We start from the raw sequence: 53,430 nt of genomic DNA on the forward strand, positions 1-53,430 counted from the left end.
CGAAAAGATTACCGGTGATTACAGCAACTTCGTGTACTCGGCCAGCGCTGAATACGGCCGCAAGAAGGACATCGGCAAGAATTGGTATTTTGAACCCCAGGTTCAGCTCCAGTATGCTCACGTGACCGACGCTGACTACACGACGAGCCAGGGCACGAGCGTCGAACTGGACGCTATCGACAGCCTCATTGGCCGCGTCGGCTTCCGCCTCGGCAAGGATATGGGCGAAAACAATACCTTCTATGTCAAGGCCGACGTGCTTCATGAATTCCTGGGCGATCAGGATATCAGCGCCTTCGACGATACGGGCCGCCTGGATACGACGTACGAAAATGAAGGCACCTGGTACGACGTAGGCCTCGGCTTCTCTCATCAGTTCAGCAAGGGAACGTACATGTTCCTCGACGTGGAAAAGACCTTCGGCAATGACAACGAAGACACATATCAGTTTAACGTCGGCATGAACTGGAAGGTCTGATTGCTGGTGAAACGGCAAGCGATATGCCCCGTGTGCGGCAAGGAGTTTACAGCCGATCGGTCTACGCAGCGGTACTGCAGCGACCTCTGCCGCCGGTACGCCTATCGCCATCGGGACGAAGCGCCTTCCGTCCATACGGCAGGAGGAAAGACGCTTCGTTCCTTCCGCTGTCTGCGCTGCGGGACGATCGTCGTCGTGACGAGTCACGCCGACAAACGGGTAAAATTCTGCTCGCCCCGCTGCGAACGGCTGTACTGGAAGCACTCGGAGAACACTGCGTGCCAGGCCGTGGTGCGTACCTTTTCCTGCCGACAGTGCGGCCGGACAGTGACCGTCACGGAAGCAAAAGACCGGCGAACCGCCTTCTGCAGCGCCGATTGCCGCATACAGTGGTTTTCCGCGCATCGGAAGCGGACACCATAGGTAGATATGATAAGAAAAGAGTCAGAACAGACGAACTGTGTTCTGACTCTTTTTGTATATATAATAATGTAATATATAGAAACGATCGGCGCCTTGACGAGGCGGCGAGGGTATGCTAAGATAAACATGAAAAAAGAGATGCTAGCCGACAAACGGTTAGCCCAATACTATATTGCAAAATAGCCGCAATCAGAATTGGAGCTCTGGGTGGCGGCTATTTTTGCGTGTGCTGCAATACGATGATTAACACCATTAAAAGCAACAACGTTACGTTTACTTGGGCTATATCCATATGCAACACCCCGTTTCTAGGGGCATAATTTAACCGCGCTGCCGTTTGGAATGCATAGCATCTCTTGCCTTTTATGGTACAGGATAACAGGACGTGCTGTCAAGGGAAAATCGTCCGTATGTTCGATTGGTATACGCCTTGACGAGCCTGTAGGGCTATGCTAAGATAGAGGTGAAAAACGAGGCGCTGCACCGACAAACGGTTCGCCCCAATTATATTACGCACAAAAATAGTCGCAACAATGGGGATTGGGCGGCTATTTTTGTTTATTCTGTGTCAGGATGGTCAACACGATAAGGAGTAACAGCGTTACGTTTATCTGGTCAAATTCCATACACATCACCCCGATTCCGGGGCCCGATTACCGCCTGCCGTTTGGAGTATGCAGCGCCTCTTGTGTCATATGGTACAGGACAGGCAGGCGCTTTGTCAAGGGAAAACCGTCTGTATGTTCGATTGGTATACGCCTTGACGGGCTGATGGAGCTATGCTAAGATAGAGATGAAAAACGAGGCGCTGCACCGACAAACGGTTCGCCCCAATAGTGTTACTAACAAAAATAGTCGCAACCTCGGGGAAAAGGAAGGCGGCTATTTTTGTTTGCTTTGTGTCAGGATGATCAATACGATAAGAAGTAACAAGGTTACGTTTATCTGGTCAAATCCCATACACATCACCCCGATTCCGGGGCCTGATTACCGCCTGCCGTTTGGAGTATGCAGCGCCTCTTGTGTCATATGGTACAGGACTAACAGGTATTTTGTCAAGGGAAAATCGTCCGTATGTTCGTTTGGCATACGCCTTGACGAGCCTGTAGGGTTATGCTAAGATAGAGATGAAAAACGAGGCGCTGCACCGACAAACGGTTCGCCCCAATAGTGCTATTAACAAAAATAGTCGCAACCTCGGGGAAAAGGAAGGCGGCTATTTTTGTTTGTTTTGTGTCGGGATGGATGGGCACGATTACCGTCTGCCGTTTGAAGTATGCAGTGCTTCTTGTGTCTTATGGTACAGGGCAAACGGGTGCTTTGGCAAGAGAAAAGCGTTCGTATGTTTGTGTATGGGGAGCCTCTCTTGCAGAATGATTCTATCTTTAGTATAGTAATACTATACAATCTATGCAGGAGGTAACGGGCGATGCCGTTTAAAATTATTTGCGGAGACATTACAAAGGTACAGGCCGATGCCATCGTAAACGCGGCCAATGAGCGGCTGTTGATGGGCGGCGGCGTATGCGGCGCTATATTCCGGGCAGCCGGATATGCCGAGCTGACCGAAGCTTGTCAGGATATCGGGCATTGCCCGACGGGCGACGCTGTCATCACGCCGGCCTTTCATCTGCCGGCGCAGTACGTCATTCATACCGTAGGGCCTGTGTGGGAAGGCGGCGACCATGGTGAACGGGAATTGCTGTACCAATGTTATGCCAAATCGCTGGCCCTTGCCGAATCCTACGGCCTTCGGTCTATTGCCTTTCCGCTGATTTCATCGGGCATCTTCGGCTATCCTCGGGAAGAGGCCCTTCAAGTCTGCGAGGAAGCCATCGAAGATTTTTTGGCCGTTCATGAGATGGACGTGTATTTAGTGTTGCTGTCGTGCGAGGGCGTCGGCGAATTAGAATACGTATAATATACGGCGTACTGCGCGGCGGTGAAGGGAAAAGACAATCTCAGCAAAGACTTTTTTGCTGAGATTGTAAAAAAAGTACTTGACGGAAAGGATTTTTGTGATATAATTACTCTTGTGCTAAGGAATCAAACACAGCTTGCCGGAGTGGCGGAATGGCAGACGCACCTGACTCAAAATCAGGCGGGTAACACCGTGGGGGTTCAAGTCCCTTCTCCGGCACCAAACCGATATAATCCGAACTTGTTTCCAGTAGGAGATGAGTTCGGATTATTTGTTTTAACGGAAAAAGGAGAACGTTGCAAATGCAAATCAGCGGGGCGTCGCCCGCCATACAATTAAATAGTAAAGGCAGATTTACATGCCAAGATGGTTCTGTCAAATACATACCTGCAACAACTTGATATTGTCTTCGTTTGGCGTATAGCTTGACGAGCCTGTAGAGCTATGCTAAGATAGAGATGAAAAACGAGGCGCTGCACCGACAAACGGTTCGCCCCAATAAGTATTTACGCACAAAAATAGTCGCGACCTATGGGAAGAGGAAGGCGGCTATTTTTGTTTGTTCTGTGTCAGGATGGTCAACACGATAAGGAGTAACAGCGTTACGTTTATCTGGTCAAATCCCATACACATCACCCCGATTCCGGGGCCTGATTACCGCCTCTTGTGTCATATCGTACAGGACAAACGGCCGATTTGTCAAGAGGGAAACGATGGTATGTTCGATTGGCATACAGCTTGACGAGCCTGTGGAGCTATGCTAAGATGGAGATGAAAAACGAGGCGCTGTGCCGACAAACGGTCAGCCCCCTTTATGTGTTAACAGAAATAGTCGTCAACAGAATTGGTAGGCTGCAGACGGCTATTTTTGTTTGTGCGAAATGAGATAAAACAACACGATGAGTAATACTAAGGTCGCATTGATAGAATCCATACGCATCACCCCGTTTCGGGGGCTGGATTTGACCGCCTGCCGTTTGATGTGCACAAACGCCTCTTGCGTCCTATGGTACAGGACGAAGGGGCGTATGTCAATAAGGAAAGCGATTGTATGTTCGATTGGCATAGCGCTTAGGGAAAGACTGTGTTTCATGGAACCGGGAGATACGGGTTTCATGAAGCGCAGTTTTTTTGCTTTTGCAACCCTTAGCGCGCAAACTATGTTGAAAGAAGGCTGCGTCATTTGATATGATAAAATAAATCATCATATTCTATATATAAGGGAGAGGTAAATCGTGTACTCATGGAAACATATGCTGCGCAGCGCCGTCGTCTGCGCTGTGATTGCCGCGTCGTCTATGACGGCCTTTGCCGGGGAGTCGTCGTATCTGGAACAGGTGGACCCGCAGCTGCGGCCGGCGCTGGAACAGAGCTCTTCTCTGGATTTCAATCAGCCCGGCGCACTGGAGGATATTAACCGGAGGGCCGGAGCCTTAGTCGGTTCGCCGAATTTGCCGAAGGACGAGGCTGTACAGGTGTACGACGTGTATATTCCCAATGGCGACGGCTCGGACAAGCTGCGCCTGCGGGTGTACAAGCCCGTACAGGCCAAGGCGGAACTGCCGGGGATTTACTGGATTCACGGCGGCGGCTTTTTATTCGGCGTGCCCGAGCAGGACGAGGCCCAGAGCCTGCGGTTTGCCAAGGAGGTGGGGGCCGTCGTCGTATCTGTCGATTATCGGTTGGCCCCGAAATATCCCTATCCGGCGGCCATCGACGATACCTATGGGGGGCTGAAATGGTTTTTTGACAATGCCGCGTCCTTAGGCGTCGACGATACGCGCATCGCCGTTGCCGGTGCCAGCGCCGGCGGGAATCTCTGCGCCGCCGTGGTCTTGATGGCTCGTGACAAAGGCGAAATACGGCCGGCTTTTCAAATGCCCCTGTACCCCATGCTGGACGACCGCATGGCCTCGCCGGCCAGCCGTGAAGTCATGGACATGAGGGTGTGGAACAACGTGTCTAATGTCTTTGCATGGAAGGCCTATATCGGCGATGCCGTCGGGACGGATCGGGCGACGGCCTATATGGCTCCGGCGAGGGCCGACGATTTGTCAGGACTGCCGCCGACGTATACCTGCGTCAGCACGCTGGATCCCTTCCGGGACGATACGATACGCTACGCCCAGCGCCTGGCCCAGGCCGGCGTGCCCGTGGAATTTCACCTCTATCCCCGGGCCTATCACGCCTTCGAGGCCATCGCCAAGGGAACGGACTATTCAAAGCGGGCTATCGACGAATACGTCCGCGTACTGGACGAAGCGCTGAACCCATAAATCGCATATCTGACAGGAAAAGGCTGCCTGAGGGGCAGCCTTTTTTGTCTATACGGATATCCTGTCTGTTGCAGCGCGTAAAAATCATATATAATATATACAGAAAGCCATGCGAAGGGAGGAACCTATATGTGCTCTGATGCTGTTTTACATGCCATTATTGCGGAAATTGCCCGGGCCTATCGCACTGCATACGGAACGGCGCTGCGCCATATATATTTATATGGTTCGTACGCCCGCGGCGATTTTGAAACGGATTCGGATATAGATTTAGTTGCCATCGTTGAGGGGGAACGCGGCGAATTGCAGCGGAAATTAAAAGATATATGGAATATTTCTGCAGAGCTGGAGTTAGAATATGACGTTATTATTTCGCCTACGGTGATTCCGGCGGCAGAGTTTGCCGCATATGATGGTGCGCTGCCGTATTATGCCAACATTGCTAAGGAAGGAGTCGAAATCAGTGCCTGACGCGAAAACCGCCCTTATGGCATATCGCTTGGAGAATGCTTCGGAAAAACTTAAAGCTGCCGACGTGTTGTATCGCATCGGGTGTTATAAAGATGCGATAAATCGCTCGTATTATGCCATTTTTTCAGCTATGCGGGCAGTGCTGGCCTTGGATGGAATCGATTATGCAAAGCATGCCGGCGTTATTTCGTATTTTCAGAAAACATATATTAAAACGGGTATATTTGAAAAAAGTATTCAAAGTATATTAGTATTGCCTTCCAAATTCGAAACAACTGCGATTATGCCGATTTCTTTTTAGTCAGCGAAGACGATGCGCATGAGCAGTTAACCCATGCGAGGGAATTTATAGAGGCCGTTCGGCGATATCTGGAAGACATCGGTCGTGCATAAACAGACGCAGCCCCGGCGGAAGAATGCGAGTCGTTCTTTCGCCGGGGCTGCAATTTTTTGCATATAGAGATTAAGTTTCCTCCTGAAGGAGGCGCTTGGCCGTGAACTGGTCCGTAATGAGGACGTTGGCGTAGCCGCCTTTTAAGGCCGCGCGGATGCTGGCGATCTTGGCTGCGCCGCCCGACAGGAGGATGCTGTATTCTTTGGTCCGCAGGCAGTCGAGGTCGATGCCGACGGTGCGGTTGTTCAGGTCAGGACTGGAAATATTGCCGTCCTTGTCGAAGAAGCGGGAGCAGATATCGCCGACGGCATGGGTCTTGAGAAATTCCTTTTCTTCTTCGTCGGCGTAGCCCAGACGGAAAAAGAGGGCGTTGTCGCGGACCGTGCCGACGCTGAACAAGGCGATGTTGGCGTTGCGGCCCAGTTCCAGGACGCGCTTGATGTGGCGGTCCTTGTAGACCATGTCCTTTACGGTCTTCGAGTCGAACAGTACGGGCAGGGGCAGGTACTGGGCGATGGTTTCGTAGTTTTTGGCGAAGCGCTCGAGGATTTCGTTGGCGTAGGTTTCGCCGGCGGCCAGGGTAATGCCCCCTTCGAGCTGGACGATCTGCGCGCCCCGCAGGGGGTGGGGCAGTAGGGCGTGGGACAGGCAATGCATGGTCGTGCCCCAGCCGACGCCGATGATGTCGCCGTCCTGGACGATTTTGCTGAGGTATTCGGCGCCTACCTGTCCGATGTATTTTTTGATGTCTTCTTCGTCTTCAATAGGCGCGTTGGCAATGCAGGCGTCCTTGAGGCCGAAGGCGGAAACGATTTTTTTTGCCAGGAGACTCTGGTCTTCGATAGGGTCGAAGATTTCAATGCGGACGAAGCCCATGTCTTTCGCGTACTGGAGAATGCGCGATACGGACGGGCGGGACAGGTTGAGTTCTTTGGCTATTTCGGTCTGGCTGTATCCCGATTGGTAATATAGTTTGGCAGCGCTGATGGCTATTTTGTTTTTATTGTTTTGCATGGTGATCCGCCTTATCTAAGAAAATGGCAATGTAGTTCATATAGCTGTCTGTATTATCTTATTATATCACAGGATGAGGTAGCAAGGATATGTATTGTCAAAAATAAACCTAAAATAGAGGGTATCTTTTAATGACAAATATTCTATAAATAGCATACTCTGCTTGTAAAATGCGAAAAAGACATAATGAATTGACTGGTTATATATGATATGCAATACTAAGAAAAAATGTAAAATAAATATTGCAATTATTTTCATATGCTAATATAATTAAGACAACGCATAACCCATATGCTGAACCTGAAAGAAGAGAAGAGAAAAGAGATGTGTTGAAAGGAGTTTGGTATTATGCAGAAGAAGTATGTTATGGCGTTGGATGCGGGGACGACGAGTAACCGTGCGATTATTTTTGACGAAGAATCCCGCATCGTCAGCGTCAGCCAGAAAGAATTTACCCAGTATTTCCCCCAGCCTGGGTGGGTAGAACATGACGCGAACGAAATCCTCCATACGATGGTGGAAGTCATGAAGGGCGCTTTGGAACAGAGCGGCCTGACGGCGGCCGATATTTCGGCTATCGGCATTACGAACCAGCGCGAAACGGCTGTCGTATGGGATAAGACGACGGGCTGTCCCATTTACAACGCCATCGTCTGGCAGTCCCGCCAGACTGCGGCTATTTGTGAAGATTTGATCAAACAGGGCCTGGTCGACGAATTCAAGGAAAAGACGGGCCTGGTCATCGACGCTTATTTCTCCGGCACGAAGGTCAAATGGATTTTGGATACTGTCGAAGGGGCGAGAGAAAAGGCCGAAAAGGGCGACCTCCTCTTCGGTACCATTGATTCGTGGCTTATCTGGAAGCTCAGCGGCGGCACGGTGCACGTAACGGATTATTCCAACGCGTCCCGCACGCTGATGTTCAACATCAAGACCCTCGAATGGGACGACCAGCTCCTTTCGTATCTCGACGTGCCGAAGAGCATGCTGCCGGAAGTCCGTCCGTCCAGCGACGTCTACGGCTACACGGACCCGGCCATCCTCGGCGCTCCTGTCAAGATTGCCGGCGCGGCCGGCGACCAGCAGGCGGCTCTCTTTGGCCAGACCTGTTTCGATCCGGGCATGGCGAAGAACACCTACGGTACGGGCTGCTTCCTCCTTATGAATACGGGCACGGAACCGATCACGTCGAAAAACGGCTTGGTCACGACGATTGCCTGGGGCCTCGACGGCAAGGTAGAATACGCGCTTGAAGGCTCGATTTTCGTTGCCGGCTCGGCTATCCAGTGGCTCCGCGACGGCCTGCGCCTCATCGACACGGCTCCCGACTCGGAATGGGTAGCCAAGCGCGTCCCCGACTCGGACGGCGTATACGTCGTGCCGGCCTTCGTCGGCCTCGGCGCTCCGTACTGGGATATGAACGCCCGCGGCACGATTATCGGCATTACCCGCGGCACGACGAAAGCCCATATCGTCCGGGCAACGCTTGACTCCATGGCCTATCAGACGATGGATGTCCTCAGTGCGATGGAAGCCGATTCGGGCATCAAATTGGCGGCTCTTAAGGTAGACGGCGGCGCCTGCGCCAACAACATGCTCATGCAGTTCCAGGCCGATATTCTCCGCGTGCCCGTCGACCGTCCGCAAGTCATCGAAACGACGGCTCTCGGCGCGGCCTATCTGGCCGGTCTGGCTGTCGGCGTATGGGAATCGAAGGACGAACTGCGCCATAGCTGGAAGCTCCAGAATCGTTTCGAACCGACGATGGACGCCGGCAAATCGGCGGCATATTACAAAGGCTGGCGCAAGGCTGTCAAACACGCCATGCACTGGTTCGACGACGAAGACTAATGGCGTAGCGTTCAGAAAGCGGGTGTCTGTATATGGATAATTTAATCGGTGAATTTTTTGGTACCATGGTGCTTATCGTGTTCGGGGCCGGCGTCTGCGCCTGCAACACGCTGACCAAATCGAAAGGCCAGAACGGCGGCTGGATTTGCATTACCGTCGGATGGGGCTTTGCCGTAACCCTCGGCGTATTCACGGCGACGACTCTCGGCGCGCCGCAGGGCGACTTGAACCCTGCCGTCACGCTGGCGAAGACGATGATCGGCATTTACACCTTCGAACAGTTCCTGGCGACGTCGGTCGTCCAGATTCTCGGCGCTATGGCCGGCGCGGCCATCGTCTGGCTGGCATACCTGCCTCACTGGGCGGAAACGGAAGATAAAGCGGCGAAACTGGGTATTTTCTGCACGGCTCCGGCCATCCGCAACTATCCGGCCAACATCCTGTGCGAAATCATCGGCACCTTCTTCCTGGTATTTGTCATCTGGATGATTTTCTCCAAGCAAGTCGGCGCGATTCCTCCCGGCGTAGGCCCGTACATCGTCGGCGTCCTGATCTGGGCTATCGGCCTCAGCCTCGGCGGTCCGACGGGGTATGCCATCAACCCGGCCCGAGACCTCGGTCCTCGCCTGGCTCATGCGATTTTGCCCATTGCCGGCAAAGGCGGCTCCGACTGGGGATATGCCTGGGTTCCCGTCGTCGCTCCGATTATCGGCGCGCTGGTAGCCTACGGCGTCGCTTCGGCTCTCAGCATTTTCTAATAATTCTATAAGCGGTTGCGTGCAGGGACTTCTGATGATGACAGGAGTCCCTGTTTTATCGGAAGGGCTTGCGCAGACGGCGATTTTCTCATAGCTCAATTCCGCACAATGCAAAAATGGAATTTTGTAAAAATGCTATTGCAATTATTTTCACAAACAGATATAATGAAATCATCAGGTAAACACTATTGTATTGGATTCCGCAAAGAAAGAGGTTGTGAACATGACAAAACAAGCAGATGTCGTCGTCATCGGCGGCGGTATTACCGGCGCTGCCATACTGTATGAATTGGCAAAATATAACCTTCGTGCAGTCTTGGTAGAACAGGAACCGGAACTGGCTGCCGGCACGACAAAGGCCAACAGCGCGATTCTCCACGCCGGCTTCGATGCTCCCACTGGCAGCATGAAGGCCCGCATGAACGTAGAAGGCAACGCCATGTACCATGAGCTGAAGGACGAACTGGATTTGGAAATCGAATGGACAGGCTCCTTCGTCGCCGCCGTAGACGACGAAGAAATGAGCGTCCTGCAGGAACTCCTCGAACGGGGCCAGGCCAACGGCGTTCCCGGCCTTGAAATCTGGGACGGCGACAAGGTCCGCGAAAAGGAACCGAACCTCAGCAAGGATATCAAAGGTGCTCTTTGGGCTCCGACTGCCGGCATCTGCTGGCCCTTCGGCATGGCCTTGGCCTTTGCTGAAAACGCCGTCATCAACGGTGCCGAAGTGCTCCGCGAATGCCAGGTAACGGGCATTACCGTAGAAAACGGCGCAGTGAAAGCCGTCGAAACGGACCAGGGCACGATTGAAACGAAATATGTCATCAATGCCGCCGGCGTCCATGCCGACGACGTAAGCCGTATGGCCGGCGACGATTCCTTTACCATCACGCCGCGCCGTGGCGAATACATCCTCTTTGACAAGACGGCGCAGAAAGACCTCGTATACTCGCCGATTTTCCCGACGCCGACGAAAATGGGCAAGGGCATCCTCGTCTGCGCGACGACTCACGGCAACGTATTCGTAGGCCCGAACGCCCACGACCTGGACGGCAGTGAAAAAGACGACACGGCCGTCACGATTCCGGGCATGAACGAAATCCTCGAAAAAGCCCGCAAACTCGTGCCGAACATTCCGGCCGGCGCAGCGATTACGGAATTTGCCGGCGTCCGCGCCGTATCCAGCACGGGCGATTTCATCATCGGCCACTCTGAAAAGACCAAGGGCCTCTTCCAGGCAGCCGGCATCCAGTCTCCGGGCCTGACGTCGGCCCCGGCTATCGCCAAGGCTATCGTAGGCGAAATCGTCGCCGAAACGGGCGCGGCGCAGAAGGAAGACTACAAGAAAGGCCGTCCGGCCCAGCCCTGCTTCCGCACCCTCAGCGATGACGACAAGAAAGCCCTCATCGCGAAGGACGCTGCATACGGCCGCGTCATCTGCCGCTGCGAAACGATTACGGAAGGCGAAATCATCGACGCCATCCGCCGCCCTGTAGGCGCGCGCACCGTCGACGGCGTAAAACGCCGCACCCGCGCCGGCATGGGCCGCTGCCAAGGCGGCTTCTGCGGTCCCCGCGTCACGCAGATTTTGGCTCGCGAACTGAACATTCCCGTAACGGAAGTTCGCAAGGAAATGAGAAAATCCTATATGTTCTACGATAAAGAAACTCAGAGCGGAGGTAAGGCATAATGGCTGAACAACTGTATGATATTATCATCGTCGGCGGCGGCCCGGCAGGTCTTTCGGCCGCATACAGCGCTTGGGAAAACGGCGCGAAGAAAATCCTCGTCCTCGAACGCGACCGCGAAGCGGGCGGCATTCTCCAGCAGTGCATCCACAACGGCTTCGGCCTGCATCACTTCAAGGAAGAACTGACCGGCCCGGGCTACGCGCAGCGCTGCTACGACCTGGTAAAAGATAAACCGGAAATCGAAATCCTCGTCGATACGATGGTTCTCGACGTCCATGAAGATAAAACCGTCACGGCTGTCAGTCCGAAACACGGCCTCATCACCGTACAGGGCAAGACGATCATCCTCACCATGGGCTGCCGCGAACGTACCCGCGGCGCCATCCGCACGCCGGGCTACCGTCCGGCCGGCGTATTCACTGCCGGCGCGGCGCAGCGCATGGTCAACATGGAAGGCTATCTGCCGGGCAAGAAGATCGTTATCCTCGGCAGCGGCGACATCGGCCTCATCATGGCCCGCCGCATGTCCCTCGAAGGCTGCAAGGTGCAGGCTGTTCTCGAAATCTGCCCCTTCTCCAACGGCCTGACCCGCAACATGGTACAGTGCCTGTATGACTACGACATTCCCTTGTACCTGTCCCATACGATTACGGCCATTCACGGCAAAGACCGCGTGACGGGCATTACGGCTGCCAAAGTCGACGACCATATGCAGCCTATTCCGGGTACGGAATTCGATATCGACTGCGATACGCTGCTCCTGTCTGTCGGCCTCATTCCGGAAAACGAATTGTCCCGCGGCTTAGGCCTCGCCATGCATCCGCTGACGAGCGGCCCTATCGTCGACCAGCACCGTGAAACGAGCATGCCCGGTATCTTCGCTGCCGGCAACGTCGTTCACGTTCACGACCTCGTCGACTTCGTATCGGAAGAAGCAGAAATCGCCGGCAAGTTCGCTGCCCTGAAGGCTCTGGGCCAGATGGAAGGCGAAGTCGCCGACGTCAAGGTCGAACCGGCCGACGAAGTACGTACCTGCGTGCCCCAGCACATCCGCGCCGCAGCCGAAGGCGAAACGGTCCGCTTGTTCATGCGCGTCCGCCGTCCTCTCAAAAAATGCCGCCTGACGGTTACGAGCGGCGACGACGTCTTAGTGAGCAGAGTCCTCCCTGTCGCTAAACCGAGCGAAATGATTGCCGTCAACGTGCTGGCTGACAAAGCGAAAGGCCATCATGCCGACTGGACTGTTTCCGTAAAGGAGGAAGCGTAACATGAGTGTAGAAACGAAACAACTGAACTGCATCAACTGCCCCATGGGCTGCCTGCTGACCGTTACCTTGACGGACGGCGCGATTACGGACGTAACGGGCAATACATGTCCCCGCGGCGAAACGTACGCCCATCAGGAATTGACCAATCCCCAGCGCATGCTGACCTCGACGGTACGCATTTCCGGCGGCGAGCTGCCTCTCCTGCCGGTCGTATCGAAATCGACCCTGCCGAAGGGCAAAATCCTCGAATGCGCCCAGGCGCTGCGGGCTGTTTCCATCGAAGCCCCCGTTAAGACCGGCGACGTCATCGTAGCCGATATCCTGGGCCTCGGCGTGGACATCGTAGCCAGCCGCGATATGGATAAGATTTAAGGAACACGCAAGGAAGACGCAGTATATGCCAATATAATGCAACCTTCATCAAAGGACTGTCATGATAAGATCATGGCGGTCCTTTTCTTTTACCCTGTCTGCAGGCGAAATGGAGGGCCTGCTTGTGATATAATATAGGAAAGGAAGAAAGCCGAATGCCTACGACGATTAACCGACTCAACGATTTTTATGTCAAGTATTTATTGGGAAGCGAGAAGCGCAAGCATTTGACGATCCACTTTTTGAACGCCGTCCTGTACGGCGACGACGCGCCGCAGATTGCCGACGTGTTCTTTCTCGACAAGGATTTGGACCCGGAGCGGGCGGACGGAAAGCCGGCCAAGCTCGATATACTGGCGAAAACCGACCAGGGGATGCTGATCAATGTCGAGGTGCAGGTGCGGCGGCAGGCTCATTTGGCCGAGCGGTTTTTATTCTATTGGGCGGAAATGTACGGCAGCCAGATGAAGCGGGGCGACGGATACAACGCGCTGAAGCCGTCGGTGTCCATCATTTTGACGGAGTTTGACCATCTGCCGGAAGCAAGCTGGCACAATGCGTACTCTATCTGCAACGACGTATCCCGCCGGCGGCTGACCGATCATTTTGCCATGCACTTTATTGAATTGAAGAAGTTTACGTACAGCGACGTAAAGGCCCTCCACCGGCTGGGTCGCTGGACGGCGTACTTTTCCAACTGCGGAGACAGGGAAACGGAGGAATTAGCCATGAGCGATCCGGTAATGAAAGAAGTCGTACAGGCTGAAACGGCCTTTACAGAAGACGAAATCATGCGGAGAAAATATTCGCAGCGCGAAAAAGCCGTGAGAGACTATATTTCTGCTATGGATGAGGCGAAACATGAAGGGCTGCAAGAAGGATTTGAAAAGGGAATGGAGAGAGGCATTGAGAGGGGCATGGAGAAAGGCATGAAGAAAGGCATACAAAGAGGGATCGTGCAAATGGCGGTAAAGATGTTGGAAAACGGAATCGACCGGCATACCGTAGCTGCCATCACCGGGTTGAGCGAACAAGAACTCGCAGCTTTGAAAACGGCTGCGGCAGGAGGCTGTGATGCATAAGGATACGACGATACCGGCGGCAGAGCCTTTTACGGAAGAGCAGATACAGCGGCGGCGCCGCTTGCAGCGCGAAAAGGCCGAGAGAGATTATATTTCCGATATGGAGGAAGCAAGACGTGAAGGGCTGAGAGAAGGTTTTGAAAAAGGTATAAATGAAGCGGTTAAGAAAGGTGTAAAAATGGGGATTATGCAGGTGGCAGCCAACATGCTGGCTGTCGGCATGGATATCCGTCAAGTTGCCATGATTACGGAGCTGAGCGAAGAGGAGCTGGAGGCCTTGAAACACGGCGTATAATAAATCTATAATATAAAATAAGACGTTCCCATGACGGATGCCGCAATGCGGCCTGTTAGGGAACGTCTTGTTTTTGTATGGTTCGCAGGATATATGATGCTGTTTATCCTTGCGTTATTATATTATATGTGTATATTACAGCTTGATGAATCCCGGCGTCGAGAGGTAGCGGTCGCCGTTGTCCGGCAGGACGGCTACGATGGTCTTACCGGCGTTTTCCGGCCGCTTGGCGATTTCTGCCGCGGCATGGAGGGCTGCGCCGCCGGAAATGCCGATGAGGAGGCCTTCGGCTTTGGTAAAGGCCTGGGCTGCCGTATAGGCTTCGTCTGTCGTGACGGTAAATACTTCGTCGTAAATGGTCTTGTCGAGGGTTTCGGGGACGAAATTCGCGCCGATGCCCTGCAGCTTATGGGGGCCGGCGTGGCCTTCGGACAGGAGCGGCGAATCGGCTGGTTCGACGGCTACGACTTGAACGGACGGCTTTTGTTCCTTCAGATATTGTCCCGTGCCGCTCAGGGTACCGCCCGTGCCGACGCCGGCGACGAGGATATCGACGGCTCCGTCCGTATCGTCGTAGATTTCCGGGCCTGTCGTGGCCTTGTGGATGGCCGGGTTGGCCGGATTGCTAAACTGGCCGGGGATGAAGCCGTGCAGTTCTTTGGCCAATTCTTCGGCCTTGTCGACGGCTCCCTGCATGCCCTTGGCTCCTTCCGTCAGGACGATGTCTGCGCCGTAGGCTGCGATGAGCTTGCGCCGTTCGACGGACATGGTTTCCGGCATGGTGAAGATGGCTTTATAGCCTTTGGCGGCGGCGACGGCGGCCAGGCCGATGCCCGTATTGCCGCTCGTCGGCTCGATGATGACCGTTCCCGGCTTGAGCAGGCCCTTCGCTTCGGCGTCTTCAATCATAGCCTTGGCGATGCGGTCCTTGGCTGAACCGCCGGGATTAAAGGCTTCCAATTTGACGAGCAGGCGGGCGCCGACGCCTTGGGCGGCGTTGAAACGGGCCGGCTCCAGCAGGGGCGTGCGGCCGATCAAATCGAGGATGGACGTATATATCTTTTTCATGAAAATCACTCCTTTATACTGTATGTAGTATGATTTGAAAATAAAATAGTAAAACTATACCATAAAATATACTAGATAAGTATATTTTAGCTATACAAAGGCAACGGGCTCCGCGCTGTTTACGGGGGAGGAGAGGTTCTTAGCGGCTGAGGCTGCGCAGATGCGGCTCGGCGGTGTCCATGGCGTTTACGCGCGACTGGAGGATGGCGACTTGCTGCTGCAAGGCGGCAATCTGGTCTTCGATGGGGTCGGGCAGGCGGTTGTGATCCAAATCGACGTCCTGTTCCGAATGGCTTATCTTTTTGCCCTGCTGGAGGACGACGCGGCCAGGAATGCCGACGACTGTCGAATAGGGCGGCACTTCTTTTAAGACGACGGAGCCGGCGCCGATTTTCGAGCCTTCGCCGACTGTGAAGGAGCCGAGTACCTTCGCTCCGCAGGCGACGACGACGTAATCGCCGATTGTCGGGTGGCGTTTGCCTTTTTCCTTGCCCGTGCCGCCGAGGGTCACGCCCTGATAGAGGGATACGTTGTTGCCGATAATGGTCGTCTCGCCGATGACGATGCCCATGCCGTGGTCGATGAACAGCCCTTCGCCGATCTGTGCGCCCGGATGGATTTCAATTCCCGTGAAGAAGCGGGCAATAGTCGAGATGATGCGGGCCGTGACAAACCATTTGTGCAGGTAGAAGAAATGAGCCAGGCGGTATGCCCAGATAGCGTGCAGTCCCGAGTAGCACAGCAGGACTTCCAGGGTATTTTTTACGGCCGGGTCTCGTTCCTTAATGACGTGAATGTCCTTTCTCAGGGTGTTAAACATGAATGGTGCCTCCTTGTGTCGTACGAATAAATGCTGAAATACAAAAAAGCCGCAGTCCCTAAACAGAGACGGCGGCCCGCGGTTCCACTCTGATTTGCAGGCATCTCAGCGATGCGCTGCACCTCAAGGCCCATAACGGCGGCAAACCGTGACAACCTACTATATGTTCAGCTGCCCTGCTCCCAAAGGCATTCCATCGTACTAGGCGGCGGCAGGAGCTCTCAGCCGGTGACTCCCGTTCTCTGTATAGCTTTCGTACGTGTACTTGTTTTGGTCATTGCATTTTTCGTTGGGAACATAATACCGTTTGTTTGAACGTTTGTCAAGGTATTTTTTGCAAGGTTATAAAAAATTTACATTTTTCCGTATTCTAAAACGGGCTATTTGGAATGCGATGCGCGTCAAGTTGAAATGAATTATTGTAATGTTCAGATGCACATTGCAGGACAGGTGATGCAGTGGGAATAGAACATAACATTGCGTCATAAAATAACGGATAATGTATACAAAATAGAATTATAATGTAAAATAAATGAATTTTAAAACAAATAAAAATGAAAATTAATACTATAAATACGAATAGTCAAAGTGGAACATGGAAGGAGCTTTGTTGGAAAAACGTGCGGGATTAACCTTATAAATAATAATTTTTAATCATAGTAAAATGCTGAAAAAGTCATGATAAAAAGACATAGCGGCATGCAAAATACCTGATAAAACCTAGTGAAATAGCGAATATTATACTACAGAGGTATTAATTTAAGTAATATAAACTTGTCAAGTGTATTGCTATGTCATATATGCAAATATGACTATAAAGCATGGATTTGCGAGTATCGTTTCACAAAATATATTGCGACTTTGCGTCAGACTCGTTGCATAAATTGTATAAAATGCTATACTTATATTAATACTTTAATAGTATGCCATGCATTCATTTAAATTTTATATTTGACGTAAAGAGGTGTGAACATGGAAAAAGCAGAATTGTACGAAACGTTCCAAAAAGGATTAACCAGCGTCGCTGGGGAATGCTATTTGGCTAAAAAAGCCGACGTAGCAGCAACTCTTGTCAAGATTTTCCAGGAAAAGGATGTAAAGGATGTCGCTCTGGTCGAAACGCCGCTCCTGAAAGAAGCCGGCGCAGCCGACGCCTTGAAGGCGGCAGGCATTAAGACCGACACGGATCACTTCCGCAAAAACGCTCCCTATGACAAAGGCGGCGTAACGGAAGCCGATTACGGCGTCGCCAACCTGGGCTCCCTCGTCCAAATGAAGGATGATATTGACGACCGTATCGTAGAAATCGTAGCGGACGTATATGTCGGCATTATCAAGTTGTCGAAGATCGTCGACGATTTCGATTCCATGATCGACATTATGGCCGAAACGAAGCCATTCCCGAAATTTGCCGGCATCATTACGGGCCCGAGCCGTACGGCCGACATCGAATGCGTCAGCACGGTCGGCGTCCACGGACCGCGCCAGTATGCCGTCATTGTTGTGGAAGATGAGTAAAGGAGGGAATGACACATGTCAACTGAAATGGATTTGTTGAAACAAGAAATCGAGCGCGCAATGGACAACGCGCCTTTGCAGAAAGCGCTGAAAAACTTTACGACTGCGTATCCCGGCAACCGCGAACGCGTTTACAAAGGATACGACTTTGAAGCCCTGCGGGAAAAGGTGCACGAAGTAAAATCCTACGCCCGCGACCACATCGACGAACTGCTCGACGAATTCGAAAAGAACGCTACGGCCAACGGCGCCGTCGTATTCCGCGCCCATTCGCCGCAGGAAGCCTTCGACTACGCGTTGAAGGTAGCAAAAGAACAGAACGTCAAACTCGTCGTCAAATCGAAATCCATGGCATCGGAAGAAATCCACTTCAACCCGGGCTTTGAAGCCGCAGGCATTCACGCGCAGGAAACGGACTTGGGCGAATTCATCAACGCCATCGCCGGCGACACGCCGTCCCACATGGTAATGCCCGCCATTCACTACTCCAAGGAAGACGTAGCCGACCTGTTTACGTCCTATACGAAGGAAAAAGAAGTTCCCGATATTTCCAAGGAAGTTAAAACGGCCCGCCGCGTCATGCGTGAAAAATTCCTGACCGCTGAAATGGGCGTATCCGGCGCCAACGCCGCCGTCGCCGAAACGGGCACGGTCATCACCATGAGCAACGAAGGCAACGGCCGTATGGTAGGCACCTTGCCGGCCAGCCACATGTACATCTTCGGCATTGAAAAATTCGTCGCCAAGATGAGCGATGTCCGCTATATCTTCAAGGTCCTGCCCCGCAACGGCACGGCCCAGAACCTGACGACGTACCTGTCCTTCTACACGGGCGCGACGGATGTCGTAACGGATCCGGAAAACGATACGAAGCAGAAGAAGAGCTTCCACATCATCATCCTCGATACGCCGGAACGCCGCAAGATCATGAACGATCCCGATTACAAGGACATTTTCTGCTGCATCCGCTGCGCAGCCTGCCTCAACGTATGTCCGGCCTTCCGCCTCGTCGGCGGCCACGTATACGGCGGCAGCATCTACACCGGCGGTATCGGCACGCTGCTCACGGCCTTCCTCAACAGCCGTGAACGCGGTAAAGAAATTCAGAATATCTGTCTCCAGTGCGGCACGTGCAACACCGTCTGCGGCGGCAAACTCGACATCGCCGGCATGATCTTGAAGCTGCGCACGAAGTACGCTCAGGAAGACGGCCTCAACCCGATTCATAAGTTCTGCCTCGACACGGTCGCCGACCGCCATCTGTTCCATTCCATGCTGCGCATCGCATCGGTCGCTCAGGGCGCGATTACCAAAGGCCAGCCGATGATTCGCCATATGCCGATGTTCCTGTCTGGCCTGACGTCGGGCCGCAGCCTGCCGAGCATCGCTCCGCAGCCGTTCCGCGACGTACTGCCGACGATCAAACAGGACGTTCCCAATCCGAAGGGCAAGATTGCCATCTTCACGGGCTGCCTCCTCGATTTCGTATACGTAGACATCGCGACGGCCGTCGTCAAAGCCCTCAACATGGCCGGCTACGTCGTAGAAATGCCTCTCGGCCAGTCCTGCTGCGGCGCTCCGGCGACGTACATGGGCGACGCTGAAAACGCTAAGAAAGAAGCAGCGCTCAATATCGAAGCTATGGAAGCGGAAAAATACGACTACATCGTATCGGCCTGCCCGACCTGCACGCACGCTCTGCGCGATTACAAGGAAATGTTCAAGGACGATCCGGAAATGTACAAGAAGGCTTCCGAACTGAGCGACAAGTCTTACGACTTCTCCAAGCTGCTCCACATGCTCGGCGGTCTCCCGGACAACGGCGATGGCGTTCCCATGAAGGTTACGTATCACGATTCGTGCCATATGAAACGCTACATGGGCGTATATAAAGAACAGCGCGAACTCCTGGAAGGCACGAAGGGCGTAGAAATCGTAGAAATGAACAACTGCGATAAATGCTGCGGCTTCGGCGGCTCCTACTCGATTAAATTCCCTGAAATGTCCGCTCCGATGCTCGAAGAAAAGATCGACAACATCGTGGCTACCGGCGCCGACACCGTGGCTGTCGACTGCCCGGGCTGCCTGCTCCAGATCAAAGGCGGTCTCGACGCGCGCGGCCTGAACAACATCCAGGTAAAACATACGGCCCAGATTCTCGTAGAAAAGAGAGAAAAACAGTAACTCCTAACACGGCCGGAAAGGTGTATTGGAACGGCGATGATAAAACAGACATTATTAGAAAACAGCGTTCGGAAATTTATGCCGAAGTATTTTGCCAACGTCAGTGATGAGCAAATAGAGAAGATAAAGAACTATATACAGGCCTTTACGGCCCATACCTTTGCCGGAACGCCGACCGGCGCGGTACTTACCGACGCGACGGCGTCAGAAGGAAAGATGATACGGCCCCGCCTGTTGATGATGGCCTCGGAGTACGGCCCCAAACGCGGCGACGCGCAGGAAACGCTGTATAAGCTGGCGGCTATCGTCGAAATGACGCATTTGGCTTCGCTGATTCACGATGATGTCGTCGACGACGCTCCTTTCCGACGGGGCAAGCCGTCCATCCAGAGCCGGTACGGAAAAAACGCCGCCGTCTACGCTGGAGATTTCCTCATGAGCCGCATCAGCTATCACCTCATGAAGGAGGGCTTGAACCGGGCCGGCATGGTCCTGTCGAAGACGGTAGAGGAAATGTGCAGCGGCGAAATCGGCCAGGCTATGTGCCGGTACAAGGATACGGTGACGATTGACGAGTACCTGCGCAACATCCACGGCAAGACCGTGGCCCTGTTCATGGCCTGCTGCCGCATCGGCGCAATGGAAAGCGGCTGCAGCGAACAGCACGCCGGCATACTGGAATCCTTCGGCGAATGCCTGGGATACATGTTCCAGCTACGGGACGACCTCCTGGACTTTACGGACGACAAGGCGCTGAACGGCAAGACCGTTCATCAGGATTTCCGCGAAGGCATCTACACGCTGCCCGTCCTCATCGCCTTGGAACGGCCCGGCGGCCGGGCTGCATTGACGCCCTACATGGAGCGCAGCGCAGCCGGCACGCTGACGGCCGCAGATATTCGGACGATGGAACGCATTGTAGCGGAATTCGGCGGCATGGAGGAAGCGTGGAAGTATATCCGCCGCTACCAGCGCCGGGCAGAAGAACTGCTGGCGTTCCTGCCGCCGTGTGACGCGGCGCCTCTCCTGCGCAAGCTCGTCAGCAAGCTGGGGGCGGTGTAATGGCGGGACGACAGGCCATGTCCGTGACGGCTGCCGTCCGGCTGGCCAATCCCCATTCGTGGGTAGCGGCAGTCTATCCGGCTGTCTTCGGCGAGCTGTACTGCCTGCTGGCCGGCTACGACCTATCGTGGCTCCAGGCCGTTCTCCTGCTGGGGGCGTGTATCCTCATGCAGTCGTCGGTCAATACGCTGAACGATTATTTCGATTTCGTAAAGGGAACGGACACGACGGACGACTTCGTCGAAGTCCACGACGCCGTATTGGTATACGAGGACATTGCGCCGAAGCAGGCTCTGTATTTAGGCCTCGCCTATCTGGCCGCGGCGGCCCTGCTGGCGCTGCCGGTCATCGTCGGCGCAGGCCCTGCGCCCTGGTGCATCGGCCTTGTCGGCGGCCTCGTCGTCCTGGCCTATTCAGGCGGCAAGACGCCCTTATCCTACCTGCCCGTAGGCGAACTCGTCTCCGGCGGCGTCATGGGCGGCCTCATTCCGCTGGGAGTAGCGGCAGCCGTACACGGCGTTGTCGATGGCCTGGCTCTGATACTAGCCATTCCCTTCATCATCGGAATCGGCCTGGTCATGATGACCAATAATATCAGCGATATCGAAAAGGACAGGCAGGCCCGGCGCAAGACCCTTCCCGTCATAGTGGGAAGGCCAAAGGCCGTAAGGCTGTACCGGGCGGCCGTCGTCTGCTGGATCGTGAGCCTCCTCGTCATTCCCGTCTGGTACGGCGGCCTCTCAGGCCTCGTCGTGCCGGCTCTCACGGCCTTGACGGGCCGGAAGGTCTTTGCCTTCTTGCTGACATCGCCGTTGATTCCGCAGGAGCGGGTGCGGCAGATGAAGTGCATCGCCATGGCCAACGTGCTGGGAAACGGCGCGTATTTGATCGGCGCGGCCCTGGCCGTGCTGGCAGGGAGGACGGTCTGATGGATTCGATGGAAAAACGCAGGCGCGTGTACGGCATCTTCCAGGGCATTTCCCAGACCTACGACGGCGCGAACCGCCGCATCAGCCTGGGGCTGGAGCAATCGTGGAAGCGGGGCCTCGTCGAGGCTGTAGCCTCGCAGGTACCGGACGGCGGCGCCGTGCTGGACGTCTGCTGCGGTACGGGCGATATTGCCGTAGCCGTAGCAAGGAGGCGGCCTGACGCAGCCGTTACGGGTCTTGATTTCTCGCCGGCCATGCTGGACGTGGCCCGCCATAAGGGCGCGGCCTTGGAAAACCTGACCTGGCGGGAAGGCGACGCCATGGCCCTTCCCTTTGGAGACGATACGTTTTCGGCGGCGGCCATATCCTTCGGCCTTCGCAACACGCCTGATTACGGCGCGGTCCTGACGGAAATGACCCGCGTCGTTCGCCCCGGCGGCTGGGTATACTGTCTCGATTCCTTTGTACCTGACTCGCCGTTGATTCGACCCTTTTACGACCTGTATTTCCGCGGCGTCATGCCTCTATTGGGCGGTGGCTTCCGCCATCGCAGGGAATACCGGTGGTTGTGGCAGTCTACGCGGGACTTTCTCCGCAAGCGTGAGCTGACGGCCCTCTTTGCCGCCGTCGGCCTGGAGAAGGTCCGCGCTGACAGCCATCTCTTTGGAACCTGCGCGCTGCACAGCGGGCAGAAACCCCGATACATCTGAACGAACAGGAAATACTATACGTTTACATACATAAACCGGCGGAGCCGACGCACCGGAGCCGCACGGTTAAGGAGGGTAAGAACATGAGTAGTGAAGAAAAATTTGATGCTATCGTTGTTGGCGGTGGCTTGGCCGGTTCGGCGGCAGCCCTGACTATGGCAAAAGCCGGACTCGACGTTATGTTGATTGAACGCGGCAAATTCTGCGGCTCTAAGAACTCCAGCGGCGGCCGTATTTACGGTCACAGCCTGGAACGCCTGATTCCGAACTTTGCCGAAGAAGCTCCCATCGAACGCAAGATTACCCAGGAACGCCTGTCCCTCATGACGGAAGGCGGCGCCTTGAGCTTCCAGTACAATTCCGATAAGCTGCAGAACCTGAAATATCCGTCCTATTCCGTACTCCGCTCCAAATTCGACAAATGGATGGCTGAAAAAGCGGAAGAAGCCGGCGTCATGCTTCTCGAAGGCTTCCGCGTAGACAAGGTCCTCGTCGATGAAAACGGCAAGGCGACGGGCGTCGTCTGCGGCGACGAAGAATTCGACGCCGACGTCATCGTATTGGCCGACGGCGTAAACTCCCTGCTGGCACAGCAGCTGGGCATGAAACAGGAACTGGACCCGAAGGACGTAGCCGTAGGAGTAAAAGAAGTCATTTATCTCGGCGAAGACGTCATTAACGAACGCTTCGGCCTCCAGGGCGACGAAGGCGCGGCCTGGATGATCGCCGGCGACCCGACAGGCGGCAACCTCGGCGGCGGCTTCATCTACACCAATAAAGACAGCTTGTCCCTGGGCATCGTTACGACGATCAGCGACATCGGCCGCGTAGACGTCAGCGTCCCCGACATGGTAGAACGCATGAAGAATCATCCGTCCATCGCTCCCTTTATCAAAGGCGGCAAGCTGACGGAATATTCGGCTCACCTCGTTACGGAAGGCGGCCTCAAGATGATGCCGGAACTCGTACGGGACGGCGTAATCGTAGCCGGCGACGCAGCCGCTATGGTCGTCAACCTGGGCTACACGGTCCGCGGCATGGACCTGGCTATTGAATCGGGTCGTCTGGCCGGCGAAGCCGTCGTCCGGGCTAAAGCGAGAGAAGACTTCTCGGCCGAAAGCCTGTCGTACTACAAGAAGCTCCTCGACGAAAGCTTCATCATGAAGCTCATGAAACAGTATCAGAACTTGCCGGGCCTCTTGGAAGACCACATCATCTTCAACGACGTTCCGAAGATGGCCGACGAATTTGCCGGCATGGTCTACAAAGTAGACGGCGGCGCGCCTGTTGCCCTGCCGATGATCGCCTTGACTGTCTTGGCTAACAACGGCGGCTTGAACGGACTCTTTGATCTTGGCAAAAAAGCTTGGGAGGCGATGTAAGATGGCAAAAATGAGCGTAGACGATAAACTCGGCGTAGTTAAATTCGTGACGGACGAACACGAATCCCACATCGAAATCAACGAAGATTATCAGGATGAAGCGGAAATCAAACGCTTGGTCATGGCTTGTCCGGCTGAATTGTACAAATACACGGACGGCAAATTGGTCTTCAATCATGAAGGCTGCCTGGAATGCGGCACGTGCCGCGTCATTTCCGGCGGCAAGGGCGTCAAGAGCTGGAATCATCCGAAGGGCGCCATGGGCGTAGAATATCATCACGGTTAATATACGGCCTGCATAAAGGCGGAAGGGCGGCGTACGCGCTGTCTTTCCGCTTTTTCCATGTATGAGCTTATGCTGCAGCCCATAAAAAGCGATGCTGTATGAGCATATATGGTAAAAATTTAATCGAATTTTAATCTAAATTTAATTTACTTTTGGCCGTAACCTGCTATTATAATAAGTGTAGAACAGATCATCTACGACGAGTTGAAGATATAAGTTGTTCATATACCCCTCGAACACCCCTATCTTATGTCTTCAGCAAAGCTAAGATATTATCTTCCCCCGATAGTATCTTACACTTAGAAAGAGCCGGCCCCCCTCGCCGGCTCTTTTGCTGTATATGGCAGCAGAAACGTAAAACGTTTATCTTTCATGCTGATAATGAACGATATTCATTCTGAGCTGCTGCGGGCGGTTTGGAGCATTTAGGGCAGCCCAGGAGAGAGAAGGCAGACTGTGCCTGTATATCTGAGGGAGAATGGTTTGGGACATGGCTGAAAATACTTTTTTTGCCCGATGCGGGGTCATTGACATTTTCAACTATTCGTGCAATAATGAGAAAGAACAAGGGACTAGTTCCCCGAACGACATGAGTCTGGAGGTGAAAAACATGCATGTAATTTCTGACGAATGCGTAAAATGCGGTTCCTGCGCAGGCGCTTGCCCGACTGGTGCTATCGAAGAAGGCGAAACGAAGTACGTTATCACTGACGCTTGCATCGATTGCGGTTCTTGCGAATCCGTATGTCCGACTGGTGCTATCTCTGCTGAATAATAGCACCCCCGACTATAAGATAAAAAAGGAGACATGTATATGTCTCCTTTTTTATTTGAATTTTGCCGGTCAATATGATAGGATAGAATCACTGTACGATATCGTACGGAAAGATGTGCACATAGGAGGTTTTGGGTGCAGGTATGGTATATCGCCCTGGTAATCATTGCGTTGGACCAGGGAAGCAAATGGCTGATTCAGCAAGGAATGACGCTTCATGAATCGATTCCGGTCATTCCGGGATTTTTTCATATTACATATATTTTAAACAGAGGCGCGGCGTTTGGTATCTTAGAAAATCAACGCTGGCTTTTTCTGATTATGGCAATACTATTGTTTGTATTGTACGCTGTATTTCGCAAGAAGCTGCCGGAGCATCGGGCGGTGCAGGCCGGCGCGGGCATGCTCCTGGGAGGCGCCTTCGGCAACGCCTTGGACCGCTTTCTGCACGGAGCTGTCGTCGACTTTTTCGATTTCCGCATCTGGCCAGTGTTCAACATCGCCGATATCGGCATCGTCGTCGGCGTATGCCTGCTGCTGTGGTACAGCTGGACACATATTTCTGAGTAAGCGAGGATACCAATATGGATGAAATACGAGTAACCGTAACGGAAGAATGGGCCGATACGCGGCTGGACGTCTATATGGCCAAGACGATGGATATATCCCGCAGCTTCGCCCAGCAGCTTGTCGAAACGGGCGATGTGCTGGTCAACGGCAAGGCGGCCAAGAGCAACCGCCGCCTGAGCGAAGGGGACGAAGTAGCCGTGACGATGGAGCAGCCGGCAGAGCTGCAGGCCGTGCCGGAAGATATCCCCCTGAATATCGTATACGAAGACAAGGACATCATCGTCGTCAATAAGGCCCGGGGCATGGTCGTCCATCCGGCGGCGGGAAATCCCGACGGCACGCTGGTCAACGCCCTGCTGTACCACTGCCGCGGCGAGCTGTCCGGCATCAACGGCGTCATACGCCCGGGCATCGTCCACCGCCTGGACAAGGATACGTCGGGCGTCATGGTGGCTGCGAAAAACGACGAAGCTCATAAGGGACTGGCCGCGCAGATCAAAGCCCATTCGGCCCGCCGTACCTATTGGGCCCTCGTCCACGGCAACATTGCCGAAGAAAAGGGCATCGTCGACGGCCCCATCGGCCGCCATCCCAAGGACCGGATCAAGATGGCCGTCACCTTTAAGGGCGGCCGCGAAGCCGTGACCCATTTCCGCGTCCTCAAGCGCTACGGCGAGTACACCTGGATTGAATGCAAGCTGGAGACGGGACGGACCCACCAGATCCGCGTCCATATGGCCTACATCGGCCATCCCGTCGTCAACGATCCCTTGTACGGCTATAAAAAAGATGATTTTCCTATTGAGGGGCAGGCCCTTCATTCCCATTGCCTGGACCTGGTCCATCCCGTCACGGGCGAGGCCATGCACTTCGAAGCGCCTATGCCCGACGATTTTGCAGCGTGCCTGCACCGTGCCGAACAGCACAGATAAGCGAGGTGTGTACGATGTGGAAAGAAAAAAATCTGCTCATGGATGAGAAAGCCATGGGCCGGGCGATTCGCCGCATTGCCCACGAAATCATCGAACGGAACAAAGGGCTGGACAATACGGTTCTCGTCGGCATTCATACCCGGGGCGTACCGCTGGCCAAACGGCTGGCAGCGGAGCTGTCGGCTATTGAAGGCCTGGCCGTACCGGTCTATGACCTGGATATTTCCGCCTATCGCGACGACGCCAAAAAGACGTCCATCAACATGGTCGCCAAAGGGCAGACCCGCTTCGACGCCGACGGCAAGACGGTCATTTTAGTCGACGACGTCCTCTTTACGGGACGGACGGTCCGCTCGGCCCTGAATGCCATCATGGAGCTGGGCCGGCCCCGCTACATCGAGCTGGCCGTCCTCGTCGACAGGGGGCACCGCGAGCTGCCGATCCGCGCCGATTACGTGGGGAAAAACGTGCCGACGTCGCGGCGCGAGGACATTTCCGTCCAGCTGCGCGAAGTAGACGGGCAGGAACAGGTCGTCCTGCGGGAACAAATCTGATATACTATATATAACAAGAGATATAGGACGCTTCGCAGCCTCCTTACCGTGTACGTTCTAAGGAAGTGATACTATGGTAGGTCAATTAGTAGGAATCGTCGTCGTCCCTCTCGTCGCCTTTATCGTGTATATGCTGTACGCAAAATACCTGCGGTAATGGCGCGGCGGCAGCTGCTCTATAGGGGAGCTGCCGTTTTTTTTATATGCCAATCCATGCTTTTAAAACATGGATTGGCATTTTTTCTAAGTATTTGTTATTGCTCATCCTGTAGTATATACTTGAGCTATCAAGAGAAGGACTTTTGAAGCAGAACATCGGAGGAGGTATTCCTATGAAAGGACGAAGCAGAAACTATATTATCATGGCCTTGTTAGGCCTATCCGTTTTAGGATTCGGCGGGCTGGCCGCCGCGGCCGATATAGCGGAACACGCGCCGCGTTTGATAGCCGATGCGACCCTGCCGCCCGGCGATATGTCCCGCGGAGCCGATAATTTCTACGTCAGCGACAAGGTGGACGGCAAAACCGTGACGTTTACCGATATATACGATATGAAGGTCGCCGGAAATCTCTTCGTTCCTAAGACGCTGAAAGCCGGACAGAAGCTGCCGGCCATTATCGTCGGCCATCCTATGGGAGCCGTGAAGGAGCAGAGCGCCAGCCTGTACGCCCAGAAAATGGCTGAACAGGGCTATGTGACATTGGCTATCGACCTGCCCTACTGGGGTGAAAGCGAAGGGATGCCGCGCAACAGCGTCAATCCCGATACCTATGCCGAAGCCTTCAGCGCCGCCGCCGACTACCTCGGCACCCGCGATTTCGTAGACCGGGACAACATGGGTGTCATCGGCATCTGCGGCAGTGGCAGCTTCGCCATCAGCGCGGCGAAAATCGACCCGCGCCTCAAGGCTATCGCAACGGTCAGCATGTATAATATGGGCGATGCCAACCGCCACGGCCTCCATCATTCCGTGTCGCTGGAGCAGCGTAAGGCGATCATCGCCCAGGCGGCCCAGCAGCGCTATGTCGAATTTGAAGGCGGCGAACGACAATATACGAGCGGCACGACCCACGAGCTGACGGAGGATACGGACCCGATTCAGCGCGAATTCTACGATTACTACCGCACGTCCCGCGGCTCGTATACGACGCCCGGCGAAGACCCGGCTCACACGACCCACCCGACGCTGACGACAAACGTGAAGTTCATGAATTTCTATCCCTTCAACGACTTGGATTTGATTTCGCCGCGGCCCATGCTGTTCATCGCCGGAGCCAACGCCCATTCCCGTGAATTCAGCGAAGACGCGTATCGTTTGGCGAGCGAACCGAAGGAGCTGTACATCGTCCCCAATGCAGGCCATGTCGATTTGTATGACAGGACCGACGTCATTCCCTTTGGCAAGCTGACCCAGTTTTTCAATCAATATTTAAAGAACTAAGGAAAACGGCAGGCGCTGCGGCAGTCCATAGCGGACGCGGCGGCGCCGCCGTCTGTTCCGCCCATAGGAGGCCATGATGAAAGGACATCGGTTGTTTATCTTTATTTTAGCCGTCGGCGTGTTCGGCATTTTAAATACGGAAATGGGGGTTATCGGCCTTCTGCCGTACGTATCAGCGTATTTCGGCGTATCTATTTCCGAAGCGGGGGCGTTGGTCAGCTTGTTTGCCCTCATCGTCGCCGTGTCGGGGCCGGTCATGCCATTGCTCATGTCGCGATTTGAGCGGAAAAAGGCGATGCTCTTCGTGCTGGCCGTCTTTATCGCCGGCAACGTCATATCGGCCGTGACGGACAGTTTTGTTGTTCTCTTGGCGGCCCGGGTCATTCCGGCCTTTTTCCATCCCGTGTACTGCGCCCTGGCTTTTTCGGCCGCGGCAGAAGCGGTGCCGCAGGAATATGCCCCCGATGCCGTCGGCAAGGTCATGGTCGGCGTAGCTGCCGGCATGGTCCTCGGCGTGCCCGTCAGCAACTTTCTGGCCGACGCCGTATCGCTGCAGGCGGCCTTCGCCTTCTTCACGGCTGTCACAGCGGCGGCTTTTGCAGCGACACTGTTTTGCATTCCGTCCATGCCGGCCGGCCCAAAACGGACCTACGGCGAGCAAATCGGCATCCTGCGCCGTCCTGCCGTGTGGATGTCGATTTTTGCCATCGTCTTCATGAACGGCGCCTTATTCGGCGTGTTTACCTATTTGGCCGAATACTTGGGAGTCGTGACGGCCTTGTCCGGCGGTGCTGTGAGCCTGTTTTTATTCGTTTACGGCCTATCCAACAGCGCAGGCAGCTTCCTGTCGGGGCGGCTTATCCGCTGGAACGAGGGGCTGACCGTGCAGGCTTTTCCCTGGGTTCTGCTGGCGCTGTACGCCTTGGTATGGCTGGGCGGCGCGACGGCGGCTGTCATGGCCGTCCTCGTCGTGGCCTGGGGATTCGTCGGCGGCGTCAACGCCAGCACGCAGCAGTACATCCTCACCCAGACTGCGCCGGAAGCAAAGGAATTTGCCAGCGGCATCTTCCTCACGTCAGCCAACGCCGGTACCATGGCCGCGTCGGCCCTCTGCGGCTGGTGCATTGCCCAGTGGGGGACGGCGGCGGTTCTCCTGGGCGGCGCGGCCTTTGCCGCCGTCAGCGTCGTGTTCCTGCGGCTGCGGTCGCTTGCTTTTCACCGCTCTGGCAAAGAAGAAACGATAGCTCAGGTTTCATGATATTTTATAAGGAGGAATAGATATGAATTTGCATTTTATTACGCGGCGTACTCTGTCGAAAGCCGTGTTCGCTGCGGCCATAGCCGCGATGATGATGCCGTCCGTGCTGGCGGCTCCACAGACGGTTCCGGCAAAGCCGGCGGCCGTCGTACAGCAGTATGCCGACCTTGGGCCGGCCCAGGAAGTCGTCTTGAATGATATTACTGTCTATGCCTTTGATGAAAGCCCATTGACTTTAGAAAGCAGTATTTTTCCCGACCTATCTCAGTACCCGGACCGCATGGCCCTCATGCCGAAGGGGCAGTTCCATACGATTACCCGTACCTATTTGATTCAAACGGGAGATAGACGGGTCCTTGTCGACGGCGGCTGGGGCACGGAAAGCGGCGTAGACGGCAGGACAGTGGACTACTTGGCGAAATACGGCGTATCTGCGGACGACGTAACAGATATTTTGCTCACCCATATGGACGTAGACCATATTTCCGGCCTGCTTCACGGCGGTAAGGCCGTTTATCCCAACGCTGTGCTCCATATTGCCGCGAAGGAATATGACCGTTGGATTGTCCAAGGCGCCGACAGGGAAGCGGAATACATTACTCTGGCACGAAAGGTGGCAAAAGCTTATGAAGGCCGTATTGCCTTATTTGACTATGACGAAGAAATCCTGCCGGGGATTACGGCCCGCAACGCCAACGGCCACACTATGGGCCATACGTGCTATGACGTTACGTCCGGCAATAAGGGGCTGACTATTGTCGGCGATATGATTCACGTTGCGCCCATTCAGATGCGCCATACCGAGTATTGCAGCGTTTACGACGTTGATCCCGCATTGGCTGCGCAGACGCGGGAACGCGTTTTGTCAGAACTGAGCCGGACAGATCGCCTGATTGCAGGCATGCACTTCCCGCAAATCGGCAAAGTCCGCAAGGATAAGGACGGCGGCTACGTCGTCGTCCCGGACACAAAGCCATAATTTTTCTGATAATATAAAGAATCCTCCCTGTGTCCTGATGATAAGACATAGGGAGGATTTGCTGTTGTTTGATATTACGTGTCTAATGAGATGGCCGTTAAATCTTTGCGGATACGCTCCAGGAAGATGCGGCTGGCTTTGGAAAAGCGGTGCGATTTTTTCCAAAGCAAGTACGGGATCGCCTGGAGGGGCGGATGGAAGGGGCGATGGCACAGCGGGCTGTCCGGACCGGTTGGGGCGAGATTGTCGAAGGAGGTGGCATAGCCCAGCCCTTCCTGAACCAGCAGGGATGCGTTATAAAAGAGGTTGTATATGGCGACGATATGAAGCTGCTCGACGGGCACGCCGAGCCAGCCGGAAAATTCGTTGTGCTCCCAAGCCTGGGCCGAGTAAATCAAGGGGATGGAAAGGAGATCCTGCGGCTCTATGACAGCCTTTTGGCTGAGGGGACTGTCCTTACGCATGAGCAGACCCCAGCGGTGTATTCCAGGCAGGCGCAGGTAATGATATTGCGTCAGATCGAGGGGGCCGAAGACGACGGCGAAATCCGTCAGACCCTTATCCAGCTTGTCCAGCACGTCGGGTGCGTTGCCGCTATAGAAATGGGGTTGGATAAAAGGATAGGAACGCTGCATCGCCGTCAGTGTGCGGGCGATAAAGCGAATGGGCTCGCCTTCGCCGCAGCCGATGCGCACTTCGCCGCGGATTGAGGCGTCGTCCATAGCGGAAAACTCCGTCGTCGTCTTGTCGATGAGGCTGAGGATTTCTTCGGCCCGCTGGCGCAGGAGAAGTCCCTCTTCGGTCAGGCTGATGCGGCGGCTGCCGCGGATAAACAGCTGCTGCCCCAATTCCTCTTCCAGCTCCATGAGCTGCCGCGACAAGGTCGGCTGCGTGACGTGCAGGGCCTTTGCCGCCTGGGTGATGCTGCCTTCCTGCACTACTGTAAGAAAATATCGAAGTACGCGGATTTCCATGACCTCAGCTCCTTTATAATATCTATCTGTATTATATCATACGAGATGCAGCGGAGCCTTCATTTCCGTTTTGTTATAGCCCGGTATATTGTCGAAACGTACGGATGTTTGATATACTACAAGTAAGAAAAGTAATGAGAAATAAACGATTGTGTCAATATTTAATCGAAAAAATTTTAAACATCAAAATCGCCGACATTACCTATCCAGATGTGGAAAAAACGATAGATATCCGATTGGACAGCAAGAGCGTCCGTCTTGACGTATATGTTAAAGATGATACGGGACGAGTATTCGATATTGAAATGCAGTGCGAAAACGAACCGAACGGTGGCCTGACCAAGCGGACGCGATATTATCAGGCCATGATTGATATGGAAATATTAGAGACAGGCGAAGATTACGACTGCTTAAATCCGTCGTACATTATCTTCATTTGCACCTTCGACGCTTTTGGCGACGGCCTGCCCGTCTATACCTTTCGGAATCACTGCATCGAAAAGGAAGCTATAGAACTGGGAGACGAAGGAACAAAACTATTTTTAAACTGTAAAGGCGACGACAAAGCTCTGGACCCGGATATACGAGCGTTCTTGCGTTACGTCGACGGTAAGGTTGCTGAGTGCGCGCGTGTATCGGCAGACTATGTTACGGAATTAGGGAAAAAGAATTGTTTATTGTAGTCTGACTAAGGCATCTGCGGGAGCAGGTGTCTTATTTCGCAAGATAGGCTCTCGATTTTGCGAAGACGACAGTGAGATGCTGGCGGACATACGGGCGTTTTTGAGATACGTAGACGGAAAGGCGGCGGAGGGGAGATTTATGAAAGCCGTAGAAGATGAAGTCATGAGGGTGAAGGAACATAAGGAAACGAGGCGAGAATATATGACGTACGCAATGGAAACCAAACGGCGCGAGCTGGCGAGCTTTGCCGAAGGTGAAAAAACGGGCGAGAAAAAGAAAGAAACCATGATGATATTGGCTATGCTGCGGAAGGGATTTTCCGTAGAAAGTATTGCAGAGTGTGCGCAAACCTCGGTAGAATATATCATGGAATTAGGGAAAAAGAATCATTTGTTATAATCTGTATAAGGCGTCTGCGAGAGTGGACGCCTTATGTCATAAGATAGGAACTCGTTTTTGCGAAACTAACGGCAAACCGCTGGGCCCGGACCTGCAGGCGTTTTTGCGATACGTAGATGGAAAGGCGACAGTACGACATCCTATTCGTTACTATGTAAAAATACACGAGTCCGATGGCACCTTTAGGACAGGGCCATCGGACTCGTGTGTTTTTTATGCGGGAATATTCTATTCTTTAAAGCTGTTCAGCCATTTCGTCGCGCTTTCGACGGTTTGGCGGCCGTTGAGGAGCTTGCCCGACTTAATCGTCGCACCGGGACAGGACGGCTGCAGGTCTTTGGCTGTGCTGCCGAGGTCGCTGCCGCCGGACGTAGCGAAGAGTACGATCGTCTTGCCGGAAAAATCGTGGCTTTCCAAAAAGGTCTTGATGATTGACGGGGCCGTGTACCACCAGATAGGGAAGCCGAGATAAATGGTGTCGTAAGGGCTGACGTCGAGGGATTTGCCGCCTATGGCCGGGCGGAAGGAGGGATCGTTCTTTTCTTTTGTCGTGCGGCTGCTGCGGTCGGTCCAGTCTAAGTCGGCCGGGGTGTACGGCGTTTCCGGCACGATTTCATAGATATCGGCTTTGGTTGCCTGGGCTAATACGGCCGCTGCTTTGGCCGTCGTGCCGCTGGCGGAAAAATACGCTACTAAGGGTTTGTTCATCATAAAATCCTCCTTGTCATGAAATATATAGAATCTTATCTTTTCGTTCCGGCGAAGGAAAGGCATTTTCCGAGGCGCTTGCCCGTGCGGAGATAGGTGTACGTCGGAAATTCAAACAGGACCGGCGCGATTTTTTCGTAGTCCGGCTTGCCGTCGGCTGTCAGGACGCCTTCTTCCGCCAGGACGGCCTGGATTTCCAGGATGAAATTGTCGAAGGTTTCCGTTTCGTAATTGTCGACGACGCGGCATTCCAGCGTGAGGGGCGATGCCGTCGGAATAGGCGCGCCCGTTTCGCCGACGGTCCAGTCGAACAGCCTCGATTTGTCTTCCCGATGGCCGCTGACGCTGCCGGCGCAGTCAGCTTTAGGCAGCATGGCTTCGTCGACGAGGCTGACCGAGACGACGCCGTGCCGGCGGATACCTTTGTTGGTATAGTGAATCTTCGCGCAGCTGATGAGGATGCGGTCGTGACCGATGATGCCGACGTGGGCGACGGTCATCCAGCTCGGCTTGCCATCGACCATAGCGCCGACCAGGGTAAGGGGCGTCGGATACAAGGCGGGAAAGGCGCCGATATTCTTTTTCATGGATTCCTCCTGTAAAAACGCACTGTATAGTAATTAATAAATAAATAACATAACGTAACTTAATAAAATAATAGCATACGCGATGATTCTTGTCAATGTATAGCCTCATGGGCTATAATGGAGTTATATCATGAAGGATTACGTACGAGGAGGGCTATATGTCGGAATTTGTCAGAGCGCGGAGCGCCGAACAGAAGGAAGCGCGCATGGAAGAAGTGAAACGGGCTGCCGATCGGCTGTTTTCCGCCAAGCCCTATCATGAAATCACGCTGACGACCATCGCCGCCGAGCTGTCGTGGACCCGGGCTAATTTGTATAAATACGTGACCAGCAAGGAAGACATTTTCCTGGTCTTGTGCGGCGAAAAGATGAGCGCCTATATGGACGCCCTGCTGGCAGCCTTTCCGCGGGGATGCGGTTACGCCGTGGGCGTATACGCCGAGGTATGGGCCGGTATCCTGTCGGCTCATCGGGACTACCTGCGCTACGGCGATATTTTGTCATCCATTATCGAGACCAATGTATCCGTCAACAGGCTGGCAGAATTCAAAGCCCTGTATTTTGACAAGGCCGGACAGCTGGCCGACGTACTGTCGCAAAATTTGGGAATCGAAACGAAAGAGGCCTGCGAATGCATCCTGGCCGTATATTTCCACGCCGTCGGCATATGCAGCATGTGCTGCGACAATCCCCTGCTGCGGCAGGCCTTGGAGCGGGCCGGCATCGCCGTCGAGCCCGTCGACTTTCAGGACAATATGAAGCGGTTTATCGCCATGAACTTGGACTATTACGGCGCAGGCCGGAAGCAACCGCGGGGATGAAGGCATATATTGTGATTTCTCTGAAATGTTGCTATACTAAAGTCAAATGACAGGCATCATTTATTTTTTATGGAAAAGGAGAGGAAGACGCGATGAAAAAAATCATAAACGACGTGGCAAACGTAGAAGAGGAAATGATCCTGGGATTAGTCAAGGCGGCGCCGCAGAAGCTGCGCAAGCTCGACTACGGGACGATTGTCGTGCGGGAGCCGAAGCAGGAAGACAAGGTCGCCCTGGTCAGCGGCGGCGGCAGCGGCCACGAACCGGCCCACGGCGGCTACGTCGGCGAAGGCATGCTGGACTGCGCCGTAGCCGGTACGGTCTTTACGTCGCCGACGCCGGACCAAGTGCTGGAAGGCATCAAGGCCGTCGCGACGGATAAAGGCGTACTGTGCATCGTCAAAAACTATACCGGCGACGTCATGAATTTTGAAATGGCTATTGAAATGGCTGCCGACGAAGGAATCAAGGCCGATTATGTCGTCGTCAACGACGACGTAGCCGTCAAGGACAGCCTATACACGACGGGACGGCGCGGCGTAGCCGGCACGATTTTCGTGCACAAAATCGCCGGGGCTAAGGCCGCCGAAGGCGCGAGCCTGGAAGAAGTCAAGGCCGCGGCGGAAAAGGTCATTGCCAACGTCCGCTCCATGGGCATGGCTATCGAGCCCTGCACGGTACCGGCGGCAGGCAAGCCGGGCTTTGAGCTGTCCGATACGGAAATGGAAATCGGCATCGGCATCCACGGCGAACCGGGCACGCACCGCGAAGCCCTGGGCACGGCTGATTCCATTGCGAAAACGCTTCTCGACAATATCCTCGCCGATTTGGATTATAGCGGCAGCGACGTCGTCGTCCTGGTCAACGGCATGGGCGGCACGCCTCTCATGGAGCTGTACATCGTCAACAACTTCGTGCAGGATTACCTGAAGGAAAAAGGCGTCCGCGTCTACGACACGATGGTCGGCAACTACATGACGTCTATCGAAATGGCCGGCTTCTCCCTGACGCTGCTGCGGCTGGACGAAGAAATGAAGAAGCTCTACGACGCCAAAGCCGATACGCTGGCTTGGAAGAAATAAGGAGGGACAGGCGATTGAATACGCAGAAATTAGCCGAAGTCATAGCGGCCATTGCAAAAACCATAGAAGAAAATAAAGAATTCCTGACGCAGCTCGATAATGAAATCGGCGACGGCGACCACGGCATCAACCTGGCCCGCGGCTTTGCCGCCGTAGAACAAAAGCTGCCGACTTGGGCCAATACGGACATCGGCACCCTTCTTAAAGGCGTGGGCATGCAGCTCGTATCGACGGTCGGCGGCGCGTCGGGCCCCCTGTACGGCACGGCGTTCATGAAGGCCGGCATGGCCTGCAAGGGGATGACCGAGCTGGACGGGCCGGCCTTCGCCGCGGCCATGGAAGCAGCCGTCGAAGGCATCAAGATGCGCGGCAAGGCGACGGAAGGCGAAAAGACCATGCTCGACGCCTTATGCCCGGCCCTGCGGGCGGTCAAGGCAGCCGTAGAAAGCGGCAAATCGCTGAAAGAAGCCCTGCAGGACGGCGCGGCGGCCGCCGAACAGGGCGTGGCCTATACGAAGACGATCATCGCTACCAAAGGCCGGGCCAGTTACCTCGGCGAGCGCAGCCTGGGCCATCAGGACCCGGGAGCGACGTCGTCGTGGTACATGCTGCGGACCATGGCGGAGCACATAGACGAATAAGGATCGAACAACGGGCCGGCGTATTGCCGGCCTTACCTGTGAAGGAGGAAAAAAACATGGTAGGCATCGTATTGGTATCGCACAGCCAAAAGGCGGCGGAAGGCGCGGCCGAGCTGGCGAAGATGATGGCACCGGCGGCTCCTGTCGCCGCGGCCGGCGGCATGGAAGACGGGAGCCTCGGCACGAGCTTTGAAAAAATTTGCGCCGCCGTCGAGTCGGTATATTCGGAAGACGGCGTCGTCGTCATCATGGACATGGGCAGCGCCGTCATGACGGCCGAGATGGTCGTCGAAGACCTGGACGACAAGCGCGTTGTCCTTCTCGACTGCCCCTTTGTCGAAGGCGCCGTCATTGCTGCCGTCGAAGCAGAAGGCGGCACGGCCATAGACGAGATGCAGGAAAAGGTCGAAGGCGGACGGGACCGCAAGCTGTAAGGACGGGAGACTATGATACGGCGTTTATTCAAATGTCTCTGCACGCTGGTCTGCCTGGCTGCCGTGCTGGCCTTCGGCGCTGGACTGTATATCGGCAATCTGGCCTTCGAGCGGTTTGCCTCTGCGCCGTGGGACGTCATCTTCGGCATTGAAAACATGTCCTGCGACGTAGAGCGAATCGCCGCCGGCGAGGAACGGTTCGACTGGCAGGAAGCGGAGACGGCGGGCCGCGACGGCGTTCCCTTGCGGGGGACATATATTGAAGACCAGGGCGGCTCCCATCATACGGTAATCCTGCTGCACGGCCTGTATCACAATCGGGCCATGTGCCTGCCCTACGTCGGCATGTACCGCCACCTAGGCTACAACGTCCTCCTCGTAGACCAGCGCGGCCACGGCGAAAGCGGCGGCCAGACCAAATGGGGCGTCCAGGAAGCCGACGACATTGGCCGATGGGTACAGTGGCTGAAGGAAAAAGATGCATCGATGACCGTTGGCCTCCACGGCGTATCCCTGGGCGCGGCTATGGCGCTCTTGTACGCCGGCAGCGACGCCGGACGGGACGCGGCCTTCGTCGTCGCCGACAGCTCCTACGGCAACATCGTGTCCCTGGGACGGGAAAAGCTCATGGCGGCGGCGAAAGACGACCGCCTCGTCTGGGAATACGATATCCTCATGCCTTTTTTCCAGGGCGCTATGTGGTATCACACGGGCAAGTTTTTATCAGACATCGAGCCGGCCCACGCCGTACGGTCGATACGCTGTCCCGTCTTGTTCCTCCACGGGCAGGAGGACCGCCTCGTGCCGGTAAAGACGGTCTGGAGCCTCTATGAAAACTGTGCCAGTGCAGAGAAATACGTCCATGTCTTCGAAGGCTCACCCCACGCCGTCGGCATTTCTACAAACCGAAGGGAATACCGGCAGCTCGTCACGGAATTTCTCTTGGACACGCAGTAACGAAAGGTCGCGGAAACCACAGCATGATAGAATACAAAGAAATAATGGATAACAAAAAGAAATACCTGCCCCTGCTGCTGATAGCAGACGAGCAGGAGTCGGCTATCGACGCCTATTTGGAGCGCGGACGCCTGTACGTCATGGAAGACGGCGGCGTCCGCGCCGTCTGCGTCGTGACCGACGAGGGAGAGGGCGTGCTGGAGATTAAAAATCTGGCCGTCGCCCCGCCGTGGCAGCGCTGCGGATACGGGCGAGCCTTCGTCGAATATATCCGGCGGCGCTATCGGGGCGCCTTTCATACGCTGCAGGTCGGCACCGGCGACAGCCCCTTGACGATACCCTTTTATGAGGCCTGCGGATTTGTAAAATCACACCGGGTCAGAAATTTTTTCATAGACCACTACGACCATCCTATCTATGAAGGCGGCGTGCGCCTCGTCGACATGATATACCTCCGCCGGGACCTATGAACGGCCTCTGGGCAAGTAAGAATCTCCTTGCGAAGACCGTACAAGACTGCTATAATAGGAAACGGAATCATTGCAAATACTATATACAGTATAAGTAATAATAATACAATACCATATATAATATATGAGAATGCATAGGAGGGTGTTTCATGAACGAGCAGGAATGGCTGGGCGAACAGAATCAGCTGGGCATGGATATTTGGAAAAACAAGTACTGCAACAACGGCGAAACCTTTGAGCAGTGGATTGACCGCGTCAGCGGCCATGACGAAGACGTGGCGCAGCTGCTGAAGGAGCAGAAATTCCTCTTCGGCGGCCGCATTTTGGCCAACCGCGGATTGGAATACGAAGGCAAGAAAATTACCTTGTCGAACTGCTACGTCATGACGCCGCCGGAAGACAATATCGAAAGCATCTTCGACCGCGCCGGGAAGCTGGCCCGCACGTACAGCTACGGCGGCGGCTGCGGCATTGACATTTCCGGCCTCAGCCCCAAAGGCGCGCGCATCAACAACGCGGCGAAGGAGACGAGCGGCTCCATATCCTTTATGACCCTCTATTCCCTCGTGACGGAGCTCATCGGCCAGAACGGCCGCCGCGGCGCCCTCATGATTTCCATCGACTGCGCCCATCCCGACGTCCTGGAATTCATCAAGCTGAAAACCGATTTGAATAAGGTGACGAAGGCCAATATTTCCATCCGCCTGAGCGACGAATTCATGGAAGCCGTCAAGGCCCGCCAGCAGTTCCGCCTGCACTACACGCGAAAGGAAACGGGCCAGGTCATCGAAAGCATGGTCAACGCTGCCGATATCTTCCGCCTCGTCGCCGAAACGAACTGGGACTACGCCGAGCCGGGAGCCCTGTTTTGGGATCGCATCTGCCAGTGGAATCTCCTGGCCAATACGAAAGAATTTAAATTTGCCGGCGTCAATCCTTGCGCCGAAGAACCTTTGCCGGCCGGCGGCTCGTGTCTCTTGGGCAGCCTGAACCTGGCGAACTTCGTCCGCGATCCCTTTTCGGACAAGTCCCTCTTTGATTTCAACGAATTCCGCCGCTGCGTAACCATTGCCGTGCGGGCCCTGAACGACGTTCTCGACGAAGGCCTTCCGCTCCACCCTTTGCAGGAGCAGCAGGACAGCGTGCGTCAGTGGCGGCAGATCGGCCTGGGCATCATGGGCCTCGGCGATATGCTCATCAAGCTGGGCATTACCTATGGCAGCGACGAAGCCGTGGCCTTCTGCGATGAAATCGGCTTTGCTATGGCTGATACGGCCATCGCCGCTTCGGCAAGCCTGGCCGGCGAACGAGGCGCTTTTGACATGTGCCATATCGACGAAATCATGGAAACGCCCTTCTTCAAGGCCAACACGACGAAAAAGACAGCGGCTCTGGTCAAGGAAAAGGGACTGCGCAATTCCCAGCTTCTGACCATTGCCCCGACGGGCACCTTGTCGACCATGCTGGGCATTTCCGGCGGCATTGAACCCATTTACGCCAATTTCTACGAACGGAAGACCGAATCCCTTCACGGTACGGACGTATACTATAAGGTCTACACGCCTATTGTCGAACGATACATGAAGGCACACAACATTAAAGACGATTCGCAGCTGCCGGAATACTTCGTTACGGCCCTGACCCTCGACTATCATCAGCGCGTCGCCATGCAGGCCGTTTGGCAGCAGCACATCGACGCCTCCATCAGCTCGACGGTCAACGTGCCCAACAGCTTTACCGTCGAAGATACGGAAAACCTTTACCTCCTGGCCTATGAAAAGGGCTGCAAGGGCTTGACCTTGTTCCGCGACGGCTGCAAGCGGGCCGGCATCCTGACGACCCACGTCGACAAAAAATCTGTGCCCATCGCCGGCGCCGGCCTTGACCGCGGCGAAATCGTCAGCATCGACGACAACGTCATCGGCAAAAAACGCAAGCTCGTCACGGGCTGCGGTAGCCTTCACTGTCTGGCTTTCTTCGATCCCGAGACGGGAGCTCTCTTGGAAACGTACCTGAGCAAGGGCTCCACAGGCGGCTGCAACAACTTTATGATCGGCCTGTCCCGTATGATTTCCATCAGCGCCCGCGCCGGCATCGACATTTACACCATCATCGACCAGCTCAACTCGACGGGAAACTGCCCGTCCTACTCGGTCCGCCGGGCGACGCGGGGCGATACGAGCAAGGGCTCCTGCTGCCCCATGGCTGTCGGCAACGCCCTCCTTGACATGTATAACGAAGTGCAGGAAGACCTGCGCCAGTCCGCCGCCGTGACCCAGGGCGACGTGCCGGTCAAAAAAGCGCCGGTCAAGCCGAAGGCCGATAAAAAAGTCACGGCCGAAAGCATCTTCTGCCCTCAGTGCGGCGAGCCCTTAGTCTTTGAAGGCGGCTGCAACACCTGCAAGAACTGCGGCTGGAGCAAATGCAATTAACAACGTCATAGCAAAATACGAAAGGGAAGGCCGTCCTTCGGGGCGAGCCTTCTTTTTTGCGCGCAGAACTACGGGACGATATAGGCAAAGGAAACCCTTCATGATATACTTTTCTTATCAGTCTTTACAGACGCAGGATAACAAAACGATAGAGATAGGAGACTTGCTATACATGAATTCGATGAAACGATATGCCCTGCTGATGACGCTGCTGTCCTTGCTGTACAGTGCGCCGTACGGGATGGCGGCCGATGCCGGCAGCTTTAGAACAGAAGAGTATCAAGCCATAGGAGAGAATGTCTTCGACCTGATCCATGCCGCCGACGCCTATGCCCAGGGCTATACGGGCAAGGGCGTGACCGTCGGCGTAACGGATGTAAGTATTGTTAATTTTACCCATCCGGAATTTGCCGGCAAGGATAATAATACCGTAGTGCATGATGCTTTGAATGGTAATTATGGCAATTTGACATGGGGTAATCTTTTTCATGCTACGCATGTAGCGGGCATTGTTGCCGCCAATAAGGATGGGGCAGGTATGCACGGAGTTGCTTATGATGCCGGTATTGCCGGCAGTTCTGCAGCGGCGTCGTATGCTCCGGTGAACAGCCCAAATGAATCTCCTGATTTTTTACCGGCAACATCAATGTATGATTATTATTTAGCTAACCCGGATATAAAAATTATTAATAATTCCTGGGGATTTGCCGATAAGCATCTTTTTGATGTTCAAGATAAAAATGATTTTTATAATTTGCAAAATGAAGCAGTAAATGGTGATGGGTTTAAAGCAGTTAAAGCAGTGGAAAAAGCTGTGCACAATGACAAGTTATTGGTGTTTGCTGCATCGAATGAAGGAAATCTGACGGCTGCATGGGAATCAGATTTTGATATTTTAACAGGAGATAAGGCTTTTAACGATAATATTATTACCGTCACGGCAGCTAAGGCAGATAGCTTTACTAAAAACGAAAATGATAGTTTTGATGTTAAAAGCGACGCCATAGCTGTATTCTCTAACCTTGCCATGTATAACGAAGACTCTTCTGTAAGTGCGCCGGGATGGAATATAACTTCTGCTAATGCGGATTTTGAAAACCCGAAAGGCTATAGCGGTTATTTTGCTGGAAGCGGTACATCTGCAGCAGCACCGATAGTCAGCGGCGTGGGCGCCTTAGTGCAGCAGGCGTTCCCTTATTTAGGCGGCAAACAGATTGGCGATGTGCTTTTAAGCACTGCTAATGATAACATAACTAATAAAGCTGGGTATTTTATTACAACTCAATCTGGTGTCAATGAAGATAATAAATATTATTCATATATTAATGTTTATTACACTGGTTCTGAACAAAAAGACCTTAATGATATAAAAAACGATATATTAAATTATTATGACGAAAACCCTGATAGTGGTTATAATATACCTTTTGTAGATACTAATGAAAATAAGATTTACAGTGCTGGATCATTTAAGGAATATTTAGTGCAAGCATTAAATAATGAGAATGGCTATTGGGCTATAGTAAAACCTTATTATAACGTCCCGATGGATGTTATCTTTGGGCAAGGCATTGTAGATGCAGGCAAGGCTGTTAACGGCCTTGGGGCGATCAATGTGCGCCGCTTGGATAGCAGTGATATAAGCGATAAATATTCTGTTGTGGCAAATGATGAATACACTGAAAAACAGGCGTTATACAAAGTAGATACGCAGGGCTATAATTCCGTTTGGAGCAACGATATATCCGAAATCCGTGCCGGTTACATTGCCGAAAATCCGCTTGATTTAAAAAATAGTGAAGAATACGATGAAACTTCTGATGAATTTGCAGGCTTAACCGATTTGCATGACCGCTGGGTATTTTATGCTGATTCCGGAAACGATTTTTATGCTGGCACTGATGGTTCGGATGGGAAGAACTGGATGACGAATTATTATATGGACCAGTATAATAAGTGGGTTGATGATTCCGGCCTTTTGGGTTTGCACGCAGGCCTGTATAAAACCGGCGAAGGTGTTTTAGCGCTTACCGGCACCAACACCTACAAAGGCGCGAGCATTGCCGCCGGCGGTACACTGCAGATTGACGGCTCCGTGGCCGGCGACGCCTACAGCGAAGGGGACGGGATCATCGCCGGCAGCGGCACGATTCACGGCACCCTGTATAACGACGGAGCCGTCAAGGCCGGCAGCTGGGATGCCGTAACCGATGAAACAGGCAATGCGGCGACTCTCCATGTAGACGGCAATTTCAGCGGCAGCGGCGACATCGTCGTCAATACGGACGGGACGAACTCTGCCTTGATTCACGTGGGACAAAAGGCCGACGTATCGGCCATGAACTTGAAAGCCGGCCTATACGCCGCACCGGGTGCGACAGGAACGATTTTGCAGGCTGACCAGGGCGTTACAGGAGCCGAATCGCTGAACGGCGATTTTTCCGGCCTGCTGGACAGCGAAGTACAGCAAAAGGACAATACGCTTACGCTGATGACGACTATCAGCAACAACGCCGGCATTGCCGCCGACCAGTTTGCTGCCCTCAACGGCTTATTCGGCGCGCTGAACGAGGACGAGCAGAAGGACATGTTCCGCCTTTATGCCTTAGACAATGACGATTTGAAAGCTGCCATGGCTGCCCAGAACCAAAGCGCCAGTATGCATCTGGAACTGGCCTACGACGCCATGCAGAACCGAGACGTCCGCCAGGCCGTACGGCAGCAGGAGCGGACGAATCGCGACGAATCAGTCTGGGCGATTACCGGCAAGGGCTGGGGCAATATGGACGACGGCTTGAAACGGCACAGCTGGAACACGACAGTCGGCTATGATTTCTATGACGACGGCGACGTCTATGCCGGCGCGCTGGTCGCCTACAGCGACAACAGCCTGAGCGGCTATGACGCCGACGGTACCTATAAGAACTACAGCGTCGGCTTGTACGGCGGCACGAAGAACCGCCCCGGCACGGCGACGGCCTACGTAAGCTACGGCAGGCAGGAAAACGAGCTGACGCGGTATTTAGGCAGCAGCTTCAGCTACAGCGGCGCGTTCAGCAAGGTGACGAGCGATTACGACAGCACCGTCTTCGGCGTCGGCGCGGCATACGCCTATGACCTGCACTATGGGAAGGAGGCTGGCTGGCACGTCAGCCCTTACGTCGGACTGGATTACGCCCATTATCAGCAGGACAGCTTCGGCGAAGACGGAGGTGTCTTCGCTCTCCGCAGCAGCGGGTTCAGCGACAACTATCTGGCTGGCGAACTCGGCGTCGATATGAAGCGGGAGACTAACGACAAGACCTACGGATTGTCAGTAGCCTATCGGTGCGTCTTCGACGGCGACGTGCAGCATACAGGCTTTTCCTATGCCAAAGGAACGGGCCCGGGCTTCGGCGTACAATCTATGAACCGCAGCAAGGATCACGTCATAGCGTCGGCCTACGCATCGGCCAAGCTGTCCGACCGCTGGGAAATCGGCGGAGCCGTAGAGCAGGACTGGTCCCATACGAGCCGTGACCTGAGCGCCGCCGTGAACGTCGCCTATCGCTTCTGATGCCGTGATGCGAATCAAGATGGAAACGAGAGATTGGCAATCGCCGTATCGGATAGGCTAAGATATACAGGAAATGAATGTTTCATCATCCGCTATAAGCATTAGACGCAGCCAAGGCCGCACTTTATAATGAAGGTGTCTCGACGAGGAGACGCCTTCTTTTTTTAGCCGGCGACGGCTGCAGCTAGTCTCCTTCGTCGTTGAGTTATAATAAATCGTTTTATTCATTGCAGGAGGTGCGTCGTGAAATTTGGAGGAATACTCATCGCCGCGGCCCTGGCCGTGACCATCGGCTGGGCCTTTGTTTCCTACCCGCAGCCGGCAGAATCCGTGCAGGCCGCTGTGCCGGAACGCATACTGATTGCCTATTATTCTCAGAGCGGCCATACGGAGGCCGTCGCCAAGGCGATTCAGCAAGAGACGGGCGGCGACTTGTACCGCATACGGACGAATCTTGTCTATCCGAAGAATGCGCCGGCCATGCAGAGCCGGGCCAAGGCGGAATACAACGAAGGGCTCCGTCCGCCCTTGGCCGAACCGATGCCGGATATGAGCCGCTACGACGTCGTCTTTTTAGGTTTCCCAAATTGGTATAACGCGCCGCCGGCAGGAGTGTTTACTTTTTTGGAACAGACGGACTGGAAGGGAAAGGCCATCGTTCCCTTCGTGACCTACGGCCTGAGCGGCTGGGGCAGTAGCATCGACGATATGCGGGCTGCCGCGCCGGACGCCGTCCTTGCTAAGGGATTGGCCGTTCATGCATCTCAGGCTGGACATTGCAAAGAAGCCGTCGCGTCTTGGATAGATTCGCTGGGACTAAATGCCATACAAGGAGGTCGGAAACGATGAAGCTGCAGATTCGCCGCCATGCCGTGCAGCTCTGCGCGGCCGTATTATACAACTCCAACGCCTTTACGCCCCTGACGGGCCGGGCCGTCGATTTTCCCTATGACAAGACCTGCGTGCCCGGCTTAAACTGCCAGTACTGCCGCTACACCGTGGCCGGATGTCCTTTAGGCGTGACGCAGCAGGCGCTGAGCGGTTCCTTTTCTGCCGTGGCCTGGCAGTTTTGGGGGATACTGGTATTGTTTGGCCTCTTATTCGGCCGGATGATTTGCGGCTGGGCCTGTCCCATGGGCTGGCTGCAGGAGCTGTTGAATAAAGTGCCATTTCCAAAGCTGAAAAAGAACCGAATGACCTACTATTTGTCTTACGTAAAATACGTGATGACCGTCTTGTTTGTATTAGCCATTCCCTTGTATACGGGGCTGGTGACGGGACGGGGAATTACGGCCTTCTGCGCTTGGATTTGCCCGGGGAATTTCTTGGAAGCCTTATTTCTGCCGACGTTGTTTCAGGGCAGTGTCGACAATTTAGTCATTGCCGTGCAGAATTCTAAATTTTTCTGGGTCATGGCCCTGCTCGTGGCGATGTTGTGGATATACCGCCCGTTCTGCCGCTTTCTCTGTCCTCTCGGCGCGTTTTACGGCTTGTTTAACCGGTTTTCCGCCGTGGGAATGACCGTAGACGTCAAGGCGTGCATTCATTGCTCCGCCTGTGTGCAGACGTGCCCGATGGATATCCGCACTGTCGGCGACAGGGAATGCATCGGCTGCGGCGCTTGTATGGCCGCCTGCCCGACGAAGGCCATCCGCATCAGGCGGCCTTTTGGAAAATAAAAGAGTATATATCAAACAGTATGATTGTGGAGGTGCAAAATCGATGAAAAGAAAATTGCTTTGTATTGCCGCCGCGCTGAGTACGTTGTTTGCCGCTGCATCTGTCCAAGGGGCGAGCGTGCGGACGCCGGACGGGAATATGCCCCTGATTCACTGGGCCGTCGTCGAATCGGCTGACGGACAGATGGGTGTCCTGCAGCAGTTAGGGGCGAAGCACGTCGCTCCGGAAGTTGCGAAGGAAGATGGCACCTACGCCCTGTATGGAGCCGTAGATGCCAAGAATCCCAATATCATGCGCGTATTGGAATTCTATGAAGACGACGACGCCTACCGCATCCACGCGGCGAGCGACGGCTTCCGCGCCTATGACGAAGCGCGTCGTCCCTATTTGAAGGGCGTGAAGATTTTGGAAGCCACAGGCATCGCCCTGGAACAAAAAGACAGCGGCGTGGGGACGAGCGTACAGATGGATTTGATCCAAGTCAAGCCGGAATGCCTGGAAGCCTATGAGCAGCGATTGGTCGAGGAAATCCGCCGGGCCGCCGCTGATGATGAGCACGTCGTCGGACTCTATGCGACGGCTGAAAAGGACAATCCGGCCCGAATCCATACGATGGGTATCTTTACCGATGAAGAAGGCTATGAAGCGTATGTCGCTTCGCCGGCATACCAGGCCTTCTGCCGCGATACGCAGGACATGATCGTCATGCAGAATCACATCGAAAATCAGCCCGTCCGCATTACGCTAAGCCAACGGGGCGTGAAATAATATACGGGCAGTTTTCATTGACAGAACCTGTAACTATCGTTATACTAATTGTAGAAAAGAAAGTAATGTGCCACAGCGCACGAACACCCCGGAAAGGTAGCGACTTTCCGGGGTGTCTTGCTATGGGCTGATTGCTCTTATCGATATCTGTTCAGCCACTGACAGATATAATTAGCGAGTATACCTGCCGCAACAGATAGTAAAAAAGAAAGTAATGTGGTTTCCACGGCGCATCTCCTTTCCGTTGCTGGATAGGAGAAAGAGCAACACGTTTAGTATAGCATAGGACACAGATAAATAGAATATATGTTTTGTTGCGTAAACAGCATGCTAGAGAGGCCCGTCACCATAGCGCGGCAAGCATATAGTTCGCTATACGTGATTTTTACCTTTCTGTGTCTTGACAGATAATACATTTGTGTTTATAATAGACCTAATTTTACGAAACCAACGCGATGAAAGAGAAAAAAGCTTGGCGTGTCTGTTACAGAGAGCTGCCGGAACGGTGCGAGGCAGCAGGGCAGCAAAGCATTCCGCTCCGGAGCATCAAATGACGAATTTGACGGGTACGCCCGATACAGCGCGACGAGATGGCCGAAAGGCAAGCTGGGTGGCAACGCGGGAGTATACTCTCGTCCCTTTTTAGGGACGGGAGTTTTTTTATTATTACAAGCGAGAGAGTTTCCCTGCGGCTCTCTGCACGAGGGGACATGAGAGGTATGAAACGAGTGTATAATTTTAACGCCGGACCGTCGGCGATGCCGCTGGACGTATTGAAAGCGGTACAGGCTGAATTTCTCGATTTTAATCATACGGGGATGAGCATCGTAGAAATCAGCCACCGCAGCGCGGCCTATCAGGATATGCAGGATGAAACGGTAGGGCTCATGCGCCGTCTGCTTCAGGTGCCGGACGACTATCATATCGTCTTTATGCAAGGCGGCGGCAGCCTGCAGTTCGCCATGCACGCCATGAATTTTCTCAAGCGCCGCGGCGGCTATCTGAATACGGGCGTATGGTCCGACAAGGCCATGAAGGCGGCGTCCTTCTTCGGCGACGTCTACGAAGTGGCGTCCAGCAAGGCCGACGGGTTTTCCTATATTCCCAAGGCCGATACCTTTGTCGTCCAGCCCGATACGGACTACGTGTACATGACGTCGAACAATACGATTCACGGCACGGAATGGCACGGCTATCCGTCCTTCGACGTGCCCTTGTTCTGCGACATGTCCAGCGACTTCATGAGCCAGCCTGTAGACGTGTCGAAGTTCGATTTCATCTATGCCGGCGCCCAGAAAAACATCGGCCCGGCCGGCGTCGTCGTAGCCATCATCAAGGATTCTCTCCTGGCGCAGGCGAAGGAAGACGTGCCGGTCGTACTCCAGTACAAGACCTATGTGGAACACGACTCGACGTATAATACGCCGCCGGTCTTCGGCATTTATTTTATCAACAAGGTCATGCATTGGCTGGAAGACAACGGCGGCTTGGAAGGGGCGTACCGGCGCAATGTGCAGAAGGCCGGCATCGTATACGCGGCCATCGACGGCAGCGACGGATTTTACCGGGGCCATGCGGCTGCCGATTCGCGCAGCCTCATGAACGTGACGTTCAACCTGCCGACGGCGGAGCTGGAAGCGGCATTCGTCGCCCAAGCGGCGGAACGGGGCATCATAGGCCTCAAGGGCCATCGGTCCCTCGGCGGCTGCCGGGCGTCTATTTACAACGCCGTGACGGAGGAAGGCTGCCGGGCCCTGGCCGAATTTATGGAAGAATTCAGAAAGAACCATTAACCTACGGCGGGCGCGAAGCCCGCACAGTACAGTAGATGATCAGGAGGATACGAACATGAAAATATTAGTCAGCGACGACGTTTCTATCAAAGGGGTAGAGCTGCTGCGGGAGCACGGCTATGAGGTAGACGTCAAAACGAATTTAGACGAAGAAGGCCTTATCGAGTGCATCGGCGAGTACGACGGCCTGATTACCCGCTCTATGACTCACGTGACGGAGAAGGTCATCGATGCGGCCACGAAATTGAAGGTCATCGGCCGGGCCGGCGTCGGCGTCGACAGCATCGACATCAAGACGGCGACGGAACGGGGGATTATCGTCGTCAATGCGCCGACGTCCAATACGGTAGCTGCGACGGAACACACCTGCGCCATGATCATGGCCATGACCCGCCACATCCCCCAGGCTCACGATTCCCTGATGGCCGGCGAATGGGACCGGGAACGGTTTACAGGCATCCAGCTCAAAGACAAGGTCATCGGCATCATCGGCCTCGGCCGCATTGGCTCGGGCATCGCCAAGCGCATGCAGGCCATGGAAATGAAGACCATCGGCTACGACCCGTACATTCCCGAAGACCGCTTTAAGCAGCTCGGCGTCGAATCGGTCGACTTGGATACGCTCCTGCGCACATCCGACTACATTACGATGCACACGCCTCTGACGAAGGAGACGACGGGCATGATCGGCGCGGAAGAAATCGCCAAGATGAAAGATGGCGTGCGGGTGATCAACGTATCGCGCGGCGCTGTGCTGGATATCAACGCCCTGGCTGACGCCCTGCGGAGCGGCCACGTAGCCGGCGCGGCTGTCGACGTCTTCCCGGAAGAACCGCTGGGACAGGATATCAATCCCTTTGAAGGCTTGGACAACGTCGTCATTACGCCCCATCTTGGCGCATCGACTGTCGAAGCGCAGATCGGCGTGTCCGTCGACGTCGCCGAAGGCGTCATGGCTGCCCTCAACGGCGAACCCGTGCCGACGGCGGTCAATATGGCTCCCGTACCGATGAATGTGTACAACGTCATCCATCCCTATTTCGATCTCATGGAACGGATGGGCGTTATCGGCGTATACCTCACGGAAGGGCCGATGAAGGAAATCCAGGTCGAATACACGGGCGAACTGGCCGATACGGAAACGCGGCTCCTCACGACGGCCGTCCTCAAGGGAGCTCTGAACCCCATATTGCAGGACTCGGTCAATTTCGTCAACGCGCCGGAAGTCGCCAAGACGCGTCATATCGCCGTCAAAGAAATCAAGTCTCACGACAGCGGCTATTTTCTCGACGCCGTGACGGTGCGCATCAAGACGGCCAAAGGCGAACACTCCGTCGTCGGTATGCTGTTCAATAAAACCGAAGCGAAAATCGTCCAGATCGACGAATACCGCGTCGACTTTACGCCCGAAGGCTACCTGCTCCTGGCACCCCACGTCGACCAGCCGAACATGATCGGCCAGATTTCGACGATCCTCGGCCAGGCCCGCATCAACATCACAGGCATGCAGGTCGGCCGCATGACCCAGGCCGGCAACAACATCATGGCCATCGCCGTGCAGGACGACATTCCCAACGACATCATGCTCAAGCTCCGTTCCATCGACGGCATTCTCGATATGAAGCTCATTCACTGCGACGTGCAGCACTAGGAGGACACTATGGTACGCATCATACTGATTCGCCACGGCGAAACGCAATGGAATATAGAAGGCCGCTATCAGGGCCAGGAAGACACGCACCTGAGCGAACGAGGCCTTAGGCAGGGCCATATGGTAGCCCAAGGCCTGAAGGATACGCCCATCGACGCAGCCATTTCCAGCCCCTTGGAACGGTCGTACATGACCTGCGCTTTCTGCGCTGAGCTCCACGGCCTCGACGTGCAGAAGGACGACCGGCTCCTGGAAATCAACCACGGCGACTGGGAAGGCCGCCTGGCTGACGACATCGAAGCCCAGTACCCCACGGAATTTCACCAGTGGCACACGGAGCCCCATCTGGTTACCATGCCCGGCCCGGGCGGCGAGTCCCTGGAAGACGTGCGCCGCCGCGTCCGCGCCGCCTTCGACGAATACGCTGCGGCCTACGACGGCAAGACGGTCCTCGTCGCCGCCCACGACGCCGTAAACAAGGCGATTATATGCGACGTCCTCGGCCTCGACATGAGCCATTTCTGGCAGATCAAGCAGGACAACACCTGCATCAACGTCCTCGAATGCCAGGATGGCCGCTGGCGTCTCGTCCTGCTGAATTCAACAAATCACATGGGGTATTTGTTCAGCGGTATTGAACAAAAAGGGCTGTAACGAGTATAATATAACAGTACAAATTTATGCTGTTTTGCATAACGAAAGGAAGAATACCAATGTTAGATACGAAATTTATTCGCGAACACGTTGAAGAAGTCAAAGACAACCTTGCCAAGCGTCACGCCAGCGCCGATGTAGACAAATTCGTCGAACTCGATGCCAAGCGCCGCGAGCTCCTGCAGAAGGTAGAAGCCATGAAGAGCGAACGCAACACGGTGACGCAGGAAATCAGCAAGCTGAAACGGAATAAAGAAAACGCCGACGCCCAGATCGCCGCTATGAAGAAGCTCGGCGACGATATCGACGTCCTCGATAAAGAAGTCAAAGCCGTAGAAAAAGCCATGCTCGACATCCAGCTCATGATTCCGAACATGTGCAACCCCTCCGTTCCCGTCGGCGAAGACGACAGCGACAACCCGGAAGTCCGCAAATGGGGCGAACTGCCGAAATTCGACTTTGAACCCCTCAATCACTGGGATGTAGGCGAAAACCTGGGCATCCTCGACTCCGAACGGGCTGCAAAGGCGACGGGCGCACGGTTCTATTACTACATCGGCCTCGGCGCGCGCCTCGAACGGGCCGTATACAACTTCATGCTCGACCAGCACGTCTATAAAGACGGCTACACCGAAGTCATCCCGCCGTACATCGTCAACCGCGACACCATGATCGGCACAGGCCAGCTGCCGAAATTCTACGAAGACATGTACCGCCTGAACGTCGAAGGCGAAGAAATGTACATGATCCCGACGGCTGAAGTGCCCTTGACCAACTACTACCGCGGCGAAATCATCGACGGCTCCAAGCTGCCTATTTACCTGACGGCGATGACGCCATGCTTCCGCGCCGAAGCAGGCTCGGCCGGCCGCGACACGCGCGGTCTCATCCGCCAGCACCAGTTCCACAAGGTAGAAATGGTCAAATTCTCCGCTCCTGAAACGAGCTATGAAGAACTGGATAAGATGACCAACAACGCCGAAGATATTCTGAAAGCCCTCGGCCTTCCGTATCACGTCGTCTGCCTCTGCACCGGCGACATCGGCTTCTCCGCCGCGAAGACCTTCGACGTCGAAGTATGGTTCCCGGCACAGGGCAAATACCGCGAAATTTCGTCGTGCTCCAACACGGAAGATTTCCAGGCTCGCCGCGCCAATATCCGCTTCCGCCGCTCGCCGAAGGACAAACCGGAATACGTCCATACCCTCAACGGCTCCGGCCTCGCCGTAGGCCGTACCGTCGCCGCTATCCTGGAAAACTACCAGCAGGCCGACGGCTCCGTCGTCGTACCGGAAGTCCTCCGTCCGTACATGCACTGCGACGTCATTACGAAACAGAAATAAGACTGGTTATATAATATAGAAATATAAAAAGAACGGGACGTTCCTATGGTATGATGTGACCCCAAAAAGTTAGACTTTAGTAACGAGGTAGTTTTTGCTATCTCGTTACTTTTTTATGCCGCGGACAAGGACAGCCTGTATTTGACAGGACTCTTCCAGCCTAGTTTTTCTTTGATTCTTTGTTCGTTATAGTATTTGATATACTGTTCGATGGCTGATTTCAATTCTTCGTAACTATAGTACACGACGCCATAGTACATTTCCTGCTTCAGTAGGCCGAAGAAGTTCTCCATCACGGCATTATCCAGACAGTTGCCTTTCCGGGACATGCTTTGAAAAATCCGCTCTTGCTTGAGCTTGCGGACGTACGCCTTCATTTGGTATGCCCAACCCTGATCGGAATGAAAGGTTCTGCGATACGGGCAATCCGCGGTGATGTCGATTGCTTCCGCCTGTGCTGCTAATATATTTTCAGCAGAAGGACGGTTCCCTATTCTATAGCTGAGGATTTCTCCATTGAACATATCCAGAAAGGGATCTAGATACAGCTTATGCTGCGTCAGATGCCCCTGGGCATCCAATTCATAGTATTTAAATTCTGTCGTATCTGTTGTGATTTTCTGATGGGGAACCGTCGTGTGAAAGCGACGGCGTATTCTATTGGGAGCGATGGTTCCCACCTTCCCTTTGTAAGAGCTGTATCTGCGGCTCTTGCGCGTAAAACAAGTGACCTGAAGGCTCAGCTTTTGCATGATACGCTGTACTTTCTTCTTGTTCACGCGCCATCCCTGATTGGTAAGCTCACCCGTGATTCGCCGATAGCCATAGGTGGTATGCTGTTTGCAGAGTTCCTGTATGGTATCTTCTAATTCTTTGTCCGGATGTTCGCGGCCCATGCGTTTCTGCCAGTACATGTAGGTGGCTTTCGGCAAATGGGTGTAGGAGAGAAGATCTTTTAGTTTGAATTGTCCTCGGAGACTGAAGATGACGTTTGCAACCCTCTCCGCTTTGCTTCGTCCTCTAACCGCAGTCT

General features: G+C 54.4%; 51 protein-coding genes, 1 tRNA gene and 2 pseudogenes. 46 read left to right on the forward strand and 8 right to left on the reverse strand.

Going from position 1 to position 53,430, the window contains the following annotated elements; all coding sequences use genetic code 11:
* The 7 genes from OCV58_RS08080 to OCV58_RS08110 form a co-directional block, all read left to right on the forward strand.
* A partial coding sequence (locus tag OCV58_RS08080) for an autotransporter outer membrane beta-barrel domain-containing protein (RefSeq protein WP_154877540.1) occupies positions 1-478 on the forward strand: 478 nt, incomplete at its 5' end.
* Positions 479-484: 6 nt separating this feature from the next.
* A complete protein-coding gene (locus tag OCV58_RS08085; protein WP_267312846.1) occupies positions 485-901 on the forward strand; it encodes a hypothetical protein in 417 nt (138 codons plus the stop codon).
* A gap of 1,429 nt (positions 902-2,330) precedes the next feature.
* A complete protein-coding gene (locus OCV58_RS08090) occupies positions 2,331-2,822 on the forward strand; it encodes a macro domain-containing protein (RefSeq protein ID WP_087478360.1) in 492 nt (163 codons plus the stop codon).
* A 138-nt stretch (positions 2,823-2,960) separates the two neighbouring features.
* Positions 2,961-3,044 (forward strand) — tRNA-Leu (locus tag OCV58_RS08095).
* Between the two features lie 1,013 nt (positions 3,045-4,057).
* On the forward strand, positions 4,058-5,098 hold the full coding sequence (locus OCV58_RS08100) for an alpha/beta hydrolase (RefSeq protein WP_267312847.1): 1,041 nt from the start codon (positions 4,058-4,060) through the stop codon (positions 5,096-5,098).
* Positions 5,099-5,227: 129 nt separating this feature from the next.
* Positions 5,228-5,569, forward strand: a complete 342-nt coding sequence (locus OCV58_RS08105) for a nucleotidyltransferase family protein (RefSeq protein ID WP_087478363.1) — start codon at positions 5,228-5,230, stop codon at positions 5,567-5,569.
* Entirely contained in the window at positions 5,562-5,870 is a 309-nt protein-coding gene (locus OCV58_RS08110) for a HEPN domain-containing protein (RefSeq protein ID WP_267312848.1), read from the forward strand. The genes OCV58_RS08105 and OCV58_RS08110 overlap by 8 nt, the downstream gene beginning before the upstream one ends.
* Positions 5,871-6,032: 162 nt before the next feature.
* Here OCV58_RS08110 and OCV58_RS08115 read toward each other — a convergent pair whose 3' ends face one another.
* Positions 6,033-6,977, reverse strand: a complete 945-nt coding sequence (locus OCV58_RS08115) for a DNA-binding transcriptional repressor DeoR (RefSeq protein WP_154877515.1) — start codon at positions 6,975-6,977, stop codon at positions 6,033-6,035.
* Between the two features lie 348 nt (positions 6,978-7,325).
* On the opposite strand from OCV58_RS08115, the gene glpK reads away from it, so the two are divergent.
* From glpK to OCV58_RS08150, 7 genes are all read left to right on the forward strand, one after another.
* The gene (gene glpK, locus OCV58_RS08120) at positions 7,326-8,828 is read left to right on the forward strand and encodes a glycerol kinase GlpK (protein ID WP_154877516.1); all 1,503 of its coding nucleotides are present in this window, start codon (positions 7,326-7,328) and stop codon (positions 8,826-8,828) included.
* 32 nt (positions 8,829-8,860) lie between these two features.
* Positions 8,861-9,586, forward strand: coding sequence for an MIP/aquaporin family protein (locus tag OCV58_RS08125; RefSeq protein WP_087478366.1), 726 nt, complete (start codon positions 8,861-8,863; stop codon positions 9,584-9,586).
* Positions 9,587-9,809: 223 nt separating this feature from the next.
* A complete protein-coding gene (locus OCV58_RS08130) occupies positions 9,810-11,276 on the forward strand; it encodes an NAD(P)/FAD-dependent oxidoreductase (RefSeq protein WP_107195395.1) in 1,467 nt (488 codons plus the stop codon).
* Positions 11,276-12,544, forward strand: coding sequence for an NAD(P)/FAD-dependent oxidoreductase (locus tag OCV58_RS08135; protein ID WP_154877517.1), 1,269 nt, complete (start codon positions 11,276-11,278; stop codon positions 12,542-12,544). The genes OCV58_RS08130 and OCV58_RS08135 overlap by 1 nt, the downstream gene beginning before the upstream one ends.
* A 1-nt stretch (position 12,545) precedes the next feature.
* Positions 12,546-12,917 carry a DUF1667 domain-containing protein gene (locus tag OCV58_RS08140; RefSeq protein WP_087478369.1) on the forward strand — a complete coding sequence of 124 codons (372 nt, stop codon included), beginning with the start codon at positions 12,546-12,548 and terminating at the stop codon, positions 12,915-12,917.
* Between the two features lie 155 nt (positions 12,918-13,072).
* A complete protein-coding gene (locus OCV58_RS08145) occupies positions 13,073-13,999 on the forward strand; it encodes an Rpn family recombination-promoting nuclease/putative transposase (protein ID WP_154877518.1) in 927 nt (308 codons plus the stop codon).
* On the forward strand, positions 13,992-14,294 hold the full coding sequence (locus tag OCV58_RS08150; RefSeq protein WP_095630025.1) for an Rpn/YhgA-type helix-turn-helix domain-containing protein: 303 nt from the start codon (positions 13,992-13,994) through the stop codon (positions 14,292-14,294). Before OCV58_RS08145 ends, OCV58_RS08150 begins: the two co-directional genes overlap by 8 nt.
* A gap of 135 nt (positions 14,295-14,429) precedes the next feature.
* Here the strand turns inward: OCV58_RS08150 and cysK are convergent, their stop codons facing one another.
* Both cysK and cysE read right to left on the reverse strand, forming a co-directional pair.
* A complete protein-coding gene (gene cysK, locus OCV58_RS08155) occupies positions 14,430-15,362 on the reverse strand; it encodes a cysteine synthase A (RefSeq protein ID WP_087478372.1) in 933 nt (310 codons plus the stop codon).
* Positions 15,363-15,501: 139 nt separating this feature from the next.
* Positions 15,502-16,248, reverse strand: a complete 747-nt coding sequence (gene cysE, locus OCV58_RS08160; RefSeq protein WP_255378494.1) for a serine O-acetyltransferase — start codon at positions 16,246-16,248, stop codon at positions 15,502-15,504.
* Positions 16,249-17,154: 906 nt separating this feature from the next.
* Here cysE and OCV58_RS08165 point away from each other — a divergent pair.
* From OCV58_RS08165 to OCV58_RS08230, 14 genes are all read left to right on the forward strand, one after another.
* Positions 17,155-17,700 (forward strand): LutC/YkgG family protein, encoded by a 546-nt coding sequence (locus OCV58_RS08165; RefSeq protein ID WP_087478374.1) that lies wholly within the window; start codon positions 17,155-17,157, stop codon positions 17,698-17,700.
* Between the two features lie 15 nt (positions 17,701-17,715).
* A complete protein-coding gene (ldhH, locus tag OCV58_RS08170; RefSeq protein WP_087478375.1) occupies positions 17,716-19,884 on the forward strand; it encodes an L-lactate dehydrogenase (quinone) large subunit LdhH in 2,169 nt (722 codons plus the stop codon).
* A 36-nt stretch (positions 19,885-19,920) separates the two neighbouring features.
* Positions 19,921-20,946 carry a polyprenyl synthetase family protein gene (locus OCV58_RS08175; RefSeq protein WP_087478376.1) on the forward strand — a complete coding sequence of 342 codons (1,026 nt, stop codon included), beginning with the start codon at positions 19,921-19,923 and terminating at the stop codon, positions 20,944-20,946.
* The gene (locus OCV58_RS08180) at positions 20,946-21,875 is read left to right on the forward strand and encodes a prenyltransferase (RefSeq protein ID WP_154877519.1); all 930 of its coding nucleotides are present in this window, start codon (positions 20,946-20,948) and stop codon (positions 21,873-21,875) included. Before OCV58_RS08175 ends, OCV58_RS08180 begins: the two co-directional genes overlap by 1 nt.
* A complete protein-coding gene (locus OCV58_RS08185; protein WP_154877520.1) occupies positions 21,875-22,585 on the forward strand; it encodes a ubiquinone/menaquinone biosynthesis methyltransferase in 711 nt (236 codons plus the stop codon). The genes OCV58_RS08180 and OCV58_RS08185 overlap by 1 nt, the downstream gene beginning before the upstream one ends.
* 83 nt (positions 22,586-22,668) lie before the next feature.
* Positions 22,669-23,967: an FAD-dependent oxidoreductase gene (locus tag OCV58_RS08190; protein WP_154877521.1), complete on the forward strand. Its 1,299-nt coding sequence runs from the start codon at positions 22,669-22,671 to the stop codon at positions 23,965-23,967.
* A gap of 1 nt (position 23,968) precedes the next feature.
* Positions 23,969-24,253 carry a 4Fe-4S dicluster domain-containing protein gene (locus OCV58_RS08195; RefSeq protein WP_087478380.1) on the forward strand — a complete coding sequence of 95 codons (285 nt, stop codon included), beginning with the start codon at positions 23,969-23,971 and terminating at the stop codon, positions 24,251-24,253.
* Between the two features lie 610 nt (positions 24,254-24,863).
* The gene (locus tag OCV58_RS08200) at positions 24,864-25,028 is read left to right on the forward strand and encodes a 4Fe-4S ferredoxin (RefSeq protein ID WP_087478406.1); all 165 of its coding nucleotides are present in this window, start codon (positions 24,864-24,866) and stop codon (positions 25,026-25,028) included.
* A 135-nt stretch (positions 25,029-25,163) separates the two neighbouring features.
* On the forward strand, positions 25,164-25,598 hold the full coding sequence (gene lspA / locus OCV58_RS08205; RefSeq protein WP_087478381.1) for a signal peptidase II: 435 nt from the start codon (positions 25,164-25,166) through the stop codon (positions 25,596-25,598).
* Positions 25,599-25,612: 14 nt separating this feature from the next.
* Positions 25,613-26,530 (forward strand): RluA family pseudouridine synthase, encoded by a 918-nt coding sequence (locus tag OCV58_RS08210; protein ID WP_107195388.1) that lies wholly within the window; start codon positions 25,613-25,615, stop codon positions 26,528-26,530.
* A 14-nt stretch (positions 26,531-26,544) separates the two neighbouring features.
* Entirely contained in the window at positions 26,545-27,084 is a 540-nt protein-coding gene (pyrR, locus tag OCV58_RS08215; RefSeq protein ID WP_087478383.1) for a bifunctional pyr operon transcriptional regulator/uracil phosphoribosyltransferase PyrR, read from the forward strand.
* A 332-nt stretch (positions 27,085-27,416) separates the two neighbouring features.
* Positions 27,417-28,526, forward strand: a complete 1,110-nt coding sequence (locus OCV58_RS08220) for an alpha/beta hydrolase (RefSeq protein ID WP_267312849.1) — start codon at positions 27,417-27,419, stop codon at positions 28,524-28,526.
* A gap of 73 nt (positions 28,527-28,599) precedes the next feature.
* Entirely contained in the window at positions 28,600-29,784 is a 1,185-nt protein-coding gene (locus OCV58_RS08225) for an MFS transporter (protein WP_154877522.1), read from the forward strand.
* Between the two features lie 22 nt (positions 29,785-29,806).
* Positions 29,807-30,763 carry an MBL fold metallo-hydrolase gene (locus OCV58_RS08230; protein WP_154877523.1) on the forward strand — a complete coding sequence of 319 codons (957 nt, stop codon included), beginning with the start codon at positions 29,807-29,809 and terminating at the stop codon, positions 30,761-30,763.
* 74 nt (positions 30,764-30,837) lie between these two features.
* Here the strand turns inward: OCV58_RS08230 and OCV58_RS08235 are convergent, their stop codons facing one another.
* Entirely contained in the window at positions 30,838-31,737 is a 900-nt protein-coding gene (locus OCV58_RS08235) for a LysR family transcriptional regulator (protein WP_154877524.1), read from the reverse strand.
* Positions 31,738-31,871: 134 nt separating this feature from the next.
* On the opposite strand from OCV58_RS08235, the gene OCV58_RS08240 reads away from it, so the two are divergent.
* Positions 31,872-32,420 carry an Rpn family recombination-promoting nuclease/putative transposase gene (locus tag OCV58_RS08240; RefSeq protein ID WP_198643441.1) on the forward strand — a complete coding sequence of 183 codons (549 nt, stop codon included), beginning with the start codon at positions 31,872-31,874 and terminating at the stop codon, positions 32,418-32,420.
* A 139-nt stretch (positions 32,421-32,559) separates the two neighbouring features.
* Positions 32,560-32,820 (forward strand): hypothetical protein, encoded by a 261-nt coding sequence (locus OCV58_RS08245; protein ID WP_087478388.1) that lies wholly within the window; start codon positions 32,560-32,562, stop codon positions 32,818-32,820.
* Between the two features lie 228 nt (positions 32,821-33,048).
* On the opposite strand, the gene OCV58_RS08250 is transcribed toward OCV58_RS08245, so the two are convergent.
* Entirely contained in the window at positions 33,049-33,531 is a 483-nt protein-coding gene (locus tag OCV58_RS08250; RefSeq protein ID WP_267312850.1) for a flavodoxin, read from the reverse strand.
* Positions 33,532-33,563: 32 nt separating this feature from the next.
* The gene (locus tag OCV58_RS08255) at positions 33,564-34,115 is read right to left on the reverse strand and encodes a flavin reductase family protein (protein WP_154877525.1); all 552 of its coding nucleotides are present in this window, start codon (positions 34,113-34,115) and stop codon (positions 33,564-33,566) included.
* Between the two features lie 158 nt (positions 34,116-34,273).
* Here OCV58_RS08255 and OCV58_RS08260 point away from each other — a divergent pair, with 158 nt between their 5' ends.
* From OCV58_RS08260 to OCV58_RS08290, 7 genes are all read left to right on the forward strand, one after another.
* Complete coding sequence (locus OCV58_RS08260) at positions 34,274-34,936, forward strand: TetR/AcrR family transcriptional regulator (protein ID WP_154877526.1); 663 nt, start codon at positions 34,274-34,276, stop codon at positions 34,934-34,936.
* Between the two features lie 92 nt (positions 34,937-35,028).
* The gene (gene dhaK, locus OCV58_RS08265) at positions 35,029-36,018 is read left to right on the forward strand and encodes a dihydroxyacetone kinase subunit DhaK (protein ID WP_154877527.1); all 990 of its coding nucleotides are present in this window, start codon (positions 35,029-35,031) and stop codon (positions 36,016-36,018) included.
* Between the two features lie 14 nt (positions 36,019-36,032).
* A complete protein-coding gene (gene dhaL, locus OCV58_RS08270; RefSeq protein WP_154877528.1) occupies positions 36,033-36,659 on the forward strand; it encodes a dihydroxyacetone kinase subunit DhaL in 627 nt (208 codons plus the stop codon).
* Positions 36,660-36,715: 56 nt separating this feature from the next.
* Positions 36,716-37,093 carry a dihydroxyacetone kinase phosphoryl donor subunit DhaM gene (dhaM, locus tag OCV58_RS08275; RefSeq protein WP_154877529.1) on the forward strand — a complete coding sequence of 126 codons (378 nt, stop codon included), beginning with the start codon at positions 36,716-36,718 and terminating at the stop codon, positions 37,091-37,093.
* A gap of 12 nt (positions 37,094-37,105) precedes the next feature.
* On the forward strand, positions 37,106-38,050 hold the full coding sequence (locus OCV58_RS08280; protein WP_154877530.1) for an alpha/beta hydrolase: 945 nt from the start codon (positions 37,106-37,108) through the stop codon (positions 38,048-38,050).
* Between the two features lie 23 nt (positions 38,051-38,073).
* Positions 38,074-38,520, forward strand: a complete 447-nt coding sequence (locus tag OCV58_RS08285; RefSeq protein ID WP_107195378.1) for a GNAT family N-acetyltransferase — start codon at positions 38,074-38,076, stop codon at positions 38,518-38,520.
* Between the two features lie 149 nt (positions 38,521-38,669).
* Complete coding sequence (locus tag OCV58_RS08290; protein WP_154877531.1) at positions 38,670-40,952, forward strand: adenosylcobalamin-dependent ribonucleoside-diphosphate reductase; 2,283 nt, start codon at positions 38,670-38,672, stop codon at positions 40,950-40,952.
* A 166-nt stretch (positions 40,953-41,118) separates the two neighbouring features.
* Here the strand turns inward: OCV58_RS08290 and OCV58_RS08295 are convergent, their stop codons facing one another.
* Positions 41,119-41,451 (reverse strand): hypothetical protein, encoded by a 333-nt coding sequence (locus OCV58_RS08295; protein ID WP_267312851.1) that lies wholly within the window; start codon positions 41,449-41,451, stop codon positions 41,119-41,121.
* Between OCV58_RS08295 and OCV58_RS12230 the strand changes: the two are divergent.
* The 9 genes and pseudogenes from OCV58_RS12230 to serS all read left to right on the forward strand — a co-directional run.
* Positions 41,335-42,144, forward strand: a pseudogene (locus OCV58_RS12230) (S8 family serine peptidase); the annotation flags it as partial. The gene OCV58_RS08295 and the pseudogene OCV58_RS12230 overlap by 117 nt on opposite strands.
* Before the next feature lie 732 nt (positions 42,145-42,876).
* Complete coding sequence (locus OCV58_RS08305) at positions 42,877-44,508, forward strand: autotransporter family protein (RefSeq protein WP_267312853.1); 1,632 nt, start codon at positions 42,877-42,879, stop codon at positions 44,506-44,508.
* Between the two features lie 243 nt (positions 44,509-44,751).
* Positions 44,752-45,357, forward strand: coding sequence for a flavodoxin (locus tag OCV58_RS08310; protein ID WP_267312854.1), 606 nt, complete (start codon positions 44,752-44,754; stop codon positions 45,355-45,357).
* Positions 45,354-46,187, forward strand: coding sequence for a 4Fe-4S binding protein (locus OCV58_RS08315; protein ID WP_154877534.1), 834 nt, complete (start codon positions 45,354-45,356; stop codon positions 46,185-46,187). Before OCV58_RS08310 ends, OCV58_RS08315 begins: the two co-directional genes overlap by 4 nt.
* 43 nt (positions 46,188-46,230) lie before the next feature.
* Positions 46,231-46,956: a putative quinol monooxygenase gene (locus tag OCV58_RS08320; RefSeq protein ID WP_154877535.1), complete on the forward strand. Its 726-nt coding sequence runs from the start codon at positions 46,231-46,233 to the stop codon at positions 46,954-46,956.
* A gap of 719 nt (positions 46,957-47,675) precedes the next feature.
* The gene (serC, locus tag OCV58_RS08325) at positions 47,676-48,749 is read left to right on the forward strand and encodes a 3-phosphoserine/phosphohydroxythreonine transaminase (RefSeq protein WP_154877536.1); all 1,074 of its coding nucleotides are present in this window, start codon (positions 47,676-47,678) and stop codon (positions 48,747-48,749) included.
* A gap of 55 nt (positions 48,750-48,804) precedes the next feature.
* Positions 48,805-50,400 (forward strand): phosphoglycerate dehydrogenase, encoded by a 1,596-nt coding sequence (gene serA / locus OCV58_RS08330; protein WP_154877537.1) that lies wholly within the window; start codon positions 48,805-48,807, stop codon positions 50,398-50,400.
* Between the two features lie 9 nt (positions 50,401-50,409).
* Positions 50,410-51,054: a histidine phosphatase family protein gene (locus OCV58_RS08335; protein ID WP_154877538.1), complete on the forward strand. Its 645-nt coding sequence runs from the start codon at positions 50,410-50,412 to the stop codon at positions 51,052-51,054.
* A 59-nt stretch (positions 51,055-51,113) separates the two neighbouring features.
* A complete protein-coding gene (gene serS, locus OCV58_RS08340; RefSeq protein ID WP_107195369.1) occupies positions 51,114-52,397 on the forward strand; it encodes a serine--tRNA ligase in 1,284 nt (427 codons plus the stop codon).
* Between the two features lie 113 nt (positions 52,398-52,510).
* Here serS and OCV58_RS08345 read toward each other — a convergent pair.
* Positions 52,511-53,430, reverse strand: a pseudogene (locus tag OCV58_RS08345) (IS3 family transposase); the annotation flags it as partial.

The organism is Megasphaera stantonii (assembly GCF_025567065.1).
GTDB classification, from domain to species: domain Bacteria; phylum Bacillota; class Negativicutes; order Veillonellales; family Megasphaeraceae; genus Megasphaera; species Megasphaera stantonii.

What these genes read in the sequence shown, in the direction of transcription:
- OCV58_RS08105 (WP_087478363.1), top strand. Translation starts at nt 5,228, where the DNA reads ATGTGCTCTGATGCTGTTTTACATGCCATTATTGCGGAAATTGCCCGG.
- OCV58_RS08140 (WP_087478369.1), top strand. Translation starts at nt 12,546, where the DNA reads ATGAGTGTAGAAACGAAACAACTGAACTGCATCAACTGCCCCATGGGC.
- OCV58_RS08250 (WP_267312850.1), bottom strand. Translation starts at nt 33,531, where the DNA reads ATGATGAACAAACCCTTAGTAGCGTATTTTTCCGCCAGCGGCACGACG.
- OCV58_RS08180 (WP_154877519.1), top strand. Translation starts at nt 20,946, where the DNA reads ATGGCGGGACGACAGGCCATGTCCGTGACGGCTGCCGTCCGGCTGGCC.
- OCV58_RS08260 (WP_154877526.1), top strand. Translation starts at nt 34,274, where the DNA reads ATGTCGGAATTTGTCAGAGCGCGGAGCGCCGAACAGAAGGAAGCGCGC.
- OCV58_RS08245 (WP_087478388.1), top strand. Translation starts at nt 32,560, where the DNA reads ATGAAAGCCGTAGAAGATGAAGTCATGAGGGTGAAGGAACATAAGGAA.
- OCV58_RS08090 (WP_087478360.1), top strand. Translation starts at nt 2,331, where the DNA reads ATGCCGTTTAAAATTATTTGCGGAGACATTACAAAGGTACAGGCCGAT.
- OCV58_RS08225 (WP_154877522.1), top strand. Translation starts at nt 28,600, where the DNA reads ATGATGAAAGGACATCGGTTGTTTATCTTTATTTTAGCCGTCGGCGTG.
- glpK (WP_154877516.1), top strand. Translation starts at nt 7,326, where the DNA reads ATGCAGAAGAAGTATGTTATGGCGTTGGATGCGGGGACGACGAGTAAC.
- OCV58_RS08115 (WP_154877515.1), bottom strand. Translation starts at nt 6,977, where the DNA reads ATGCAAAACAATAAAAACAAAATAGCCATCAGCGCTGCCAAACTATAT.
- OCV58_RS08280 (WP_154877530.1), top strand. Translation starts at nt 37,106, where the DNA reads ATGATACGGCGTTTATTCAAATGTCTCTGCACGCTGGTCTGCCTGGCT.
- OCV58_RS08220 (WP_267312849.1), top strand. Translation starts at nt 27,417, where the DNA reads ATGAAAGGACGAAGCAGAAACTATATTATCATGGCCTTGTTAGGCCTA.
- serA (WP_154877537.1), top strand. Translation starts at nt 48,805, where the DNA reads ATGAAAATATTAGTCAGCGACGACGTTTCTATCAAAGGGGTAGAGCTG.
- OCV58_RS08335 (WP_154877538.1), top strand. Translation starts at nt 50,410, where the DNA reads ATGGTACGCATCATACTGATTCGCCACGGCGAAACGCAATGGAATATA.
- OCV58_RS08295 (WP_267312851.1), bottom strand. Translation starts at nt 41,451, where the DNA reads ATGCGTAGCATGAAAAAGATTACCCCATGTCAAATTGCCATAATTACC.
- dhaM (WP_154877529.1), top strand. Translation starts at nt 36,716, where the DNA reads ATGGTAGGCATCGTATTGGTATCGCACAGCCAAAAGGCGGCGGAAGGC.
- OCV58_RS08195 (WP_087478380.1), top strand. Translation starts at nt 23,969, where the DNA reads ATGGCAAAAATGAGCGTAGACGATAAACTCGGCGTAGTTAAATTCGTG.
- OCV58_RS08175 (WP_087478376.1), top strand. Translation starts at nt 19,921, where the DNA reads ATGATAAAACAGACATTATTAGAAAACAGCGTTCGGAAATTTATGCCG.
- OCV58_RS08130 (WP_107195395.1), top strand. Translation starts at nt 9,810, where the DNA reads ATGACAAAACAAGCAGATGTCGTCGTCATCGGCGGCGGTATTACCGGC.
- cysK (WP_087478372.1), bottom strand. Translation starts at nt 15,362, where the DNA reads ATGAAAAAGATATATACGTCCATCCTCGATTTGATCGGCCGCACGCCC.
- OCV58_RS08285 (WP_107195378.1), top strand. Translation starts at nt 38,074, where the DNA reads ATGATAGAATACAAAGAAATAATGGATAACAAAAAGAAATACCTGCCC.
- OCV58_RS08320 (WP_154877535.1), top strand. Translation starts at nt 46,231, where the DNA reads ATGAAAAGAAAATTGCTTTGTATTGCCGCCGCGCTGAGTACGTTGTTT.
- ldhH (WP_087478375.1), top strand. Translation starts at nt 17,716, where the DNA reads ATGTCAACTGAAATGGATTTGTTGAAACAAGAAATCGAGCGCGCAATG.
- OCV58_RS08185 (WP_154877520.1), top strand. Translation starts at nt 21,875, where the DNA reads ATGGATTCGATGGAAAAACGCAGGCGCGTGTACGGCATCTTCCAGGGC.
- OCV58_RS08290 (WP_154877531.1), top strand. Translation starts at nt 38,670, where the DNA reads ATGAACGAGCAGGAATGGCTGGGCGAACAGAATCAGCTGGGCATGGAT.
- OCV58_RS08255 (WP_154877525.1), bottom strand. Translation starts at nt 34,115, where the DNA reads ATGAAAAAGAATATCGGCGCCTTTCCCGCCTTGTATCCGACGCCCCTT.
- pyrR (WP_087478383.1), top strand. Translation starts at nt 26,545, where the DNA reads ATGTGGAAAGAAAAAAATCTGCTCATGGATGAGAAAGCCATGGGCCGG.
- OCV58_RS08315 (WP_154877534.1), top strand. Translation starts at nt 45,354, where the DNA reads ATGAAGCTGCAGATTCGCCGCCATGCCGTGCAGCTCTGCGCGGCCGTA.
- OCV58_RS08305 (WP_267312853.1), top strand. Translation starts at nt 42,877, where the DNA reads ATGACGAATTATTATATGGACCAGTATAATAAGTGGGTTGATGATTCC.
- serS (WP_107195369.1), top strand. Translation starts at nt 51,114, where the DNA reads ATGTTAGATACGAAATTTATTCGCGAACACGTTGAAGAAGTCAAAGAC.
- OCV58_RS08145 (WP_154877518.1), top strand. Translation starts at nt 13,073, where the DNA reads ATGCCTACGACGATTAACCGACTCAACGATTTTTATGTCAAGTATTTA.
- OCV58_RS08125 (WP_087478366.1), top strand. Translation starts at nt 8,861, where the DNA reads ATGGATAATTTAATCGGTGAATTTTTTGGTACCATGGTGCTTATCGTG.
- OCV58_RS08150 (WP_095630025.1), top strand. Translation starts at nt 13,992, where the DNA reads ATGCATAAGGATACGACGATACCGGCGGCAGAGCCTTTTACGGAAGAG.
- OCV58_RS08135 (WP_154877517.1), top strand. Translation starts at nt 11,276, where the DNA reads ATGGCTGAACAACTGTATGATATTATCATCGTCGGCGGCGGCCCGGCA.
- OCV58_RS08240 (WP_198643441.1), top strand. Translation starts at nt 31,872, where the DNA reads ATGAGAAATAAACGATTGTGTCAATATTTAATCGAAAAAATTTTAAAC.
- serC (WP_154877536.1), top strand. Translation starts at nt 47,676, where the DNA reads ATGAAACGAGTGTATAATTTTAACGCCGGACCGTCGGCGATGCCGCTG.
- OCV58_RS08235 (WP_154877524.1), bottom strand. Translation starts at nt 31,737, where the DNA reads ATGGAAATCCGCGTACTTCGATATTTTCTTACAGTAGTGCAGGAAGGC.
- OCV58_RS08200 (WP_087478406.1), top strand. Translation starts at nt 24,864, where the DNA reads ATGCATGTAATTTCTGACGAATGCGTAAAATGCGGTTCCTGCGCAGGC.
- OCV58_RS08190 (WP_154877521.1), top strand. Translation starts at nt 22,669, where the DNA reads ATGAGTAGTGAAGAAAAATTTGATGCTATCGTTGTTGGCGGTGGCTTG.
- dhaK (WP_154877527.1), top strand. Translation starts at nt 35,029, where the DNA reads ATGAAAAAAATCATAAACGACGTGGCAAACGTAGAAGAGGAAATGATC.
- OCV58_RS08165 (WP_087478374.1), top strand. Translation starts at nt 17,155, where the DNA reads ATGGAAAAAGCAGAATTGTACGAAACGTTCCAAAAAGGATTAACCAGC.
- OCV58_RS08230 (WP_154877523.1), top strand. Translation starts at nt 29,807, where the DNA reads ATGAATTTGCATTTTATTACGCGGCGTACTCTGTCGAAAGCCGTGTTC.
- OCV58_RS08210 (WP_107195388.1), top strand. Translation starts at nt 25,613, where the DNA reads ATGGATGAAATACGAGTAACCGTAACGGAAGAATGGGCCGATACGCGG.